Annotated in this window: 61 protein-coding genes, 2 tRNA genes and 2 other annotated features (2 of these 65 only partly in view); of the genes, 23 read left to right on the forward strand and 40 right to left on the reverse strand. The window is 37.5% G+C overall.

Features of this window, described 5'->3' with window-relative positions; all coding sequences use genetic code 11:
- The 3 genes from J7E81_RS13420 to J7E81_RS13430 all read right to left on the reverse strand — a co-directional run.
- Nucleotides 1-1,753, reverse strand: the 5' portion of a protein-coding gene (locus tag J7E81_RS13420; RefSeq protein ID WP_215042814.1) for an endonuclease MutS2. Its footprint begins 167 nt before the window's first position; the window shows 1,753 of its 1,920 coding nt (coding positions 1-1,753); it begins with the start codon at nucleotides 1,751-1,753; the stop codon falls past the left edge of the window.
- Nucleotides 1,754-2,121: 368 nt separating this feature from the next.
- Nucleotides 2,122-2,823: an LrgB family protein gene (locus tag J7E81_RS13425; RefSeq protein WP_308162214.1), complete on the reverse strand. Its 702-nt coding sequence runs from the start codon at nucleotides 2,821-2,823 to the stop codon at nucleotides 2,122-2,124.
- Nucleotides 2,783-3,235 (reverse strand): CidA/LrgA family protein, encoded by a 453-nt coding sequence (locus J7E81_RS13430; protein WP_251028633.1) that lies wholly within the window; start codon nucleotides 3,233-3,235, stop codon nucleotides 2,783-2,785. The genes J7E81_RS13425 and J7E81_RS13430 overlap by 41 nt, the downstream gene beginning before the upstream one ends.
- A 100-nt stretch (nucleotides 3,236-3,335) precedes the next feature.
- On the opposite strand from J7E81_RS13430, the gene J7E81_RS13435 reads away from it, so the two are divergent.
- Nucleotides 3,336-3,938: an SCO family protein gene (locus J7E81_RS13435; protein WP_215042816.1), complete on the forward strand. Its 603-nt coding sequence runs from the start codon at nucleotides 3,336-3,338 to the stop codon at nucleotides 3,936-3,938.
- A 368-nt stretch (nucleotides 3,939-4,306) separates the two neighbouring features.
- On the forward strand, nucleotides 4,307-5,926 hold the full coding sequence (locus J7E81_RS13440) for an ABC-F family ATP-binding cassette domain-containing protein (protein ID WP_215042818.1): 1,620 nt from the start codon (nucleotides 4,307-4,309) through the stop codon (nucleotides 5,924-5,926).
- Nucleotides 5,927-5,963: 37 nt separating this feature from the next.
- Here J7E81_RS13440 and J7E81_RS13445 read toward each other — a convergent pair whose 3' ends face one another.
- On the reverse strand, nucleotides 5,964-6,104 hold the full coding sequence (locus J7E81_RS13445) for a YuzL family protein (protein WP_215042820.1): 141 nt from the start codon (nucleotides 6,102-6,104) through the stop codon (nucleotides 5,964-5,966).
- 101 nt (nucleotides 6,105-6,205) lie between these two features.
- On the opposite strand from J7E81_RS13445, the gene J7E81_RS13450 reads away from it, so the two are divergent.
- Complete coding sequence (locus J7E81_RS13450) at nucleotides 6,206-6,448, forward strand: YkuS family protein (RefSeq protein ID WP_215042822.1); 243 nt, start codon at nucleotides 6,206-6,208, stop codon at nucleotides 6,446-6,448.
- Nucleotides 6,449-6,478: 30 nt separating this feature from the next.
- Here J7E81_RS13450 and J7E81_RS13455 read toward each other — a convergent pair whose 3' ends face one another.
- Both J7E81_RS13455 and J7E81_RS13460 read right to left on the reverse strand, forming a co-directional pair.
- Complete coding sequence (locus J7E81_RS13455; protein WP_215042824.1) at nucleotides 6,479-6,886, reverse strand: hypothetical protein; 408 nt, start codon at nucleotides 6,884-6,886, stop codon at nucleotides 6,479-6,481.
- A 116-nt stretch (nucleotides 6,887-7,002) separates the two neighbouring features.
- Complete coding sequence (locus tag J7E81_RS13460) at nucleotides 7,003-7,482, reverse strand: Hsp20/alpha crystallin family protein (protein WP_215042826.1); 480 nt, start codon at nucleotides 7,480-7,482, stop codon at nucleotides 7,003-7,005.
- Between the two features lie 166 nt (nucleotides 7,483-7,648).
- Between J7E81_RS13460 and J7E81_RS13465 the strand changes: the two genes are divergently transcribed.
- Entirely contained in the window at nucleotides 7,649-7,906 is a 258-nt protein-coding gene (locus J7E81_RS13465; protein WP_215042828.1) for a hypothetical protein, read from the forward strand.
- Between the two features lie 50 nt (nucleotides 7,907-7,956).
- On the opposite strand, the gene J7E81_RS13470 is transcribed toward J7E81_RS13465, so the two are convergent.
- The gene (locus J7E81_RS13470; RefSeq protein WP_251028634.1) at nucleotides 7,957-9,126 is read right to left on the reverse strand and encodes a D-alanyl-D-alanine carboxypeptidase family protein; all 1,170 of its coding nucleotides are present in this window, start codon (nucleotides 9,124-9,126) and stop codon (nucleotides 7,957-7,959) included.
- A 148-nt stretch (nucleotides 9,127-9,274) separates the two neighbouring features.
- On the reverse strand, nucleotides 9,275-11,803 hold the full coding sequence (gene mprF, locus J7E81_RS13475) for a bifunctional lysylphosphatidylglycerol flippase/synthetase MprF (protein WP_215042830.1): 2,529 nt from the start codon (nucleotides 11,801-11,803) through the stop codon (nucleotides 9,275-9,277).
- A 247-nt stretch (nucleotides 11,804-12,050) separates the two neighbouring features.
- On the opposite strand from mprF, the gene J7E81_RS13480 reads away from it, so the two are divergent.
- The 5 genes from J7E81_RS13480 (at nucleotide 12,051) to J7E81_RS13500 (ending at nucleotide 18,105) form a co-directional block, all read left to right on the forward strand.
- Nucleotides 12,051-12,503, forward strand: coding sequence for a cupredoxin domain-containing protein (locus J7E81_RS13480; RefSeq protein ID WP_215042832.1), 453 nt, complete (start codon nucleotides 12,051-12,053; stop codon nucleotides 12,501-12,503).
- A 325-nt stretch (nucleotides 12,504-12,828) separates the two neighbouring features.
- Nucleotides 12,829-15,054 (forward strand): formate C-acetyltransferase, encoded by a 2,226-nt coding sequence (pflB, locus tag J7E81_RS13485; protein WP_215042834.1) that lies wholly within the window; start codon nucleotides 12,829-12,831, stop codon nucleotides 15,052-15,054.
- Between the two features lie 61 nt (nucleotides 15,055-15,115).
- Nucleotides 15,116-15,868, forward strand: a complete 753-nt coding sequence (gene pflA, locus J7E81_RS13490) for a pyruvate formate-lyase-activating protein (protein ID WP_215044335.1) — start codon at nucleotides 15,116-15,118, stop codon at nucleotides 15,866-15,868.
- A gap of 676 nt (nucleotides 15,869-16,544) precedes the next feature.
- On the forward strand, nucleotides 16,545-17,345 hold the full coding sequence (gene yidC / locus J7E81_RS13495) for a membrane protein insertase YidC (RefSeq protein ID WP_215042836.1): 801 nt from the start codon (nucleotides 16,545-16,547) through the stop codon (nucleotides 17,343-17,345).
- A gap of 175 nt (nucleotides 17,346-17,520) precedes the next feature.
- Nucleotides 17,521-18,105, forward strand: a complete 585-nt coding sequence (locus tag J7E81_RS13500) for a YhcN/YlaJ family sporulation lipoprotein (protein WP_215042838.1) — start codon at nucleotides 17,521-17,523, stop codon at nucleotides 18,103-18,105.
- Between the two features lie 115 nt (nucleotides 18,106-18,220).
- On the opposite strand, the gene J7E81_RS13505 is transcribed toward J7E81_RS13500, so the two are convergent.
- A complete protein-coding gene (locus J7E81_RS13505; protein WP_215044336.1) occupies nucleotides 18,221-18,424 on the reverse strand; it encodes a DUF6501 family protein in 204 nt (67 codons plus the stop codon).
- 190 nt (nucleotides 18,425-18,614) lie between these two features.
- Here J7E81_RS13505 and sda point away from each other — a divergent pair, with 190 nt between their 5' ends.
- Nucleotides 18,615-18,734 (forward strand): sporulation histidine kinase inhibitor Sda, encoded by a 120-nt coding sequence (gene sda / locus J7E81_RS13510; protein ID WP_374104055.1) that lies wholly within the window; start codon nucleotides 18,615-18,617, stop codon nucleotides 18,732-18,734.
- An 82-nt stretch (nucleotides 18,735-18,816) separates the two neighbouring features.
- Here the strand turns inward: sda and J7E81_RS13515 are convergent, their stop codons facing one another.
- The 11 genes from J7E81_RS13515 to trpE all read right to left on the reverse strand — a co-directional run bounded on the left by J7E81_RS13515 (nucleotide 18,817) and on the right by trpE (nucleotide 28,972).
- Entirely contained in the window at nucleotides 18,817-20,217 is a 1,401-nt protein-coding gene (locus J7E81_RS13515; RefSeq protein ID WP_215042842.1) for a HAMP domain-containing sensor histidine kinase, read from the reverse strand.
- Nucleotides 20,214-20,894 (reverse strand): response regulator transcription factor, encoded by a 681-nt coding sequence (locus J7E81_RS13520; protein ID WP_215042844.1) that lies wholly within the window; start codon nucleotides 20,892-20,894, stop codon nucleotides 20,214-20,216. Before J7E81_RS13520 ends, J7E81_RS13515 begins: the two co-directional genes overlap by 4 nt.
- A 29-nt stretch (nucleotides 20,895-20,923) precedes the next feature.
- Entirely contained in the window at nucleotides 20,924-21,052 is a 129-nt protein-coding gene (locus J7E81_RS30930; protein ID WP_275677097.1) for a hypothetical protein, read from the reverse strand.
- Between the two features lie 191 nt (nucleotides 21,053-21,243).
- Nucleotides 21,244-22,320, reverse strand: coding sequence for a tRNA 2-selenouridine(34) synthase MnmH (mnmH, locus tag J7E81_RS13525; RefSeq protein WP_215042846.1), 1,077 nt, complete (start codon nucleotides 22,318-22,320; stop codon nucleotides 21,244-21,246).
- A 255-nt stretch (nucleotides 22,321-22,575) separates the two neighbouring features.
- Nucleotides 22,576-23,361 carry a tryptophan synthase subunit alpha gene (gene trpA / locus J7E81_RS13530; RefSeq protein ID WP_215042848.1) on the reverse strand — a complete coding sequence of 262 codons (786 nt, stop codon included), beginning with the start codon at nucleotides 23,359-23,361 and terminating at the stop codon, nucleotides 22,576-22,578.
- A 1-nt stretch (nucleotide 23,362) separates the two neighbouring features.
- Nucleotides 23,363-24,562 (reverse strand): tryptophan synthase subunit beta, encoded by a 1,200-nt coding sequence (gene trpB / locus J7E81_RS13535; protein ID WP_215042850.1) that lies wholly within the window; start codon nucleotides 24,560-24,562, stop codon nucleotides 23,363-23,365.
- Nucleotides 24,537-25,184, reverse strand: coding sequence for a phosphoribosylanthranilate isomerase (locus tag J7E81_RS13540; RefSeq protein ID WP_215044337.1), 648 nt, complete (start codon nucleotides 25,182-25,184; stop codon nucleotides 24,537-24,539). Before J7E81_RS13540 ends, trpB begins: the two co-directional genes overlap by 26 nt.
- Before the next feature lie 2 nt (nucleotides 25,185-25,186).
- The gene (trpC, locus tag J7E81_RS13545; protein ID WP_215042852.1) at nucleotides 25,187-25,978 is read right to left on the reverse strand and encodes an indole-3-glycerol phosphate synthase TrpC; all 792 of its coding nucleotides are present in this window, start codon (nucleotides 25,976-25,978) and stop codon (nucleotides 25,187-25,189) included.
- Nucleotides 25,979-27,004, reverse strand: a complete 1,026-nt coding sequence (gene trpD / locus J7E81_RS13550) for an anthranilate phosphoribosyltransferase (protein ID WP_215042854.1) — start codon at nucleotides 27,002-27,004, stop codon at nucleotides 25,979-25,981.
- Nucleotides 26,976-27,587, reverse strand: a complete 612-nt coding sequence (locus J7E81_RS13555) for an anthranilate synthase component II (protein WP_215042856.1) — start codon at nucleotides 27,585-27,587, stop codon at nucleotides 26,976-26,978. Before J7E81_RS13555 ends, trpD begins: the two co-directional genes overlap by 29 nt.
- Entirely contained in the window at nucleotides 27,584-28,972 is a 1,389-nt protein-coding gene (gene trpE, locus J7E81_RS13560) for an anthranilate synthase component I (protein ID WP_215042858.1), read from the reverse strand. The genes J7E81_RS13555 and trpE overlap by 4 nt, the downstream gene beginning before the upstream one ends.
- Nucleotides 28,973-29,035: 63 nt before the next feature.
- Nucleotides 29,036-29,284: a binding site (T-box leader), on the reverse strand.
- Between the two features lie 34 nt (nucleotides 29,285-29,318).
- Nucleotides 29,319-29,566 (reverse strand) — a binding site (T-box leader).
- A gap of 251 nt (nucleotides 29,567-29,817) precedes the next feature.
- Here trpE and bcbE point away from each other — a divergent pair.
- The 3 genes from bcbE to J7E81_RS13575 all read left to right on the forward strand — a co-directional run bounded on the left by bcbE (nucleotide 29,818) and on the right by J7E81_RS13575 (nucleotide 31,366).
- Nucleotides 29,818-31,095, forward strand: coding sequence for a bacillibactin exporter BcbE (gene bcbE / locus J7E81_RS13565; RefSeq protein WP_215042859.1), 1,278 nt, complete (start codon nucleotides 29,818-29,820; stop codon nucleotides 31,093-31,095).
- Between the two features lie 102 nt (nucleotides 31,096-31,197).
- Nucleotides 31,198-31,271: transfer RNA gene (locus tag J7E81_RS13570), tRNA-Gly, on the forward strand.
- A gap of 3 nt (nucleotides 31,272-31,274) precedes the next feature.
- Nucleotides 31,275-31,366, forward strand: a tRNA-Ser gene (locus J7E81_RS13575).
- Between the two features lie 103 nt (nucleotides 31,367-31,469).
- On the opposite strand, the gene J7E81_RS13580 is transcribed toward J7E81_RS13575, so the two are convergent.
- Genes J7E81_RS13580 through J7E81_RS13595 form a run of 4 tightly spaced genes read right to left on the reverse strand, consistent with a single transcriptional unit; the run spans nucleotide 31,470 to nucleotide 36,053 of the window.
- Entirely contained in the window at nucleotides 31,470-32,369 is a 900-nt protein-coding gene (locus J7E81_RS13580) for a 4Fe-4S dicluster domain-containing protein (RefSeq protein WP_215042861.1), read from the reverse strand.
- A gap of 23 nt (nucleotides 32,370-32,392) precedes the next feature.
- Nucleotides 32,393-32,980, reverse strand: a complete 588-nt coding sequence (locus tag J7E81_RS13585; RefSeq protein ID WP_215042863.1) for a DMSO/selenate family reductase complex B subunit — start codon at nucleotides 32,978-32,980, stop codon at nucleotides 32,393-32,395.
- 12 nt (nucleotides 32,981-32,992) lie between these two features.
- Nucleotides 32,993-35,389 carry a DMSO/selenate family reductase complex A subunit gene (locus tag J7E81_RS13590; RefSeq protein ID WP_215042865.1) on the reverse strand — a complete coding sequence of 799 codons (2,397 nt, stop codon included), beginning with the start codon at nucleotides 35,387-35,389 and terminating at the stop codon, nucleotides 32,993-32,995.
- Nucleotides 35,382-36,053: a TorD/DmsD family molecular chaperone gene (locus J7E81_RS13595; protein WP_215042868.1), complete on the reverse strand. Its 672-nt coding sequence runs from the start codon at nucleotides 36,051-36,053 to the stop codon at nucleotides 35,382-35,384. Before J7E81_RS13595 ends, J7E81_RS13590 begins: the two co-directional genes overlap by 8 nt.
- Nucleotides 36,054-36,262: 209 nt before the next feature.
- Here J7E81_RS13595 and J7E81_RS13600 point away from each other — a divergent pair, with 209 nt between their 5' ends.
- Complete coding sequence (locus J7E81_RS13600) at nucleotides 36,263-36,559, forward strand: DUF6509 family protein (protein ID WP_215042869.1); 297 nt, start codon at nucleotides 36,263-36,265, stop codon at nucleotides 36,557-36,559.
- Nucleotides 36,560-36,595: 36 nt separating this feature from the next.
- Here J7E81_RS13600 and J7E81_RS13605 read toward each other — a convergent pair whose 3' ends face one another.
- Nucleotides 36,596-36,799 carry a cold-shock protein gene (locus J7E81_RS13605; RefSeq protein WP_215042871.1) on the reverse strand — a complete coding sequence of 68 codons (204 nt, stop codon included), beginning with the start codon at nucleotides 36,797-36,799 and terminating at the stop codon, nucleotides 36,596-36,598.
- A gap of 359 nt (nucleotides 36,800-37,158) precedes the next feature.
- Nucleotides 37,159-38,046, reverse strand: a complete 888-nt coding sequence (gene ku, locus J7E81_RS13610) for a non-homologous end joining protein Ku (RefSeq protein ID WP_215042873.1) — start codon at nucleotides 38,044-38,046, stop codon at nucleotides 37,159-37,161.
- Between the two features lie 127 nt (nucleotides 38,047-38,173).
- Between ku and J7E81_RS13615 the strand changes: the two genes are divergently transcribed.
- Nucleotides 38,174-40,015 carry a DNA ligase D gene (locus tag J7E81_RS13615; protein WP_215042875.1) on the forward strand — a complete coding sequence of 614 codons (1,842 nt, stop codon included), beginning with the start codon at nucleotides 38,174-38,176 and terminating at the stop codon, nucleotides 40,013-40,015.
- Between the two features lie 18 nt (nucleotides 40,016-40,033).
- On the opposite strand, the gene dapF is transcribed toward J7E81_RS13615, so the two are convergent.
- The 4 genes from dapF to J7E81_RS13635 form a co-directional block, all read right to left on the reverse strand.
- Complete coding sequence (gene dapF / locus J7E81_RS13620) at nucleotides 40,034-41,011, reverse strand: diaminopimelate epimerase (RefSeq protein ID WP_215042877.1); 978 nt, start codon at nucleotides 41,009-41,011, stop codon at nucleotides 40,034-40,036.
- Nucleotides 41,012-41,082: 71 nt separating this feature from the next.
- Nucleotides 41,083-41,868, reverse strand: coding sequence for a hypothetical protein (locus J7E81_RS13625; RefSeq protein ID WP_215042879.1), 786 nt, complete (start codon nucleotides 41,866-41,868; stop codon nucleotides 41,083-41,085).
- Between the two features lie 281 nt (nucleotides 41,869-42,149).
- Nucleotides 42,150-43,004: a patatin-like phospholipase family protein gene (locus J7E81_RS13630; protein WP_215042881.1), complete on the reverse strand. Its 855-nt coding sequence runs from the start codon at nucleotides 43,002-43,004 to the stop codon at nucleotides 42,150-42,152.
- 156 nt (nucleotides 43,005-43,160) lie between these two features.
- Nucleotides 43,161-43,484 (reverse strand): DUF4870 domain-containing protein, encoded by a 324-nt coding sequence (locus J7E81_RS13635; RefSeq protein WP_215042883.1) that lies wholly within the window; start codon nucleotides 43,482-43,484, stop codon nucleotides 43,161-43,163.
- Nucleotides 43,485-43,664: 180 nt separating this feature from the next.
- Between J7E81_RS13635 and J7E81_RS13640 the strand changes: the two genes are divergently transcribed.
- Both J7E81_RS13640 and J7E81_RS13645 read left to right on the forward strand, forming a co-directional pair.
- Nucleotides 43,665-44,792, forward strand: coding sequence for an amidohydrolase (locus tag J7E81_RS13640; RefSeq protein WP_215042885.1), 1,128 nt, complete (start codon nucleotides 43,665-43,667; stop codon nucleotides 44,790-44,792).
- Nucleotides 44,793-45,094: 302 nt separating this feature from the next.
- Complete coding sequence (locus J7E81_RS13645) at nucleotides 45,095-45,652, forward strand: GNAT family N-acetyltransferase (protein WP_215042887.1); 558 nt, start codon at nucleotides 45,095-45,097, stop codon at nucleotides 45,650-45,652.
- Between the two features lie 44 nt (nucleotides 45,653-45,696).
- On the opposite strand, the gene J7E81_RS13650 is transcribed toward J7E81_RS13645, so the two are convergent.
- Nucleotides 45,697-45,852, reverse strand: coding sequence for a hypothetical protein (locus J7E81_RS13650; protein WP_215042889.1), 156 nt, complete (start codon nucleotides 45,850-45,852; stop codon nucleotides 45,697-45,699).
- A 107-nt stretch (nucleotides 45,853-45,959) separates the two neighbouring features.
- Nucleotides 45,960-46,733 carry an SDR family oxidoreductase gene (locus J7E81_RS13655; RefSeq protein ID WP_215042891.1) on the reverse strand — a complete coding sequence of 258 codons (774 nt, stop codon included), beginning with the start codon at nucleotides 46,731-46,733 and terminating at the stop codon, nucleotides 45,960-45,962.
- Nucleotides 46,734-46,903: 170 nt separating this feature from the next.
- Between J7E81_RS13655 and J7E81_RS13660 the strand changes: the two genes are divergently transcribed.
- The 4 genes from J7E81_RS13660 to J7E81_RS13675 all read left to right on the forward strand — a co-directional run bounded on the left by J7E81_RS13660 (nucleotide 46,904) and on the right by J7E81_RS13675 (nucleotide 48,383).
- A complete protein-coding gene (locus J7E81_RS13660) occupies nucleotides 46,904-47,146 on the forward strand; it encodes a spore germination protein (RefSeq protein WP_215042893.1) in 243 nt (80 codons plus the stop codon).
- A 13-nt stretch (nucleotides 47,147-47,159) separates the two neighbouring features.
- Nucleotides 47,160-47,402 (forward strand): spore germination protein, encoded by a 243-nt coding sequence (locus J7E81_RS13665; RefSeq protein ID WP_215042895.1) that lies wholly within the window; start codon nucleotides 47,160-47,162, stop codon nucleotides 47,400-47,402.
- A gap of 21 nt (nucleotides 47,403-47,423) precedes the next feature.
- Nucleotides 47,424-47,897, forward strand: a complete 474-nt coding sequence (locus J7E81_RS13670; RefSeq protein ID WP_215042897.1) for an Hsp20/alpha crystallin family protein — start codon at nucleotides 47,424-47,426, stop codon at nucleotides 47,895-47,897.
- A 105-nt stretch (nucleotides 47,898-48,002) separates the two neighbouring features.
- A complete protein-coding gene (locus tag J7E81_RS13675; protein ID WP_215042899.1) occupies nucleotides 48,003-48,383 on the forward strand; it encodes a hypothetical protein in 381 nt (126 codons plus the stop codon).
- 76 nt (nucleotides 48,384-48,459) lie between these two features.
- Here the strand turns inward: J7E81_RS13675 and J7E81_RS13680 are convergent, their stop codons facing one another.
- Nucleotides 48,460-48,924 carry a FixH family protein gene (locus J7E81_RS13680; RefSeq protein WP_308162215.1) on the reverse strand — a complete coding sequence of 155 codons (465 nt, stop codon included), beginning with the start codon at nucleotides 48,922-48,924 and terminating at the stop codon, nucleotides 48,460-48,462.
- 122 nt (nucleotides 48,925-49,046) lie between these two features.
- Between J7E81_RS13680 and J7E81_RS13685 the strand changes: the two genes are divergently transcribed.
- Entirely contained in the window at nucleotides 49,047-49,289 is a 243-nt protein-coding gene (locus tag J7E81_RS13685; protein ID WP_215042901.1) for a DNA alkylation repair protein, read from the forward strand.
- Nucleotides 49,290-49,333: 44 nt separating this feature from the next.
- Here the strand turns inward: J7E81_RS13685 and J7E81_RS13690 are convergent, their stop codons facing one another.
- From J7E81_RS13690 to deoD, 5 genes are all read right to left on the reverse strand, one after another.
- The gene (locus J7E81_RS13690) at nucleotides 49,334-50,155 is read right to left on the reverse strand and encodes a hypothetical protein (RefSeq protein ID WP_215042903.1); all 822 of its coding nucleotides are present in this window, start codon (nucleotides 50,153-50,155) and stop codon (nucleotides 49,334-49,336) included.
- An 86-nt stretch (nucleotides 50,156-50,241) separates the two neighbouring features.
- Complete coding sequence (locus J7E81_RS13695; protein ID WP_215042905.1) at nucleotides 50,242-51,162, reverse strand: CobW family GTP-binding protein; 921 nt, start codon at nucleotides 51,160-51,162, stop codon at nucleotides 50,242-50,244.
- A gap of 60 nt (nucleotides 51,163-51,222) precedes the next feature.
- Nucleotides 51,223-52,734: a lmo1851 family serine protease gene (locus J7E81_RS13700; protein ID WP_215042906.1), complete on the reverse strand. Its 1,512-nt coding sequence runs from the start codon at nucleotides 52,732-52,734 to the stop codon at nucleotides 51,223-51,225.
- A 249-nt stretch (nucleotides 52,735-52,983) separates the two neighbouring features.
- Nucleotides 52,984-55,380, reverse strand: a complete 2,397-nt coding sequence (locus tag J7E81_RS13705; RefSeq protein WP_374104040.1) for a heavy metal translocating P-type ATPase — start codon at nucleotides 55,378-55,380, stop codon at nucleotides 52,984-52,986.
- Nucleotides 55,381-55,606: 226 nt separating this feature from the next.
- A complete protein-coding gene (deoD, locus tag J7E81_RS13710; protein WP_215042910.1) occupies nucleotides 55,607-56,311 on the reverse strand; it encodes a purine-nucleoside phosphorylase in 705 nt (234 codons plus the stop codon).
- A 141-nt stretch (nucleotides 56,312-56,452) separates the two neighbouring features.
- Between deoD and J7E81_RS30935 the strand changes: the two genes are divergently transcribed.
- Entirely contained in the window at nucleotides 56,453-56,578 is a 126-nt protein-coding gene (locus tag J7E81_RS30935; protein WP_285292016.1) for a hypothetical protein, read from the forward strand.
- A 189-nt stretch (nucleotides 56,579-56,767) separates the two neighbouring features.
- Here J7E81_RS30935 and J7E81_RS13715 read toward each other — a convergent pair whose 3' ends face one another.
- Together J7E81_RS13715 and J7E81_RS13720 are read right to left on the reverse strand one after the other, a co-directional pair.
- The gene (locus J7E81_RS13715; RefSeq protein WP_215042912.1) at nucleotides 56,768-57,538 is read right to left on the reverse strand and encodes a sporulation protein; all 771 of its coding nucleotides are present in this window, start codon (nucleotides 57,536-57,538) and stop codon (nucleotides 56,768-56,770) included.
- Nucleotides 57,538-57,671, reverse strand: partial view of a serine/threonine protein kinase gene (locus J7E81_RS13720; RefSeq protein ID WP_215042914.1) — the final stretch only. The gene runs 667 nt beyond the window's last position; 134 of the gene's 801 nt are visible here — the last part of the coding sequence; its start codon lies beyond the right edge, outside the window; it ends in the stop codon at nucleotides 57,538-57,540. Before J7E81_RS13720 ends, J7E81_RS13715 begins: the two co-directional genes overlap by 1 nt.

The raw sequence follows: 57,671 nt of genomic DNA on the forward strand, positions 1-57,671 counted from the left end.
TTTCTCCTTTTACTTGAACTTGGTAATTCCCGTGCTGGTCAGGTCCCTTATACACGATTCCAAACTCATCTGAGGGTGAAATCTTCACATTATCACCTTGTTGATAAAGTGGGATATTCGTTTTTGCTATAGTTTGTTTTTGCTTATATTTATTTGTCATCACCTGTTTTTCTAATTCTTTTAACTTCCAACGATCTATTTCTTGGCTTCGGTATTCTTTTTCTTCCTTATAAGTAAGATAATGAGCTCGTTCAACAATAGCTGGGTGCATCCCGAGTCTTAGGGCAATCGCAAATGCCTGGCTTTCCCCTCCTCTGCCAATGATTAAACGGTAAGTTGGAGAAAACGTTGTTAAATCAAACTCCATCGATCCATTTAAAAAACCGGGATGTTCTTCTGCAAACTCCTTAATTTCACTATAATGAGTTGTTGCAAATAGAGTTGCTCCTTTTTGAAAAAGAGTTTCTAATATGGCAGTAGCAAGCCCCATTCCTTCTCCGGGATCAGTTCCAGAGCCAAGTTCATCTAATAAGGCTAATGTTCGATCATTTGTTTCTTTTAAGATTTCGATTATATTGACAATTCTTGAACTAAAGGTACTCAGATTTTCGGAGATACTTTGCCCGTCACCGATGTCTACCAAAATCCGGTCAAAAATTCTAAGATTACTTTCCTCCTTCGCTGGAATATGCAGACCGCATTGCACCATTAAAGTTAACAAGCCTACCGTCTTTATCGTAACTGTTTTTCCACCAGTATTTGGACCAGTGATAACAAGTGCCTTCTCTTCCCTTCTCATGGTGAAGGTTAATGGAACAGCTTTATCTCCGAGGAGAGGGTGCCTCGCTTGTATTAAGTTCAATTCCTCAAATTGGTTAATTTTCACCTTTGATCCCTTAATCATTCGGCAATATTTTGCTTTTGCAAATAAGAAATCATACTGAATCATGGTTTCAGCAGCAAGACGGATTTGCGGCTCTTTTTGCTCGACCATTCCTGTTAGATAGGTTAACACCTTTTGAACCTCAATTTCTTCATCTGTAAGGAGCCAGGTTAATTGATCCTGAAAGATGGCAATTTCCTCAGGCTCAATAAAAAGTGTGGACCCTGACGCAGACGTATCAAGGACAGCCCCTTTTATTTTGTTCCGATATTCTTTTTTTATGGGAATCACATAACGTCCATTTCGCTGACTAATGACATTTTCCTGCAAATACGGTTTGAATTTAGTAGATCGCAGCATTTGCATCGTCTTTTCCTTCAAGCGTTCCTCTTGTATAGTAAGTTGTTTTCTTACTTTTAATAATTCCTTGCTTGCGTAATCATCTACCCTGCCCCCTCGGACACAACGAATAATTTCTGCTTCGAGTTCTGGCAATTCATCAATTACTTCTACATAGGCTGATACCCTCGGTGCATAAAAAGTCTTACTCCTCATGTACCTTCGCATCTTTCCACAGCAATCCAAAAAATCATACAGCTTTGTTAACTGTTCAACTTTAAGTACTGCCCCTTTATTCATGTTCGCAAGGATGGTGCTGATACCATCAAGACCATGAATGGGTACACTTGCACTTATTTTTAAAATCTCGACTGCTTCTGATACTTCTTCAAGCCATGCCTCTATTTGCTTTACATTTGTTGATGGGACAAGATTCTGTACCTTATCTCTACCTTCTATCGTTAAAGCAAAGGCAGCGATAGCATCCTTAATATGATTGAATTCAAGCATATTCAACGTATGTTGATTCATTTTAAAAGCCCCCTATAATAAAAATAGCCGCAATGAACAATGTCATTGCGGCTCTAGCGTAATGAATGGAAAACCACCCATTTTTCCATACTAAATTAATCCAAAATAAAAACTGTCTACACGAGTGTACACAGCTACATTGGAAAAAGTGTATGCCTATGCTTGCCCATTGTTCTTAACATCATCCCATAACTAAATAAACCATTCATTTTATCAAAAAAACGAACGTATAGTTTTGAAATGAAAATATCCAATTGGTTGGATTAGTTAAGAACGACACCTAACATAAAACATACTCCCTTATTTGAGTAATTTATTCTTCTAAAGAATACAAAAATTAGAAACATTTGTCAACTGACATTCACCTATTAGATAATGAATTTTATAATATACGGTACAATAAATGAGGTAAAGATGGCGGCAATTCCCATCGCTGCACCAGAAACTGCACCTTGCAGTTCCCCTTCCTTTACCGCCTCAGCTGTTCCAATTCCGTGAGCTATCGTACCAATTGCCAGACCTCGGGCAAAGGGATGGTCGATCTTAAACCAGTTCAATAGTTTGGACCCAAACATCGCCCCTATCATCCCCGTAATAATGACATAGGCAGCAATAAGCGAAATATTCCCATGAATAATTCCCCCTATTTCTGCTGCAACCGGGACAGTAACAGACTTTACCACGAAACCTAGGAGATAAATTTTTGAAAGGTGAAGCCCTTTTGCCATAAAAATTGCTGTTCCAATCGTTGAGACACTTCCGATAAATAACCCCGATACGGCAGCCCTTATGTACTTTTTGAATACATCACGATTTTTGTAGATTGGAACTGCCAGAGAAACTGTAGCAGGACCAAGCAAGTAGGTCATAATGTTTTTTGCCTGCCCATACTCTTGATACGATATCCTAGAAGCTAACAATATAAAGATTATGATGACGGTACTTAAAAAAACTGGACTAGTAATTAGAGATGGGTATTTTCGGGTTAAAAAGCGCGCACACCAATAGACTGAAACAGTGACTAGAATACTATAAAGCGTGATCATGGTACTTTTCTTGTTCCTTTTCATTTTTCGAGATAACCATTTGCGTAGTCTTTCCTGCTGCAATGATTCCAATAAAAGCACTGATAAAAAGGATACCTAGCAGCATCCAGCCCTTTGCTTTGACGATATCGCCTAAGGTCATTAACCCAACAGAAATAGGAATAAAAAAGAAACCAAGATGCTTAAGCAGCCACCCTGCCGCCAATTCGATTTGTTCTACTTTAATAACACCGAACGAAAATAACACTAATAATATAACAATCCCAATCACATTTCCGGGAATTTGCAAATGAAAAAAACTCGCTGCCAGATTCCCAATTTGATAGATTACGATTAGGATGAGCAGTTGGATCGTAAACTTACCACCCTTTTTCATATAAACACCCATCTTCCCACTGTAATAAAAATCTGATTTTTCAAACGTTTTAATTTTCATTATAAAGGAATAACCTCTATACTGCATCCACTTTTTTTCACAAAATATCCATATCTTCTTTCAACAAACTTATTTATCTTTATGTTAGGAGGGGATCGTTTTGAAAAGGATTTATATAATTTGCAGTCTAGCTGTATTCTTGGGGATTGCAGGAGGAATCTCGTTTTTCCTTATCCGTGATGCCAATGCTGCCATTCCAACAAGTGCTACTTTCATTACACAGAGTGGTGATACATTTACTTTTGGTAAGGATAAGACTGAGTTAAAACTAATTGAGTTTATTTATACTCACTGTCCTGATGTATGTCCAACTACTACACAAAAAATGGTGGAATTAAAGAAAGATCTTTTGAAAAAAGGTATTTATGGGAAGGAAATAGAATTTGTCACCATAACCATTGATCCTTACCGAGATACAACTAAAATTTTAAAAGAATATAAGCAGGGGTTCGGTATAGGGAATGATACTAGTTGGATGTTTTTAACCGGGGCAAAACAACAAACGAAAGATAATCAAAAACAACTTCGTAAAGTTACCGATGCCTTGCAGTTCCAATTCAAAGATCCTGGCAACGGCCAGTTCATCCATTCCACATTTACGTATCTTGTAGATGATGACAATAAATTTATTGACAAGTTCCCAATGGGAAAAGAGTTTAATAAGCAAGATGTTTACGCCAAAATACTAGATAAAATAGAGTAATAAAAAAAGCGGTTAGTCCCTCAGGATTAATCGCTTTTTACTGATAAAATTTCATTCAAAGGATGAAGGATATTATTTAATCTGCTGCAATGTTAATAGATAAGTTGATTTCGGTTTAGTTAGACTCGCTTTAATACCAGCTTTTTTTAATTTGTTAACGAGTTCAGTAAGCTGTTTTTTTGCCATACTATTCACCCTCTTTAAAACTTCTTAATCCAATTCTACAACATAATTATGAATAAAGTGTGAAAATGGATAAATTTTTTTAGAAAATTTTTCTTATAATCCACATAACTCTAAAAGAATTCGCTCTTCATTCAGATTAATGGTATAATAAGTAGATATTTTTGTTCTGGAGGATTACTACTATGATTACTGTAAGTAACGTAAGTTTAAGATATGGTGACCGTAAGTTATTTGAAGATGTAAACATTAAATTTACACCAGGAAATTGCTACGGATTAATCGGGGCAAATGGTGCCGGAAAATCAACATTTTTAAAGATATTATCTGGTGAAATTGAAGCACAAACAGGAACTGTTCAATTAGGGCCGAATGAGCGGATGGCTGTTTTAAAGCAGAACCATTTTGAATATGAAGATTTTGAAGTACTAAAAACTGTCATTATGGGTCACGCAAGACTCTATGAGGTTATGCAAGAAAAAGATGCTATTTATATGAAGGAAAATTTTACTGATGAGGATGGTATGAAAGCTGCCGAACTAGAAGGTGAATTTGCAGAACTAAACGGATGGGAAGCAGAGCCTGAAGCAGCGATTTTATTAAAAGGCCTAGGTATTGGGGAGGATCTCCATTATAAGAAAATGGCTGAATTAACTGGTTCGGAAAAAGTCAAAGTATTGCTTGCCCAGGCTTTGTTTGGCAGACCAGATGTATTACTTTTGGACGAGCCGACTAACCACTTGGATATCAAGGCCATTCAATGGCTTGAGGATTTTTTAATTAACTTTGAAAATACCGTCATTGTCGTATCCCATGACCGTCACTTTTTAAATAAAGTTTGTACGCATATCGCCGATTTGGATTTCAGTAAAATTCAAATATATGTTGGGAACTATGATTTCTGGTATGAATCAAGTCAATTAGCTTCCAGAATGGCTTCAGATGCGAACAAGAAGAAAGAAGAAAAAATTAAAGAACTTCAGAGCTTTATCGCTAGGTTCAGTGCCAACGCCTCTAAGTCAAAACAAGCAACCTCTCGTAAGAAGTTATTAGATAAGATTACCCTGGATGATATCAGGCCATCTTCACGCCGTTATCCTTTTGTAGGATTTACACCTGAGCGTGAAATTGGCAATGATTTGTTACGTGTAGAAGGTTTAACCAAGACGATTGATGGAGTTAAGGTTCTAGATAACGTAAGCTTCTTCATGAACAAAGGAGATAAAATTGCCCTTGTTGGTACAAATGAGGTTGCAAAAACGACACTCTTTAACATTTTAATGGGTGAAATGGAAGCTGACAGCGGCACATATAAGTGGGGAATTACCACTTCTCAAGCTTACTTTCCGAAAGATAATACCGAGTACTTTGAAAATAGCGATTTAAACCTTGTTGATTGGCTGCGTCAGTTCTCACCAAAAGATGATAGTGAAAGCTTTTTAAGAGGTTTCTTAGGAAGAATGCTATTCTCCGGTGAAGAAGTGTTGAAAAAGGCCAGTGTCTTGTCTGGTGGAGAAAAGGTTCGCTGCATGCTTTCAAAAATGATGCTAAATGGAGCCAATGTTCTCTTATTAGATGAACCAACTAACCATTTAGACTTAGAATCCATCACCGCATTAAATAATGGATTAATTAATTTTAAGGGTTCAATGCTTTTCTCCTCACATGACCATCAGTTTATCCAAACGATTGCCAATCGTATCTTTGAATTTACACCAAAAGGCCTTGTGGATAAACAAATGACCTATGATGAATATTTAGAAAATGAAGAAATTCAAAAACAAGTTGCCGAAATGTATCAATAAACAGAATGGAGGATGTCAATAATGACATCCTCTTTTTTTAATATCTTTTTTGTTTTTTTCTTGATGATGATACTTCAATCGAACCCGTTTCTGTTGTAGTCGTTCCTTGACCTTCTACTTGTGAAGAATTAAGGCCAATTGTGGACGGATCAGCTTTTCGTTTTCTGCCTCTGCTCATTACATACACCTCCCTTATTATCCTTTGGACAAATATCTTAGCTTATACGGAATATTTCCTAAAGCTTAAGGCAAAATATTCTACAGGAGGAGGTGTTTTGTATGGCAAAAGTTGGAGTAGAACAATCTCTTACAAATATTCAACAAGCATTAAAGGACAAAGGCTATGATGTAGTAGAATTAAAACAAGAGTCTGATGCACAAAACTGTGATTGCTGTGTAGTTACAGGCCTTGATTCAAATGTGATGGGTATATCTGACACTGTCACAAAAGGTTCTGTCATCGATGCAAACGGAATGTCTGCTGATGAGGTATGCCGACAAGTAGAAAGCAGATTACAATAGTGTAGTTAAAAGACTAAAGTACTTTTCACTTTAGTCTTTTTTTGCTTTAATATTAACCTTAGGTTGTTTATCAGGTTCTTTTTTCCTTTCTGTATTGTGGTTAAGAGGCTTTTTCGTCTCTTCATCAAAACTCGGTGTAAATTCACTTCCATAGGTAGCCCCAATATTTAATTTTCCTTTTAACTCTTTTATCCCAAGCTGGCCAAAATTGTTATTTAATTCATATTTATCTAAAATGATCTTTTCAATATTAATTTTTTCTATGATAATCGGCGGGTCCTTGGTTTTTAGCTCACTTTCTGGTAAACCCTGCTGTTGGGAGGTTTGAAGTGATTTTTTTAATTCCTCAATATTCATTTCCAATGAGATCAATTTATTCTTTAATTCCATTTCATAATCATTTTTCTTGAATATAAGGAATAAATCTTTTAATGACATAATCACAAACTCCCTTTTATTTACCCTTACTTTTATTTATATGAAAAAAAAACTTGAACATGTCCAAGAATATCTGACAGATTAAAATAATCCTCAACATTTCTTTTTTTTACTGTCTATTCAATTGGAATAACTTCCCCTTTTTCAATTGTACGCTGATAACTTACAATCAGTAAGCCATTCCAAAATTTTGCACTCAATTGCTGAGGGCTCACCGTGTCAGGTAAAGTGATCTGTCTTTGAAACTCACCATAGAACCTTTCAGAATATGTCATAGTTAAATGCGGATGGAGGGGGTTCACTTTTCCTTTTATGGTTAGGTAAGTACCATTTAAACCTAATTCCAAATTTTCCTTTGCTACCCCAGGAAGTTCAATCACCACAACAACCTCATGCTCCCCTTCAAAGACATCAATGATCGGAAACGTCCTTGATTTTTCTGCTCGCCCCGATGCCCCATCAGCAGTGGATGACTTTACAGGTTGTTCATTCATAAATTGCTTGGCAAATTCCTGGTCAAAAATATTGTTCCAAAAGTCCCCGCCTTGCATATTTTTCGCAATATCCATCCACTGTTTTAATTTTTCCATATCCATCAGTTGACACCCCCCTTTTGCTCATATCTGTATATTACCTATTCCTTTATTTATCCCTACTTTCATCATACGAATCTTATTCAATAATTAATCCAACTATTACGCTTGTTTCATAAACCTTTAAAAAATTGCATATATTGATAACTAAGTGGAAGGAGGAAATAATATGCCAGTCCCAGTTCCTTTTATTAATATAAATATATTCATGATTAAAATTAATTCCTTTGAAAATGCCTCAGCAGTAAATATTGGTCAAAACCTGCTAGCTGAATGGCATAATTCTGATAAGAAAAATCAAGGATACGGTCAAAATTTTGGTGATCAAAGCGATTTTGTTGCAACAAGAAGTTTTGTAGATGATAAAGACCAAATCGACTCTCCTGCCTCTTTCAACTCCAATCCGTTACCAATTGATAATATGTAAACATACAACTTAGACCATAGGAGGTTTTCTCCCATGGTCTAAGTTGTATGTTAATATCCTCTTGATTGTTTTTTTCGGACAGCCAATGAGATAGCAATCAATATAATAATCATACCTAATACTGTATTTACAATAATTATTCCATTATCAGTTTGTTCATTATTACTCTTTTTCACTTTATTAATAGAAGCTACTTTTGGTTTAGGAGGTTCCTTGTAGGTTAATTGTACTTTCTGGACTACTTGTCCCCTATTGTCCTGGATTGAAAGAAGCCCGTCATTTGCAATATTTTTTAAACAACCATCAATTCGTTCTGTTACTAGTGTGTCTTTAACTGGAGAAAATTCTTTCCGCTCAGCAGTTGTAAAGATTTCTCCCGGTTTAATGGTTATATGTTGAAAGTTTTTGAATCCATAATCAAATAGTATAGCGGTATCATAATATTTATCGTTCTTTAAATTTGATTTCAATACTATTGCTGTTAGTCTAATTTTCCCATTATCAGCGGTTGTTGCTAAGGTTTGTTTTGTTTCGCTCGTATAGCCTGTCTTTCCACCCGTAATCCCTGGGTAGACAATCTCACCCTTTAACATTTTATGGTGTGTAACTAAATTTGCCTGCCAAGATTGACCTTTCCAGGGAAGTATCTTGGTACCAAAGATTTCAGCAAACACGGGATTCTTAATGGCATAATTAGTTATCAACGCCATATCCATAGCCGTTGTATAATGATTAGGATCAAATAATCCATTAGGATTCGTGAAATGCGTGTTTGTTACACCTATCTTTGTTTTTAAATAAGTATTTAGATTTTCCGCGAACTTCTGAACCGAGCCATCCGTACACTCCGCGATTGCAACGGCCGCATCATTTCCTGAATTAATAAGCATTCCTTGAATCAATTTTTTCAAAGGGACTTGTTCCCCTTCATTTAAATAAACACGGGTACCATCTTGTCTTACAGCATTGCCGCTCACAGTTACAAGACGGTCTAAGTTTCCTTTTTCGATCGCATAAATAGCTGTAGCTATTTTCGTTAGACTTGCTGGATACATTTTCTGATTAGGATTTTTAACATAAAGAACAGCTCCAGTATCAGAATCAATCATTGCCGCTGCTTCACTTTTAAGAGGCAGCTGAACTGGCTCTGCAGCAAAAACAGGTAATTGAATTGAAACAAGATAAAGAAAGATTAGTATTGCCGGCCAAAACTTTTTCAATAGGATACACCCTTACTTTTTTCTTATAATCCTCCTTGATTTTACCAGAATATTTGTAGAAATAAAGTACTATTTTAAAATTTAATCCTTGTAATATAGTAAATTTTAACCATAAAAAAAACCGGTTAGCAGCTGCCAACCGGTTTTCTTATGGTCTTTTTTTGGATATCAACAAGGCGATTTGGGCCATAATAAACGGCAATGATGATTTTCTTCTAAATGCCAAATATTTTGGTTCCCAAATATCAGTATATTTTTCATTAAACTTTCGAAGACCTTGAAAATGATAGATAAAGTGTCCATGCAAGAAAATTTGAGCAGCTATTTTTTCACTCAAAAAAGAAAATTTTGACAGCCCTACGTTTGATAATGGCGCCATTCCCATATTAAATCGCTGATAACCTTTTTGAATTGCCCAATCAATTACTGATAAGAAGAAAAAGTCTATAATTCCTTCCGGGGCAGACTGTCGAACTCTCATTAAGTCCACTGAAACTGTCTTATAATTATCATATACATACATAATACTCATAAATCCAAGTATATGATCTTCTTCATCTTTTACAATGGCTATCGGTGCTCGATTTAAATAATCCTCACTATAAAATCCTAGTGAAAATCCTTTTTCCTTTCGACCTGAAAGCCATTCATCGGATATTTCCTTCAATTTGTCCAAGAGTGCATTTGGATGTGGAGGATAAAACATTTCAAAATAATATTGTTCACCATTAAATTTATTTTTCAGGGTCCGTAAACCCTTCATTTTGTTTCCTTTAAGCGAAAAAGTCTTAAGGTCAACAAAAGCTTCTTCTCCTAACTTAAAAAATGCAAAACCATGACCATGTAAGTACGGAAGCATATCATCGCTTACTTGGTAGAAAACAGGTGTATAGCCGTGTAAATCAGCGACCTCTTGAAATTCTTCAATGGCACTCGAAAAGTCATGTTTCTCACCAACTGGGTCGCCAAGGATGATTAATTTATCCGCGTATTTTTGGAAAGCGATTAAAACATTCCTCTTACTATTCCAAAAGATAAATTTATCATGGAGGAATATTAAATGAGATAACACCTTGCCAGGATAAGCGGATAAATGATTTATGATTTCTTGTTCATGATCAATCGACCTTTCAAGGTTCCACTTTTTCGGCAGGCTAATTAAATAACCTATAAAGAGAATACTTAAGGCAATAATTAGGCCAATAATTGCACTTGAAAACAAATCGCGGTAATCAACAATCACATACGGGATAAACTTTTTAGGTATGGTAATTTTCGCATTAGGCAAGTTAAAGTACCCGATTAATATATACATAGAAGTAACAATCAAAACAATTGTCACGTCAAAGATGGTTTTACCCCAAGTTAACACATAGCTTTCACGATAAAATTGCCCTTTTGACATTCTTAGCAGGAGGGCAACAATGATTAAAAAAACAGCTTCCTCGTAATCAATTCCTTTAAAAATAGAGAATAACGCGGCCAGAATTAATGCGAGCATCGTTAAATCATAGGTCCTTTTAACACTATATTCAATTCCACGCGATAAACCCAACAACAAAAAACCGGCCGCAACGGATAACTGATGGGACACATTGATAATCGGAAATGACAAAAGTTCCTGAGCAATTCTGAGCCTCGACATAATTCCTGGTACACTGGCAGATAACAGCAGAATTAGTCCAGATAGAAAGACAAGCATGGTTAAAATAACATGACTTAGGCCTTGAACAATTGCTTTAGGAAGATTATTCCACAATTGATTCCATCGTTGCCAATAAAGTCGCACAAAAAAGACTAAGCTGATTAAAAATGGGATGAAATAATAACCAATTCGATAAAACAATAGAAGGATTAGAACCTTTTCATCTGGAATATGCAAATCCTGCATTCCCCATAGAAATACCAAATCAAATGAACCTAGTCCGCCGGGTATCATACTTATAATTCCTGCACATGCCGCAACAATATAAATGGGGAACAAATCAAGGAATGAGATTTGAATTCCTAGTATTTTTGTTAAAACAAAAATAGCTGTAAATACCGCAAACCATTCTATCACTGAAACGATGACCAACCCAATGGTATTCTTAAGTGTAAGTCTATATTGATTGTCTTTACCGGATTTAATTATATGTATTACTATAAAGATAGGTAGATATAAGCTTACACCCAAGACGGCGAAATAAAGCCATTTTGTATCTACAAACAACGGGAACTTCCGATAATTAATTGTTACAATCCATGAAAGGAAAGAGATCCCTGTTAAGTAAAATAAGGAAACCGTGGCAATAACCCCAAGAAGTTTACGCTTATCCCCTTCAAGCTTATTAAAAAAATAGGTTCTCAGCATCGCGCCAATCAATCCACCGAACCCGATTAAATTTGAGAAAGAATTCGCAATAAATGATTGCTCAACTAACTCTCTTTTTGGTACTTCTGTCTTCAAAATTTTCACTAAGATCACATCGTATAAAACCATTGGCAATACAGCTGCAAAAGTCACGACAAAGATTAATAATAACAGCCAAATATTGAGATGATGGATTTCACCTTTTAGTAAGTGGGTATTAATGTTTCCAGTGAATTTCTTCATTTCAATGAGAGCGAAAATTAATAAGAACACAGGAAAAACAAATTTTACAACTTTTAGCACTTTTTCTTTTCTAATCCCCAACCAGATTACCACCTATTTTTTCATTCCTGTTTTTACTATAAACTCTCCACAAGGAAAAACAAAGTAATATCTTTAATTACAAGGACATTTAGTCATATTTTAGACAGATAATTGGCTGTTCAACCGCTCTTATTTCAAGCAGAGGTTTCCTAAAGGCTCATTTGTTCAAAAATTTTTTTAAAATGAGACAAGTTTTCCAACCTCCTTAGCATAAATATTAATAGAATACAAAAGAGGAGGTTTGCAGGTGAAATTTTTAGTTTTTAAAAAGGAGACCCTGCTATTTTTTTTAGCAGTCGGTATCGTCTTAGCAAGTATTTCTGCCTGGTTCATGTTAAAAGCAGGGGATACAACGGTATTTAATCAACAACCTGACCATAAAACTCGTCAGATCCACATGGTGACAGGAGAATTTAAGACCACAATGAAAGACGGTAAAGAAATAGAAGCGTATCGATGGGATCCAGGTACCATTGTCTTAAAAAAGGGAGAAAAAGTAAACTTGATTATAAGTGGAATTAATGGGGCTGAGCATCCATTTTACATCGAAGGGACGACGTTGAAAGGAACAGTAAAGAAGGGGCAAGATACACTCGTTCCCCTTCAATTTCAAAAAGAAGGAACTTATCGATTAATTTGTGAAGTACATCCTGACCGTGCTCACAACGGTCCAATGATTGCCTATATTGTCGTCAATTAGTAGCAGGAAATAACTTTCCTGCTTTTTCTATTGGCAAAGAGTGCTATATTATATAGTTTTCACTATTAATATGTTGATATTGTTGGTTTTTTTCTATATAACAGTTTAACATTCGTTTAGTTATTTTATAGTACAGTTTAAGTTATCTTATAATTAATGTTCATATAATATTCATAAACACCCCTAAAAAACCCTTAAATTTAAAGGGTTCACAATTCCTTAACAATTAGCGTATTTTTTATCATATTTCTGCTGTTATACTAGGGTTATGAAATAAATAACTTTCTGTTATATATTCTTCTACTAATTTAAGAGGTGAAAGATAATGGAACAATGGCAGGGTTTTAACAAAGGAACTTGGTCAAAAGAAATCAATGTAGGCGATTTTATTTTAAGAAACTATAAACAATATGAGGGCGATGACTCCTTCATAGCTCCAGCAACCGATGCAACAAACAAGCTTTGGGAACAAGTAATGCTTTTAACGAAGCAAGAACGTGAAAATGGCGGTGTCCTTGATATGGACACAGAAACAGTTTCTACGATTACTTCACATGGTCCAGGATACTTAGATGAAGATTTAGAAAAAGTTGTAGGTGTTCAAACAGATAAACCCTTTAATCGTTCTCTCCAGCCGTTCGGTGGTATTCGTATGGCAAAGCAAGCATGTGCTTCATACGGCTATGAGTTAAATCCAGAAATCGAAAGAATCTTCACTGATTTCCGTAAAACTCATAACCAAGGTGTTTTTGATGCATATACAGACGAAATGGCACTAGCTCGTAAAGCCGCTATCATTACAGGGCTTCCTGATGCATACGGCCGTGGCCGTATAATAGGCGACTATCGCCGTGTTGCCTTATACGGTGTTGATTTCCTAATAAAACAAAAACAATTAGACAAAAAGAACACCAGCAGTGTCATGACAGAAAATAATATGCGACTCCGTGAAGAGATAGCAGAACAAATCCGCGCCTTAAATGAATTAAAAGAACTTGGCACAAGTTACGGTTTTGACCTATCCCGCCCTGCACAAAATGCACAAGAGGCATTTCAATGGTTATACCTTGGCTATTTAGCTGCTATTAAAGAACAAAACGGTGCTGCAATGAGCCTTGGCCGGACCTCAACGTTCTTAGATATTTATATCGAAAGAGATTTAGAAAGTGGTCTATTAACTGAAACTGAAGCGCAAGAAATTGTTGATCACTTCATCATGAAGCTTCGTTTAGTAAAATTTGCACGTACACCTGATTATAACGAGTTATTTAGTGGTGACCCAACATGGGTAACTGAATCTATTGGTGGTATGACATCTGACGGACGTTCACTTGTAACGAAAAGCTCTTTCCGTTTCCTTCATACTTTGGATAACTTAGGAGCAGCTCCAGAACCAAACTTGACTGTTTTATGGTCACCATCATTACCAGAGAACTTCAAGAAATATTGTGCCAACATGTCTATTAAAACTAGCTCGATCCAATATGAAAATGACGAAATAATGCGTCCTGAGTATGGTGATGATTACGGAATTGCCTGCTGTGTATCAGCAATGGAAATCGGTAAACAAATGCAATTCTTTGGCGCTCGTGCAAACCTTGCTAAAGCCCTTCTCTATGCTATTAACGGTGGTGTAGATGAAAAGTTAAAAATCCAAGTAGGTCCACAATATCGGCCAATTACTTCAGATGTGCTAAATTATGATGAAGTTATGGAGAAATTTGACCAGATGATGGATTGGCTTGCAGGTCTTTACATTAACACATTGAATGTTATCCACTATATGCACGATAAATATAGCTATGAAAGAATTGAAATGGCCTTACATGACACGAAAATCCTTAGAACTATGGCAACAGGTATTGCTGGGTTAAGTGTTGCAGCCGACTCATTAAGTGCTATTAAATATGGCGAAGTCAAAGTGATCCGGGATGAAAACGGACTAGCGGTTGACTTTGAAACAACTGGTGACTTCCCTAAATACGGCAACAACGATGATCGTGTTGACAGCATTGCTGTTGAACTTGTTGAAACCTTTATGAAAAAATTGCGTAAACATGGAACGTATCGTGATTCCCTTCATACTTTATCAGTTTTAACGATTACTTCTAACGTAGTTTACGGAAAGAAAACTGGAAACACACCTGATGGCCGTCGTGCTGGTGAACCATTCGCACCAGGGGCTAACCCAATGCATGGCCGTGACACAAAAGGAACATTAGCTTCCCTTTCTTCTGTTGCTAAGCTTCCATATGCCTATGCAATGGACGGAATTTCAAATACATTCTCAATCGTTCCTAAAGCACTAGGTAAAGAAGAAGAAAACAGAGTTCGCAATCTTGTATCTATCTTGGATGGTTATTCCATTAAAAACGGACACCATTTAAACGTTAACGTCTTTAATAGAGAAACATTAATTGATGCGATGGAGCATCCTGAGTTATATCCACAATTAACTATTCGTGTATCAGGATACGCTGTTAACTTTATTAAGTTAACTAAAGAACAACAGCTCGATGTTATTAACCGTACCTTCCACGAATCTTTGTAATTAGAATAAATTGGAGTTCCCTTTTCTTAGGGGGCTCCTGCTTAAAAATAAGGGGGACATCATCATGACGGGAAATATTCATTCTATTGAAACTTTAGGGACAGTTGACGGACCAGGAATTCGTTATGTGATTTTTACACAGGGGTGCTTATTGCGCTGCCAGTTTTGCCATAACGCAGATACTTGGGAAATCGGTTCCGGAAAACAGATGTCTGTTTCTGAAATCATGGATGATCTCTCAAGTTATCTTCCTTTCATACAAGCATCTGGCGGTGGGATCACTGTAAGCGGCGGGGAGCCTTTATTACAAATCCCCTTTCTAACTGAATTATTCAAGGAGTGTAAAAAGAAAGGAATTCATACCACCATCGATTCATCTGGAGGCTGTTTTTCCCACTCCAAGCTCTTTATTGAACAATTAGAAGAACTTCTACAATATACAGATCTAGTGTTACTAGATTTAAAACATATCAACCGAAAAAAACATATTCAACTGACTGGTATGGCAAATGATCACATCCTCGAATTTGCTAAGTTTTTATCCGATCGGAAGGTTCCGATTTGGGTACGTCATGTTCTGGTACCAACTATCACAGATGATCCGGAGGATTTGCAAAAACTTGGTGAATTCATTGGGACATTAGAGAATGTTTTGAAAATCGAAATTCTTCCCTATCACAAACTTGGAGTTTACAAATGGGAAGCGCTTGGCCATGAATATCCTCTAAAACATGTCGAGCCGCCAACGGAGGAGAAAGTGGAATTCGCCTATAAAATGTTGACAGCCCATTGGAAACCATTATTACAACACTGATTCACAGGATCAGTGTTTTTTCTTCCAAAAATTAAGAACTTTGTTTCATCAGCGGTTTTTGTTGATAGTTTTATAGTAATTTGTAGGTATATTCTTAAAAAAAGCAGAAAACTGGGTACCACAATTCAAAAAACTGCAGGCATCTTTTTAATCCTTATGGGCTGCTCGATACACTTACCCATTGGTCATAAAACAAACATATATTTAAACTAAGTTATATTAGGATTTAGAAAAAATCATCTGAACTATTAGCAATGTCTTCATATTATGGGATTTAGACTGTGATAAAATTGATTCTTTTCGCTTTCTCCTATATACTCATATCATTGGTATTTAAGTGAGGTGATAATTTTTGTTCCAATTGCTGATTGATCTTTCCGATATAAATGCTCTAAATGCCCTTTATGTAAGTATTTTTCTTGGAATCACATTAAAGTTTTTGTGGGCTTGGGGTGTAGAATATACTTTTTTCGGTTCTCTTTCTGAATCTGCAAACACAAAAATTAATTACCCGCCCGTCTTCTACCGAAATCAAAATAGTATGAACGGAAGCTTTATTCTGAAAAGAATTGTTAAATATATTCGTAGAAAAGAATGTTCGCAGGATGATTCTGATGAACCAATTTCCTTCCTTATATCCAACCACATAATATACTAAGACATTTTAGGAGGAAATATGAAAAAGAATCGATCTTCACTTATACTTGCAGCTATGTTTATTTTGTCTACTTTATTATTGTCTGCTTGTTCATCACAAGCGCATACAACAACTACTACTAATAAGACAGGGTTTTTTCAAACCTATTTTGTCCATCCTTTCTCGTCGATTATCCATTCAACCGCAGAATTTTTCGGTGGAAATTATGGTTTGGCGATCATCGTGGTTACCCTGGTTATTAGACTTATATTAATGCCATTAATGTTAAAGCAATACAAAAATCAAATGGTTATGAAAGAAAAAATGGATGGTTTAAAGCCTGAAATGGATGCCATTCAAAAGAAAATGAAGACCGAGAAGGACCCTAAAAAGAAACAAGAACTACAAGCTGAAATGATGGGACTTTATCAAAAACATGGTGTTAATCCACTCAATATGGGATGTTTACCTATTCTTATTCAAATGCCAATCTTAACAGCCTTTTATTATGCCATTCGCGGATCACAGGAAATTGCAACCCATCAGTTCTTATGGTTTAATTTAGGGCACTCAGATATCGTTATTACGATTATCGCTGGACTAGTATACTACTTCCAATTCAAGGTATCCCAATCAAACATGCCAACGGCCCAGCAGCAACAAATGAAAATGATGGGCTTAATGTCGCCGCTAATGATTGTAATGTTTTCTTTTAACGCCCCAGCTGCTCTCCCTCTTTATTGGGTTGTCGGCGGGTTATTCCTTACACTTCAAACCTTGGTAGGCCGAAAGTTATACCAATCTAAAAAAACAATCGAAACACCTGCTCACCAAAAGTAAAAATAAAACGAAAAAAGAAGCATTGACTCCAAGGCTTCTTTTTTATTTTGTAAAAATTTTTTATAAAAGAAACTCTCCACCAAGACTATTAGTTACTCAAAGAATAGGATAATTTTTTTCTTAATTTGGAAACCTATCTCTAGGTGTAACTTAGTCCGAAGGAGTGCTTACATAAATGAAAAAAAGATTGTTTGTTACAGTAACTCTTATCTTTTGTTTGTATATATCAGGCTGTTCAAAGAATAATGTAGAAGATGATCTTGCAAATCAAAAGCTTGACCCCAAGAAAACGGATCCAGCGAGAGTCAATTATAATACACCAAATCATGGTGGTCCAGCCATCACAAGCGTCGATATAAGCGATCCAGAATTAGATCGGCAGAGAAATCATAACAAACACTCTACGAACACCCGAATACAATACGACACTTCAAAGATCATCGTTGCAAATCGTGCAGCAGATAGGGTTACTGATTTATCAGAGATAAACCGGGCAAATATCATTGTCACCGATAATAATGCATATGTCGCTGTAAAAATGGCTGCTCATAATCAGTTAACAGCAACGACCAGGAGTAAAATTACAAGGGCAGTAAAATCTGCAGATAGCAATATCGATAATGTCCATATTTCGAAAAATCCGCAATTCTATAAACGAATGTCGAGTTATACTCGGGATATTCGATATGGACGAGCCAATTCCGACTTCCTCGATAGTTTTTCTGATACGATCCGCAGAGTATTCCCAGATGCCCGCTAATCTTATCCATATACCAGCTGTCTGAAGATCGTTGTTTCAGGCAGCTTTTTTAATTTTTACATCCTAGCTTCGTAAAAAAAGACTGGAGGCTATACCTCAACAGTCTTGATTAATTCTATGCATCTTTAAAATATTCCTTGTAAAATCCGCCCACTTTTCCGGAATTATCGATAATGTAATAAAACTCTTCTGTTTCGTTTTTTACATCATAAATTTCTCCTTTTGTTAAAGCATTATGAACGAGATATTTTTTTGCATCTGTATGAACGCATTTTACTTTCTTAATTGTCTCACGATCTTTCCATGATAGATGAATCACTGCTGCCACCGTCCTTTCGGTCTTTGTCCAAGTTCTAGTATAATCAATTGATCCGGTGGTGTGCAACAATATGATGATTCCTTAACCGAAAATGTAAAATTTGAGTTCTCAAATCTCCTTTGAACTATTACAATAGTAAAAACTGAATATAGAATCCATTTTTTGAGGAGGCATTCTTAAATTGAAAATTATGAGTAACGAGCAGTTGATTATTTCATATCGGGATGCATTAAAAACTGGGGAAAAGGAATGGATTAAACTTTTAAAAGATGAAATAAAACGAAGAGGTTTAAAACTGCTGAAAACCTAGACTTAGAAAAGAACCCAAACCAAAATAAACCGCTGAACAAATTCAGCGGTTTTTTATATATTGCTTTATGAAATTAGCATATTTATATCAAATATGGCAGAACAATTGTTACTTTTGTTCCAACTCCTTCCTGACTCTCAATTGAGATTACGCCATTATATTTTTTAATTAATCGCTGGGCAATTGACAGACCTAATCCTGTACCGCCGTTTTCTCGGCTACGAGCTTGATCCACTCGATAAAAACGGTTAAATACATTCGCTAAATGTTCATTCGATATACCAATACCATTGTCAACTACAGAGAGGATCATTTTCCCTCCTTCTTGCATGGCAGTAATCCAAATAGTCTTATGATTGCTAGAGTATTGGATAGCATTATTTAATAAGATTATCATGATCTGTTCCATATGCTGCCTCGAAATGGGAACCTTAGGTAACATCGGATTCACTTCTAAAAATAGATTGTAATCTGGATGGATGATCTCCAAATTCTTCACCAATTGATGAAGAGTTTCTGAAATATCCGTTTTTTCCTCATTTTTTAATCTAGGATGTTCTGCTCTTGTGATATGTAACAAGTCGTTGATTAATTTTTTTAATCTTGTTACTTCTTGCAGTGAAGCATCCAGCGATTCATCTAGAATCACTGGATCCTTTTTCCCCCATCTGTTCAATAAGGAAAGATGTCCCTCTAATATCGACACTGGTGTCCTGAGTTCATGAGAGGCATCTTCAACGAATTGCTTTTGAAGTAAAAACGATTTTTCAATTTCATCCATCATTTCATTAAAAACATTGGTCAGGGCTGTTAATTCATCTTTTTGTTTATACCCATTCATTCTTTCTTGAAAGCCTGTTTCCTTGATTTGTTTCATCGCTTTAGCTAAATCCCTTACAGGTTTTAAAAGCTGCTTTGCAAGTAAAAAACCACTAATAGCACTAAAGATAATTGCCGCAATCCCAAATATGGTCATTACCCAAAAGAGATTCCCCATCATTCTTCGGTAGGTATTTAAATGACGAACAATTTCTATCGTCCCTGTAAAACCATTTCCCTTCAACGGAGCTCTGGCAACAAATGCTTCATTTCCTTCAATCGAAATCTCTTGGGTAACCTTTTCCCTAGTCGGTGCAGCCTCTAAAACGGGGAAGGTACCATTTTTATCCGAAACAAGAACATGACCATCTTCGTCATATACTCTAATTAATTGATCTTTATCATTCATTTTCCTCAAAAATGCCGCACTTTTTTTCATATCTCCGCGATTAGGTTTGTTTGATTTTGCGTTATAAAAAGTGGTGATATCACTCATTGTTCGATTGATGGCAATTTCTTCACGGTTCATCATCCATTTTGAAACGGTATGATATTCTAAGAAACTAAATAGAAAAAAAGTCAGAAATATAGCAGTGGAACAGCTTAAAACTAATTTCGTTTGCCATCGAAGTCGATTAAATTGACTGCTAATCTTCTGTATCATCGCATAACATATCCTATACCACGAACAGTATGAATATAATGCCCATCATCATTTTGATCATCTATTTTGTTTCGTAGATATCGAACATATACATCCACCACATTTGTTTCAACACCTGTACTGTATCCCCAAACCTTATTAAGGAGCACTTCCCTTGTTAAAACAATGTTAATATTACTCATAAAGGTAATTAATAAATCATATTCCCTCTTTGTCAGACTAATAACCAATTCTCCCTTTTTAACCACACAGGATTCTAGCTCAACAACAAGATCCTTAAATACAAGGGTCTTAACCTCAGTAGATTGCAAAGCCTCAATCCTTCTAAATAACGACCTCAGTCTTGCTAATAACTCTTCAATTGCAAATGGTTTTACAATATAGTCGTCTGCCCCGCTGTCTAGACCAGAAACCCGATCAAGTACACTATCACGGGCGGTAATCATAATAATAGGAATCGTCTTATTAGATTGCCTAATTCTTCGGCATACCTCCATGCCATTTAATTCTGGAAGCAGTAAATCAAGTAAAATGGCATCCCAACTCTCAGTGAGAGCTAATTGCAACCCATTACGTCCGTCTGTGGCAACGGTCGTTTCATAGCCCTCATGCTGCATTTCTAACTCTATAAATCGAGCCAAGCTCTTTTCATCTTCAATAATTAGTAATTTGGACATACTCCCACTCTCACATTACGTTTTTTCTACTATTTTAACTGATGTTTATCTCGAATAAAATCAAATACTGCATGAATAATCTCAATTGATTGGAACGAAACGAGAGAAATTGCGGTGAACGAAAAGAAGCCAACAATGATTAACCGAAACCAAAACATGTTGTATTCCTCCTTTTTGAACTGTTTTTCAGTACCTGCTATTTGATGATGATTGGAGATAAATTTTTTAGAAGGTAGTTAACATCTTACCTGTTCTTCTGGAAACTGCCATGAGAAGAAGATTAGAATCTCCTTAGAAACGTAATCAAGCACACACCTTTAAAGGGCGTGTGCTTGGTTATTTGTGTTGATCAAATTTGGTTATTTGTTTCTAACATCGGAGGAAAGGATAGCTCTTTAAGTTTGGCAGTAATCTTATCCGCCGCATCGATCGGATCTTCCGCAAATATATCAATAAACTCTCCAATGTAGTCTTGTCTTGCATGATTGTACCGTGGGTCATAATAGTGATTAAGTAAAATCGAAATCATGTCGTGATAATTTTTTTCATGAAGGGTTTCGATTAATCGGTTTCGAATGTCTGTATCCTTCACTCTTCTTAAGACCTTTTCAATTCCTAACGATATTTTTTCGTCATACCACGGTTCCTGTTCATAAGGCAGTACATACTCAGAAACAAGTTGTTTTACCCTTTGTTCCAGCGGCGAATGAATGTAAATATTTAAGCCTTTAAATTTAACATCCATTAACTTTTCAGGCTGAACAGCTTTACCTATTCTTTTACTTTCTGCCTCTACAAGAAAATAGTCGACCCCTTTGATTTCTGTTAGACCTTTAAATAGGAGAGAGTCAAAGGTCTTTTGATTATGACCTTCTCCAAGACCAATAGTGCCAAAGATAGAGCCGCGGTGTCCTGCCATTTCCTCTAAATCAAGAACAGGATACCCCTTTTTCTTTAAAATTTTCAAAACCTCTGTTTTTCCAACACCTGTCATCCCATGAATAACAACTGTTTTATCCGGTATCATGGATGGTATTTGTTCAAGGATATGATGCCGATAGGCTTTATATCCCCCAACTAAGCGCCATGCATAAATGCCTGCAAACTCTAAGAAGGTTACAACGGCTTTACTACGCATTCCCCCACGCCAACAATGAATGATTAACTCCCCATCCGTTTGATACGACTTGATTTTCTTTAACAGAGCAGGAATCTTAGGAGAAACAAATTCCATCGCTTGCCACTTAGCAGCCGCTTGTCCTTCATGTTTATAAATTGTCCCTATAATTTGACGCTCTTCATCCGTGAATAATGGAATGTTGATGGCCCCAGGAATAGCCCCATCTGCAAACTCAATCTGTGAACGAATATCAATAATGACCGGTTCCTTTAGGGTTAATAATTCTTCAACATGTATTTCCTTCATTTATATTACGCTCCTAGCAAAAATTATCCTTATAGAAAACAGATATAAAAAACGAACAAAAACTTCCACTACTGGAAGTTTCAAAATAATTTATTCATCATAAAAAGGATTTACTTATAATGATTATATACCTATTATAAAGAAGTTAACCTCGGCTATCAAGAAATTCAAAAATCATGACAGAATTTAACACCTTATTGTACAACTAAATTGATAAAATAGGTCTACTCTGAAAAGAAAAGTAGACCCTTTCATTTACAATACGTTTGATTCTTGTTTAATCACAGACATTAAATCCTTCATCTCGCTCAGTCGGCCCTGTTCAAATAGCTCAACAATCCTACTGCCGACGATCACTCCATCACAGTATTTTGATATTTGTTGAATTTGCTCTTTACTTGAAATACCAAACCCTGCCATAACAGGGATAGCACTCACTTCTTTAACAGACTTTATAAAGCTAGTAAGTTCAGCATCGTACTCATTTCTAACCCCTGTAATACCTTTAACTGTTACCGTGTATAAAAATCCTCTTCCTTTACTTGAAATCGTTTTGATTCTTTCGAGGGGAGTTGTCATGGTCACTAAACGGATTAATTCCACTTCTGCTTTATCAAGCTCCGGTACGATAATTTCTTCCTCTTCTATCGGCAGATCAGGAATGATGCAGCCATCCACTCCGGCAATCCGGATGTCGCGAACAAAATTAGCTATTCCATATGAATAAATTGGATTTAAATATGTCATAAGAATGATGGGGATTGATAATTTTTTTCTAGCTTTTTCAATTTCCTGAACAATTCCTTTTAGGGTGGTCCCATTAGCAAGCGCTCTTAGGCCGGCTTTTTGGATCGTTGGTCCATCTGCTACAGGATCTGAAAAGGGAACCCCAACTTCGACTGCAGTGGCACCGAATTTTTCAAGTATAATAAGTTTTTCAACCAGCGTTTCTAAACCCCCGTCACCTGCCATTATATAGGGAACAAAGGCCTTTTTTTGACTTTCCTTTAATTCTGCAAATGCTTTTTCAATTCGATTCATGTTAGTTCCTCCCCTCAAGTCTTGCTTTGACTGCATCTACATCTTTATCCCCACGACCAGATAAACAAACGACAATATTTTCATTTTCTTTCATTTCAGCAGCAAGCTTGATCGCGTAGGCAACCGCATGAGAACTCTCTAGCGCAGGAATAATTCCTTCCAGTTTTGATAAAAGTTGAAAGGCATCAAGTGCCTCTTCATCGGTAATGGAGACATAATTGGCCCGTCCGCTATCTTTTAAGTAGCTATGTTCTGGACCTACCCCAGGATAATCAAGTCCTGCTGAAATGGAATGAGCCTCTTGGATTTGACCATCTTCATTCTGCAATAAATACATTAACGAACCATGAAGGACGCCTGGTTTCCCTTTTGTTAAGGACGCAGCATGAAACTCAGTTTCCACTCCCTGCCCTGCAGCTTCAACCCCGTATAACCGAACTTCTTTATCCTCTATAAATGGATAAAACATCCCAATCGCATTACTACCGCCTCCGATACAAGCAACAACAGCTTCAGGCAGGCGGCCTTCCCGCGATAGAAATTGTTCTCTCGTCTCCTTGCCGATGACACTTTGAAAATCTCTAACCATCATTGGGAATGGATGAGGTCCCATAGCTGAACCTAGTAAGTAGTGTGTATCATCGACATTAGTCACCCAATATCTTAAGGCTTCGTTAACGGCATCCTTTAGGGTAGCACTGCCTGAGGATACGCCAACAACCTTAGCACCTAGCAATTCCATCCGAAAGACATTTAAAGCTTGTCGTTTGATGTCTTCTTCACCCATAAAAACGATACAATCTAGGTTTAATAATGCACATACCGTCGCTGTTGCCACACCATGCTGACCTGCTCCTGTTTCAGCAACAATTCTTCTTTTCCCCATACGCACAGCAAGCAATGCCTGCCCAATCGCGTTATTAATCTTATGGGCTCCCGTATGATTTAGGTCTTCTCTTTTTAGGTAAATATTTGCCCCGCCGGCATGTTTTGTTAAGTTTTCCGCCAAATATAATGGTGTTTCTCTACCAACATACTCACTTGCTAATCTAGCAATCTCAGCATGAAAAGCAGGATCCTTTTTTGCGTCTTCATAGGCATCATTTAATTCATTAACGGCCTTCATTAAAGTCTCTGGAACAAATCTTCCGCCAAATATTCCGAAATGGCCTTTTTCATTCGGTAATGTATAGGTGCTCATTTTGTTTTCCTCCAATTGGTATTGTTTTTACCTTTTCGATAAATGCTTTTATTTTTACAAGATCTTTTACTCCATTTGTTTCAACCCCAGAGCTTACATCGACCATATAAGGGTTAATGATCTGTACAGCCTCAGTGACATTTTCAAGATGTAATCCCCCGGCAAGAATAACTTTTTTTCTTTTCAAAATTAGAGTGTTTACTTGCCTCCAATTAAACGATGTTCCGTTTCCACCCCGATATTTTCCTTTTGGGCCATCTAGCAAAATATAATCAGCCGGAAATTGAGCAATCTTCTCTAAAGCTTCATTATCCTTAAAGCTGATCGCTTTTACGACTGCTAGCGGAAGGGATTGAGAAAAGGAAGCAGGTTCCTCACCATGAAGTTGAATATGGGTCAAACCAACTTGAGAAGCAATCCTTTCAATCTCTTCCTTCGTTTCATTAACAAAGACACCAATTTTCATAACAGTTGCTGGTAAGCAAGAAACGATTTCTTGTGCTTGTTCTGGTGTTACCTTCCTCTTACTTTCTGCAAATACTAAACCAATGGCATCTGCACCATACTCAACAGCTTTAAGTGCGGTCTGACTATCCATGAGTCCACAGATTTTTACCTTAATGTTCATTTATTAACACCCTCTTGAAGAGGAAGACGAAGATTAGAGAAGGATTTCTCTAGATCCTGGCTGACCATCAAAGCCTCGCCTACCAAAATTCCATTTGCTCCTGCGTTTCGAACTCTGTCAGCATCCTGCTCAGAATGGATTCCGCTTTCACTTATTAAATAAGCTCCTGATTTTTTTACAATTGAGGCTAATTGTTCAGTTACTTCTAGTGAAACTTTAAATGTCTTTAAATCACGGTTATTGACACCAATTAACTTTGCTCCTGTTTTAAGTGCTTTCTCTAATTCATTTTTGTTATGGACCTCTACCAGCACTTCTAAGCCTTTTGCTTTCGCATAATAAAAGAGCTCAGCCAGACTGCTTTCTTCTAACGCTGCAACAATTAGTAATATGATGTTAGCTCCATTGGCCGCTGCAACATCAATCTGTAGTGGGCTAATAATAAAATCCTTACATAATATAGGCAGGTTAACTACCTCACGAACGGCCTTTAAGTCGGCAAAAGAACCTTTAAAAAAGGTGGAATCCGTTAATACAGAAATGGCTGACGCTCCTGATTGCTCATAAATTGCCGCTTGTACTTCTGGTTCCACTCCATTATTGATTAAACCCTTTGATGGGGATGCTCGTTTATATTCGGCAATGATGGAAAGTTCCTCTGCTGTTTGCAGTTTTTCTATAAGAGATCTTTTTGGATAAACTGTTTCTTTACTGATTTCCATCCTTTCTTGAAGCAGCTGGACCTCCTTTTTCTTCTGTTCTATTATCCGGTCAAGAATGGTTTCCACTTAAATCGCCTCTTTCTGGCCTAATTTAGATTTTTCGATAAGCGTTGTTAGTTTTGCATATGCCGCTCCCGAATCGATTATTTCCTTGGCTACATCAATACCTTCAATAATGGAACTGGCTTTTCCAGCCGTATAAATACCGATTCCGGCATTTAATAATACAGTATCTCGAGGGGCACCTTTTTCCCCTTTTAGCACTTTTAATAAGATTTCCCCATTTTCTTCCGAATCTCCACCCTTTATCTGGCTGTTATCGTATTGCGGGAGATTAACGTCTTCAGGTGTAAATATATGACTAGTAATTTTTCCATCCTCCAAAAGGGTATAATGATTTTCTCCTTGAAGTGAAGCTTCATCCATAAATCCAGCACCATTTATAACAACCGCCCTTTTACGGCCTAATCTTTTAAGTACTTCCGCAAATACATTTAATAAATCCCTGCGATTAACGCCTAACAATTGATAATCGAGTTCAATCGGATTTGTTAATGGGCCAATATAATTAAAGACCGTGGGAATTTTCAATTCTTTTCGTACAGTCATCACTTTCTTTAATTTTGGATGAACATGTGGAGCGAATAAAAAGGCGATCCCGATTTCATGTAATATTTCTTCCGTCCTTTCAGATGGTAAATTTAAATTAACTCCTAGATACTCAAGGACATCTGCACTTCCAGTTTTACTTGAGATGCTTCTATTGCCATGCTTAGCAACTGGAATTCCGGCACCTGCAATAACAAAAGCTGAAGTAGTACTAACATTAAAACTTGAAGAACCGTCTCCGCCTGTTCCACAGTTATCCAGAACATTCGGAAATTTATCCTTAAAACTCAGGGTATTGCCCTTCATGGCCCGAACAATTCCTGCGATTTCGTCAACTGTTTCACCTTTAGATTTTAACCCCATTAAAAAGGCGGCAATTTCAGAATCAGAAACTTCTTCTCCTAAGATAAAATCAACGGCTTCTCGCATTTGCTCTTCAGAAAAGGATCGCATCTCAGCTAATTGGAGTAGATAGTTTTTCATTTTTCCTCATCCCTTCTATTTCGGTTAAAAAGTTTTTTAACATTTGTTTTCCATCTGGTGTTCCAATTGATTCTGGATGAAATTGCAGCCCATAAACAGGATATTTCTTATGTTTTATTGCCATGATTTCATGATCGTCATTGGAATTAGCAATACACTCCAACTCCGCTGAAAGATTACTTTCTTCTAATGTCAACGAATGATAACGCATTACCTCTAATGGAGAATCAAGGTTTGCAAATAATTCTCTGCCTTGATGGGTGATGAACGATGTTTTTCCATGCCGAATGTAATGAGCCCTCCGCACTTCACTGCCAAAGGCTGCACCAATTGCTTGATGGCCAAGACATATTCCTAGTAAAGGAATGGTCTTATGGAAAGTTTGTATTAATTCAATACAAATACCTGCATCCTCTGGCCGGCCAGGCCCGGGTGATAAAATAATCGCTTTCGGGTTCAAATTTTGAATTTGTTCCACACTCAGCTGATTATTCCGATAAACAACAACCTCTTCACCCAGTTCCCCTAGGTATTGATAAAGATTAAAGGTAAACGAATCAAAATTATCAATTAATAAAATCATTTTTCACCCTCCAAAAAGGATCTCAACTTGTTTAATGTTTCCTCATATTCAGACACTGGGTTTGAATCGTGAACAACACCTGCACCTGCTTGGATAATTGCCTCTCCATCTTTAATAATCATGGTACGAATCGCCAAGGCGAAATCCATATTTCCGTTTACTGAAACATAACCAACTGCTCCAGAATAAAGACCACGTTTAGATTTTTCTAACCCATTAATTATTTCCATCGCCCTTACTTTCGGCGCCCCTGAAACGGTCCCTGCTGGAAGACAGGCGGCTAGAGCATCTAAAGCCGTTTTTTCTGAATGAAGCTTGCCGCTAACCTCCGATACTAAGTGAATCACATGACGAAATTTTTCCACCGACATATATTTCTCAATTTGAACCGTTCCGAATTCACAAACCTTGCCAAGGTCGTTTCTTCCAAGATCTACAAGCATGCGATGTTCTGCTAGCTCTTTCTCATCGTTTATTAATTCCTTCCCGATTCGCTCATCCTCTTCAGCAGTTGCTCCTCTTCGCTTTGTTCCGGCAATCGGATTTGAGATGACAGTGTTTCCACGTGTTTTGATTAAGCTTTCTGGAGACGAACCAATCACGGTATATTCCTCAAAGTCGATATAAAACATATATGGTGTTGGATTGGTGCTTCGATGCTTCCGATAAAGTGATAAGGGCGTACCTTGGAATGATGATTTCATACGTCTTGAGAGGACGACTTGAAAAATATCGCCTGCAAGGATATGCTCTTTTGCGGTTTCAACATTTTTAATAAACGCTTCTTTTGTTGTATCCGATTCAAAACCGCTAAAAGTATAAGGTTCCTCTTCGAAATAATAATTTGGCTTTTTTAATTCTTCTATCCTTTGCATTACTCGTCCTTCGATAATCGCTGTACTACTTTTTTCTGATAATGGAAGACCGCAAATTTTCACCTTTTCTTGTAGATGATCAAAAACAATCACTTCCTCAAAAAACAAAAGATGCACATCAGGCATTTCCAAGCCATTTGGATATTCCTCACCAATTACTTCAAACTGTCTAATGATATCGTAGCCGACATATCCCACTGAGCCTCCTATAAAAGGGAAATCATATTCTTCAAATATCCCTTCTGGTAAAAGCTTCTTCATAACCTCTAAAGGATTTCCTTTCACTACCTGCTTTTCCCCGTCGCGATAGATAATTTCGTTCCTTTCTCCTCTAGAAATGAGTTCGAAGGCAGGATCAGTACCAATAAAAGAATACCTCCCTGAGTCATTGTATTTATGAGAGCTTTCCAATAAGAATTTCTTTGTTCCGCTTATCTTTTGTAAGATCGAGATGGGCGTTAATGTATCTCCTTTAATTTCCTTTATTAAACATCGATTTATAGTCTTCATGTCACAACCCCTTTTCGAAAAAATAAAAAAATCGTCCTCTATACGCGCAAATAGATTGCGCATATAGAGGACGATTCTAAGACCGTGGTGCCACCTCCCTTTGGAACAGCCAAACTCTGCTCCCTCATTCAGATACAGGACATATTCTGTCCGATATCCTATCCTTTTAACGGGGAAACCGGGCGTCCCTACTAAGATTCAAGACACCTCTCACAAGTCCATTCCACAAATTCATTCATATCGGGCTCACACCTCCCCCGACTCTCTGGAAAGAATAAATTTTTGTGTACTACTCTTGCTCAACGAGTTAATTATATAATTAAAAATACAAAAGGGCCCTCCATCCAAAAAGGACGGAAGACCCGTGGTGCCACCTTCATTAGCTAAAATTAGCTCACTTAACCGATATCGAAGCAAAAATGCTTGAATATCTGTCTCTTGTAACGATGAGATCTTCGCCAAAGCCTACTGCCTATCAGGGTTCGGTTTGGAGGCTCGGAAGTCCATTCACTTGAACGTCTACACTGATTTGCACCAACCATCAGCTCTCTTTAAGAATCCGTAAAAGTTACTACTCTTCGTCTACACCTATATGATTTGCTTTATTGATTATTATCCTATCCAACTTCACTAAATATGTCAAGTGATTATTTTTTTAAAATTCAAAATTAACTTTTCTCGGATTTTTCATCTCATTCTTACGTCTATATTTACCTGCTTCCATTTAAAGGATACTTTAAACTTTGTTATTTTCCATTGAATTAGCCAATATTAACTTTAGCAAGCAAACATGGCTCTTCAGAGTAGGCTGTTGAGAGCATAAATGAAGGCGGGATAGAAGATTCATGGAACATATTGAACGAATAAGCCAAAACCAAAAGGCAGCAAAGAAAAAACAATCGGCGGCAGGCCAAAAAAAACAAAGTGAAATAGCTAAACAAAAGTGGGCAATCGTCTCGCTGTCTTCCATTCCTTTAGTAATGACTTTAGGAAATTCAATGTTGATTCCTGTACTACCTTCTATGGAAAAAGAATTATCGATCACATCCTTTCAAACCAGTATGATTATTACTGTTTATTCGATTGTTGCCATTTTTCTAATTCCAGTTGCCGGATATATATCCGACCATATTGGAAGAAAAAAAGTGATTATCCCAAGTCTGCTTATTGCGGCGGTTGGCGGCTTAATTTCTTGGTGGGCTGCATGGAAGTTAACTGATGCCTATTGGCTCATTTTAGTCGGCCGGGCCCTTCAGGGAGTAGGCGCCGCAGGGGCTATGCCGATTGTACTGCCATTAGTAGGTGACATGTTTAAAAGTGAAGATGATGTTAGCAGCTGTTTAGGACTGATTGAAACGTCTAATACTTTGGGAAAAGTTTTAAGCCCGATACTCGGGGCCTTTCTTGCCGGATTCATCTGGTTTTTACCATTCTTTTCAATTCCAGTATTTTGTATAATTTCGGTTATCTTAATGATTTTTCTCGTTAAATGCCCAAAAAGTAATGAAGAGCCCATTCCTTTCAAACAATTTTTTACAAATATAAAAAAAACCTTTACTGAAAAAGGACGTTGGCTGTATGCCATCTTTTTTATTGGCGGTATTCTAATGCTTGTCCTATTTGGTATTTTGTTTTACCTGTCTGAGATCTTTGAAAAAGAATATGGGATTAAGGATCTCAAAAAAGGTTTCTTTTTAGCATTACCGCTTGGTGCACTTTGTTTGGCCTCTTTTATCAGCGGAAAAATTATTAAGAAAAATAAAGTCTTAATGAAATGGATAACCTTGATCAGTATTATCATCGCAGCTATCTCAATTGGTGCGCTATGGTTTTCAATTAAGCTTTGGTATATGATCACCATGTTTTTGATTACTGGCATAGGAATTGGGTTAAGTCTTCCTTGTTTAGATGCGTTAATTACCGAAGGCATTGAGAAAAAAGAACGCGGAACAATTTCCTCCATTTACAGTTCAATGCGATTTATTGGGGTTGCAGCAGGTCCTCCACTTATTGCAGTGCTCATGAAATACGCTAACCATTGGATTTTTATTGTTCTTAGCGGCCTCAGTATTATCGCCGCAGTGGTAACAATCTTTGCGATAAAGCCAAAAGCAGAAGCCTAGAGAAGTGCTGGGAAAAACCTCAGCACTTTTTGTTTTTTAAGCAAAATGCTGTACAAAAAAAGTAGCAACTATGATATAATATAGGTGTTCTTATTTGAAAGTGCGGGTGTGGTTTAATGGTAGAATTTCAGCTTCCCAAGCTGACGGCGGGGGTTCGATTCCCCTCACCCGCTCCATACGGAGAAGTACCCAAGTGGTTATAAGGGGGCGCACTCGAAATGCGTTAGGACGGGTAACCGTTGCGTGAGTTCGAATCTCATCTTCTCCTCCATACAAAGGTCTTAACACTTAGCAAGTGTTTTTATTTTGTCCATTCATAAAGAGGTTCTCATTAATTGGCTTATCCTATTAATGAGAACCTCTTTTTCTAAGTATTAGGGACTTAACCATTCTGGATTGCGATCGTGACAAATAGGGCAGTTGTCTGCTTTTTGTTGGAATGTGGAGAATGGTTTCCCGCAATTTTTACATTCACGTATCAATAGCGGGTAGTTTTTGTATTGTTTTTTTGTAATTTCCTGTTTAATTTCTATGGCGCCTTCCGGGCAGATATCCATACAATCACAACAGTTTACACACTTTTCATTGTGAACCCGTAAAGAATGATCCTCTAAAGAAAATACCTTTTGAGAACAGAAGGAAAAGCATAGTTGACAAAGTGTACATTGGTCAAGATTGATTTCCACTTGATAGAATTGATAGTCACCATAATAACGGGTTATTTTCCATTCGTTTGCTTCTACCATCCAAGCAGCAGGTGCCAAAGATTTTGCTAACTGTTTGCCCTCTGTTTGTAAAGAAGTTAAAAAAGCTCTCCTCGACAATCCCTCATCTTTACGTATCTCCGTAATTTGGATGGGGCCTTCATTAAGCTGCTGCAAGATTTTATTGGCATCACTAAGAACATCCAGCCAAATTTGATTAAGAGGAGTTCTATCTGCCTTGATAGTGTTTACCCCCCTTTGTTTGTAAATCAGCAATTCTTTAATCTTTGGAATATAGGACTCATTATAGACCAAACTATTCCTTTCATATTCCCTTGATGGAAGGACACCTTCTATAGCGGAAAGCGGGCAGGCAATCATACACTCTCCGCATGAATTACATTTCTCCGTAACTACTTTAATTGATGTCGAAGTTATGGTAAGCGCCCCAATGTGACAGGCATCCATACAAGCCCTGCAAGTAGAGCGAAGGTGTTTCTTCCTAGAACAACTTTTGGTTATTCGGGTATCTACATGCATACTTTCAAGCCAATTAACAAGTAGCGACATATTTTCACCTGCTGATATTTTTGTTAACTGCCAAACAGCTTTGCATCCTTATGCGGGGTAATGACAAGGTTTGGATGGGTAATGGCACCACTTGGCATCCCTTTAATTTGATTGATGCTGCCATATTTTTTTCGAATCTCCTCAATTGGCCCAAATTCAATTGCCCGCATTGGACAAGCTGCCACACACACTGGATCATCGCCTTTTTCTTGTAGATCCATACAAAAATCACATTTATTTGATTTAAACACCTTTTTATTGTATTGAGGAGATCCGTATGGACAAGCCTTAATACATAATTGTGCCCCTTGGCATACATCCTGGTCAATTGTTACTACACCGTTATGTTTATCCTTTACAACCGCACCGGTCGGACAGCTTGGAATACAGGAAGCGTTCTGACAATGATTACATGAAATGGAAAAATAAAATGCTTGTATATTTGGAAGCAATCCCTTATTGGATTGTTCAATAAAAGTTCCTTCTTCATATGAGTAAACCCTGCGGAAATTGATGCCAACGTCAAGGTTATTTTTATCCTTACAAGCCACTGTACATGCCTTACAACCGGTACATAGGCTTTGATTAATATAAAATCCCAGCTGTTTCAAATTCCTCACTCCCTATAGTTTTTTAACTTCAATCAGATTTGATAACTGTGGATTAGCCTTTGCTAATGCCGTCGGCCTCTGTGATGTCAGAACATTTACGGAGCCTCGTTGATCAAGTCCATTTTTATCAGGAGAATACCAAGCACCTTGAGGAATTCCAGCAACTCCAGGAGTAATCCTTGGTGTGACCTTTACATCAATCACAAGTGATCCACGATCATTAAATACATGTACACGATCCCCATTTTTAATCCCTCGTTTTTCGGCATCCTTTGGATTTAACCACATTTCTTGCTTGGCTGCTTCCTCAAGCCACTCTTGATTATCGTAGGTGGAGTGGCAGCGCCGCTTATAATGCCAGCTAATCAGTTGAAGTGGATACTTCTTAATAAGAGAGTCCTCTGGTCCTTCCCACGAAGAAATGTATTTAGCAATTGCGGGTATTTCATCATGCTGATTCATATCCCATAAGGACTTCGAAAACAGCTCAATCTTCCCGGAAGGAGTTTCGAATGGATTTTTTTCGAAGTCATCAATTTGCTTTTTAAAACCAACTAATGGCTCACTATAGGTAAAGTGATGAACTCCTTTTTTACGGAAGTCTTCAAATGCTGGGAAATTTGGGTCAAGCTCTTGTTTTGTCCTCTCAACGCTTTCCTTTACGAGATCCAGAATGGATTTTCCTTCTGTAAACTGTTCCTTTAGTCCCAGCTTTTCAGCGATATCTGCAAACACATCATATTCATTTCGGCATTCATACAGTGGATCAAGGGTCTTATCCCCGAAGACCACATAATCTCCAAAACACCATGGTACGCCAATATCGTAGCGTTCAAAGAACGTCGTTCCCGGTAATAATATGTCCGCATATTTTGCACTCGGGGTCATAAAGAGATCGCTGACTACAATAAACTCTACTTTACTTTCATCCTCGATCAGTTTTCGTGTTTTATTGATATCGGCATGCTGATTTATCAGCATATTACCTGCCATATTAAAAATCATTTTAATATTGGTTTTTAATTTTTCCGTTCCTTGTAATCCATCGGCAGCAGTCATTTCTGTCCCTTTTTCAACTGCAGTAGTCCAAAGGAAACAGGGAATGGAAGCTTTAACTGGGTTTTCGTCAAAAAAAGGATAAACAATATTACTGCGGCTCCAATAGCCAGTCCCAGCAGCCCAGCCTCCCAGTTTACCAACGTTTCCTGTTATACAGGCCAATTGTGCGCCGCCGCGCATGAATTGCTCTCCAAATGCTTGTCGCTGTGCAGCCCAGCCTTGAATCAACGCAGCAGGTTTGGTTTGAGCATAATCGCGGGCTATTTCCCGAATTTTATTAGCGGGTACGCCACAAATCCTTTCGGCCCATTCAGGAGTTTTAGGTATGCCATCGTTTTTCCCAAGTAAATAGCTTTTTAGTGATTCATCTTTCGAAACACCATCAGGCATATGATTCTCATCAAATCCAAGACAGTATTTATCAAGGAAAGCCTGATCGTGAAGTTTTTCACTAACAATCACATACCCCATGGCATCCATCATCGCAGTATCTGTTGTTGGAAGAATGGGTATCCACTCATCAGAGAAGGCTATGGCAGTATCGGTATATCTTGGGTCAATTACGACTACTTTTGCCCCATTCTTCTTTGCTTGCATTAAATATTCACGATACGGTGTGGAGAAAATCATTTCAGAAGGGTTTTGCCCCCATAAAATAATATATTTGGAATGGAGCAAAGAATCAAAGCTGCTTCCCGAGTTATTTGTTCCATAAGTATAAGGAGTGGCAACATTACCTGCACCAGAACTGTAGTCATTTCGGGAATTCAAATAGCCGCCAGTTAAGGCTAAGAGTTTTTTGGCAGCACTCACTCCGCCATGTATTCCCCAACATTGACCTGATGCATAGTTAACATACCTAGATTCAGGGCCATATGTATCTCCAGTTCTTTTTACCTGTGCAGCAATAGACTCAATGGCCTCTTCCCAAGAAATCCTCTCAAATTTCCCTTCGCCCCGTTTACCCACTCGTTTCATAGGGTATTTAAGACGATCAGGATGATAAAGCATGCTTCGATAGTTTCTTCCTCTGATACAGGCCCTTAGTGGAGGATGAGAGAGGTCTCCGCCCTCTTGAGTATCTGTACTAACTCGGACTACAACCCCGTCTTTTACATGGGCTTTAATGATACAACGTCCTCCGCAGTTCGTAACACTGCAGGTTGAAATAATCGTCTCTGCACTTTCTTCTTTAGCACTTACTGGTTTAGTTTCTTCGTTACGTTCGACCAGCATCTTTGTCCCTATTCCACCGGCAATAACCGGGATACCAATTGCGCTTGACCATTTTAAAAAGGTTCGTCTCTCCATTTTATTTGTCAACAAGTTCTTTAAGTGGTTTTCAGACATTTTCTACTGCCTCCTTAATTTCCAATAAAGTTGTCAAATCAAAGTTTAAAAAGTCTTCAAGAACCATGGCTGCACCTAGGTATAGGCGGCTAGTAGTATGATCCACAACCCGTTTACAAAATTCTGGAATCCAAATGGTTAGGTGCTCTTTAAGAAAGTCAATTTGACTCGAAATCAGTTCCTGAATCTTTTCAATGTCTAAGGCTTGCAAACTTAACTTGATTAGAAAAATCATAAACTCAAATTCAAGGAGTAAATGATCTTCCGGCTCATTATTTTCGTGGATCGATTTCAGTCCAAATTGGTGATATAGCTCTCTGACCTGGAGCGTCCATTCTTCAAATAAAAGATGCTCCTTGCTTCGATAATACGACTCCCAGGGAGGAGCGACTAATGAACCCGGACCAATAAATAACCGACAGTATTCTTCTCTTTCCGTGTTCACTTTTTCATTTGTAGTTAATTGTTCAAAAGCACTGGCGAGAATTCTCCCACCTTCATGGAACTCTTTTAATTCGTCAAAATTCCTCACAAGCCTCTCATCAAATAAAAAATGGTGCATGGCTGGTTCTAAGAATAACGTATGGAGAATTTGGTAAAAGTTTTTTCTAGCTAATAAAAATGGATATAATTGATTATGTATTGAATCTTTTGTTGTTGTCATTGCCTTCTCTCCTCATGTGTGAATTGTTGACACCAACTACCTTCATTGTAAGCACTTATAAATCAATCTTACCGTAATCTAGTATAGTCCGGTTGACTTTGTGCAATTATTCACATTAAATTCAAAATCCTTGATATTACAGTAACTAATATCACATTTGGGTTATTCCTAAAAATGTGTATAATAAGAGAGTCAATACACAGAAAAGGATGATAGAGTTGAACATTACAGGCCACGAAGTGGATAAATTAGAGGATCCATTTGGTTTACTATCTGGAGACCGTTATGAGTTTTTTCTAGAGCTCGAAGTCGATGAGGAGGATGAATTGTATTCTGAGAAAGGTGTCGGTTTAAAGTGTATTTTTGTACACGATGAAAGCGGAGATAAAATAACCAGCTACCACTTTTTTGAACGCGGGACTGAAAAGGTACTTGATTTTGAATTAGAGGAAGATGAAGAAGAGTTAGTCCTATCTTACTGTAAAAACATTATAGAAAACGAATAAAGCAGGGGCATTATGCTCCCTGCTTTATTTGTTTTTCTACATGAAATTTTTACTATGGTTATGAATCACTTGCAGTTCTTTCGTTGATTGCCTCATTTCACTTTTGCAAATTGGGCAAAGTGGAACCTCACTGCTTTTAAAATTATCCCGAACCCAGCACTTACACGATTCAGAGGTACATTCCCAAATCTTTGTTTCTTCTAATTTAATTTCTTCTTCATTTTTTCTGCCAAACGCCAAAACGATCACTCCTTATAGGTAGTTATGCCTGTTTTTAGCTTAAAACGCATCCCCAGCTATTATTCTAGTAATACTAATACATAAAAAAGTGATGCTTTACCAATTGTTGCATCACCATTTTAATTTTGTTGACCATTCTACAAAATAAAAAAGACGTACCCTACACGTTAGGTAAAAGAGCTTCCCCCACTTTCGTGCAGCTACGACCACTTAAATCAGATAATACCGAAACATTAAAACATATTTAAATTATAACACAATTTTTACTCCAGGTCAATTTTAGAAACTAATTCAATCTGAAAGAAAGACCAAGTGAAATGAACCTGGTCCTTCACTTTATATTTAGACTGACATTTGTGCTAGGCTTCTTTTTTTACCTTGGATGGGGCCTTTTTTCTAGGCGCTGCAGCTGCTTTTTTAGGTTTCGTTATCTCAGGTTTTGAAGGCTTCAGAGCTGATGTTGTTGTTTTATTTGGTTTCGTCCGGTCAATCGACGCTTGTAAAGCTGCCATGAGGTCTGTAACATTGGATGCTACTTCTTTACTAGCTGATGTTACTGTCTCCTGTCCCGTTCGTTTTGACTCAATTAATTCTAATAGAGCGGTGCGATATTCGTCCGTATATTTTTCAGGCTCAAACGTGGTCGTTAACTGATCAATCAGTAATATAGCTGTTTCTAATTCTCTCTCCGTTACTTTATTCTCTACTGGAACATTAGGAACATCTCCAGCTTTACGGACCTCATCTGGATAATGAATCGTTTCCATCACCAATGTATTTTCGTATACGCGAATAACCGCAAGTTGTTCCTTAGAGCGAATAATAATTTTAGCCAGTCCAACTTTTTGGGACTCTTGTAATGCCTTACGCAGTAAGGAATATGCCTTACTTCCGCCCTCATTCGGGGACATATAATACGTTCGATCAAAATAAATAGGGTCAATCTCTTCAATTTTAACGAAATCAATGATTTCAACTGCCTTTTCTTCATTTTCTTTGCGCAGTTTTTCTAATTCTTCATGATCAAGGACGACAAACTTGCCTTTTGTATACTCGTAAGCTTTTACAATATCCTCTGGTTTTACTTCTTCTTCACAGACAGTACAGATTTTTTCATATTTAATGGGAGCATGACATTTATTGTGCAGGGTGCGAAGCTTTATATCCTTGTCTTCGGTTGCGGTATGAAGCTTGATGGGAATGTTTACAAGCCCAAAACTAATACTGCCTTTCCACATCGTATGCATAGATATTCTCCATTCTTTTTATTTTTATTTTGCGGTAAAGCCTCAACTTCATCCCTTAAAAGATTTGGAAAAGGATGAAGTGAAATTAATTGAAGCAGAATAAGGGAAAAAGAAGGGAAACGTACCGATGAAGCCGATGCTGCCAAGTTTAACCTTTGATCTTCCCGTACGGCCTGATTGGCAATACGAGGTCAAATATGATGGTTTTCGGGCCATGCTAACCTGGAATCACAAGGGGATTGAACTAATAAGCAGGAATGGAAAGAATTTATTACCTCAATTCCCGGAAATTAAACAGTTCCTTTTGCAACATGAAGCCCAGTTTAAACCCTATTTACCCTTGCAATTAGATGGTGAACTTGTTAGTTTGGAAAACACACATAAAGCGAACTTTTCTGCCATCCAGGTCAGAGGACGACTAAAGTCCGAAAAAAAAATTGAAGAGCAAGCAGCTCGTTTTCCCTGCCGTCTAATGGTGTTTGATCTATTGTTGGTAAAAGGGAATGGAATCTATACAGAACCCTTTTATAAAAGAAAAGAAGCGCTAGAGGAATTATTCCAAGCAGCTGGTTTTAAGTTAAAAGCTGATCCGTATAACGATCAACTGCTTCAATACGTAATAGCCCATGATGATTTTAATGAATTATGGGAAAAAGTGGTCTTGTATGATGGGGAAGGCATTATTGCTAAATTTAAAAATAGTCTTTGGGAGGAAGGTAAACGCACGCTGCAGTGGTTAAAGTATAAAAACTGGAAATATGTCAGCTGCTTTGTAACAGCATATGAAAAAACAAATGGCTATTTTTATATAGGTGTTTATCAAGACAAAAAAATATGTTCAATTGGACAAGTTCTATTTGGTTTTAAACCAGAAGAAAAAGATGCCTTACAACAAACAATAAAACAAAATATGATTAATGAGGACGATCGATTTATTTATGTTGAACCTGCTATCTGCCTTGAAGTGAAATATTTAGAACTATATGACAATCAACTGCGTGAACCTCATTTTGACCATTTTCGATTTGATCTACAACCTGCTGATTGCACCTATGACCGATTTATGTTTGCTCAAAAAAATCTGCCTCAAGAGCTGGAGATAACCCATCCGGATAAACCCTTATGGGAAAAGTTCAACATTCAAAAGGCTGATTATATTCTCTACCTGCGGGAAGTTTCACCATTTATGCTGCCCTTTTTAAAGGACAGGCTCTTAACAGTTATTCGTTATCCCCATGGAATGTTTGGAGAGGCTTTTTATCAAAAAAATTGTCCAGATTATGCTCCAGAATTTGTGAAGACTAAAGAGGCAGAAGGCATCCATTACATTTTGTGTAATAACCTTAAAACCCTTGTGTGGCTTGGAAACCAATTGGCCATTGAGTTCCATATCCCTTTTCAAACCACCAAAAGCATGGGACCCAGTGAAATCGTTTTTGATTTGGACCCGCCATCAAAAGATGCCTTTCAATTAGCGGTCAAAGCCGCTCGATTGATAAAAGACGTACTAGACCAATTAAATCTGGTTGGTTTTATTAAAACCTCAGGAAATAAAGGTTTGCAGATTTACCTTCCTTTGCCGGAAAATGTGTATACTTACGATGATACACGATTATTCACCAGCTTTATTGCGGAATATTTGATTTCAAAGGATCCTGATTCTTTCACGATTGAACGGATGAAAAAAAATCGTAATAACAGGTTATATGTTGACTATGTACAGCATTCTGAAGGTAAAACGATTGTCGCTCCCTACTCAATGAGAGGAAACGAACATGCCGGTGTCGCTACCCCTCTTTATTGGGAGGAAGTGAATGACAAACTTGATTTATTCTCCTTTAATATGGAGAATGCGCTAAAACGAATCCGCAGTCAAGGTGACCCTTTTATGGACTATTTTCAAACAAAGCAACTGCAGCCCTTTGCTCCGGTCCTTGAGTTTTTAAAAAACACCAGTAAAAAAGGATAAGGTGATATACCTTATCCTTTAAAGCGATTGCTTTATTTTTTCCTGTGCTGCCACTTGGAGCTTCTCATAGGTATCTTGTTCTGTAAAATTGGTTTTTGATGAAACAGAGAAAGTTTTTTCATTTAGTGATAACTCAATGAAAGCACGATAAAGATAGGTTGCATTTCCAATTAGATCAATTGTATAGGTATCTTCCGTTTTATGAACCACACATTGGACTTTACCGCCATTATTATAAACGTTGATTGCTGTTTCAAAGGCATTTAAATCGGTTAAGCAAGTAACCAATGACGAAGCTGACATGGCTGTACCACAGGCATTTGTAAAACCTACTCCGCGCTCAAAGGTGCGGACGTATATAGAGCCTCTTTCAAGCGGCTTTACAAAGCTGACATTTACCCCATCCGGGAATAAATCATTGGGACCATTCACTTTTTCACTAAGCTGTTTTTGGAGATTACTTTCAAGCTGCTCTGTTTCTACCATTGCAATCAAATGCGGGTTGGGTACCGCCAGAGCGGTAAACCTTAACTCATCTGAAAGCTCCTTGATTCTTTCGTTAAAAAGAGTCGGTTTATTTAGGTTTAATGGGAGTGCCTTTAGCTCAAACAGGACCGGAGAAATCTCAACCTGGTAGGTGTGAACCTGAGGAAATATATCCTCTTGTTTTCTAACCTTTAGATTTGCTTTCATTGTTTCAATAACTGCCTGGTTAATTCCTTTCAGTTCACAGATATATCTGGCCACAAGACGGAGGCCGTTTCCACACATGGACGCTTCAGAACCATCTGCATTAAAGACACGCATTCTTCCATCCGTTTGCCCACTTTTCATGATAAACAAAATTCCGTCGGCTCCTAGCTCGGAATCACGGTTACAAAAAATCTTTGCAAGGTTTGCTCTATCTTCTTCCGTAAACGCATAGTCATTTGAGATTTCATCGATGAGAAGAAAATCATTTCCTGATCCATGACCTTTAATTATATCAATTTGCACATCTTTTACCCCCAGAATCATAACTTAAATCCATCATATCAAACATTATTATGGAAGGAAACTGTCTTGTATTATCTCTCAATAAAGTATTCATTAATTAATAACGACATTCTAAGCAGCCTGTCCTCTTCCGAAAAATCTTCTGTAAGCGATAGTACCGGTGTATTGGGCTCTGGAAATAACGGACTCCATTCAATCGGCATCCACCCTCTCCGCAGTCGACCCACCTCTTTTAGACCACGATCATAAACGAGTTCATCCATAAAGAATGATGATCCCTCTACCTCACCAATGAATCTTCCGTTACGGTCAAACAGCTCTTTTTTTACTTTCCGAAAGCTGATATTCCTTTTTTCAAATCTGCCTAAATAGAGCCGATTTCTATCAAAAACATTAATCTTTATCACTTTCCTGCCTTTTAACTTAAAATATCCCAGTACCTGGTCATCTATATTATATAAAGCATAAGTTCGCGACGGTTTTAACCTCTCTATACCCGTTCCTCGATATTTTTTTATGTGCCCAGCCATATGACCATTGGGAAAATAGATGAACAATCTAGAGGACTGTGAGTTCCTGTAAAGTATTAAAAGATGACGGGCATTAAAAATAGAAGTGGAAATATCTCTAGAAGTATTCATATTGCGTTTAATCGTGATAGATTGGTTCATTCTAAATAGATAGACTTGAAAACTAATTAGGCTATAAATCATAAACGGAAGCACAAATAGCATGATTTCCCTTTGCTTCAAAACAGAAAGATTTCCTACTATGATAATTGTGGTTGGCACCAGAGCGGCAATACTACCATTTAAGTTCATATTAGCTGTATCCCGGTAATATTCATTTATTTTCATCCAGATAACCCCTTATCAATTCCTCTACTAAGAGTTTATTTAATAGGATTAAAAAAAATGATAGGAGTTTTTAAAAAGTAGGCTGTGTGAAAGGTTATTGTTGATTGGAGCGGAAGGCGGCGAAGACTCCTGCGGGAGTACGGGGCAGGGGAGACCCCACAGGCGCAAGTGCGCCGAGGAGGCTCCCCGGCACGCCCGCGGAAAGCGAAGCCGCCTGGAGAGGAAATCAATATTCAAGATTAACACAGCCAAAAAGTAAGGAGAGCCTGCTAGACTCTCCACTAACCTTCTAAATAAGAATTAATTTTATTCATTGATTCCTGTGCATCCCGGTAACCTTGGCGATACAAATCTTCTAACCTTTGTGGATTTCTTTCCATACGCCCTACTTTTAATGGCTCAGATGGACGAATAATCAGCACATTACCTGCTGTTTCCTCTTTTTCTAAATAATCCAGGGTATTGTTATAAATTTGATACCTTCTCCGTAATGATTGTTGTAACCCCTTGTAATTCGGGTACTTCCTATCTACAAGAAAATTAAATTTTGATGTTTTTTTATAATAACCCTTATTCCTAGTTAAAATAACAATATTTTTTTTAAAGCCATCATCTTGCGCTTTCTTGATAGGTATAGGATCACTTATCCCGCCGTCAAGAAGAATTTTTTCTTGGTACCGGATTTCTGGAGCGATAAATGGCAGCGAGCTCGATGCCCTAAGTACGGTTAGCAAATCTTGCCCATATTCCTGCTTTTTAAAGTACACCGGCAACCCAGTTAAGCAATCAGTTGCCCCAACCACAAATTCGACTGGACTGTTATAAAATACATCATAATGATAAGGTACATGTTGATTAGGGATTTCATCAAAAATAAAATCCATTCCAAAGAACTGCCTGTTTTTGAAATAATTTCTCCACGATATATATCTTGGATCACTAGCATATTCAACTGTTACCGTCTTATTTCTGCCTTTTTGCTTTGATAAATAAGACGCTGCATTACAGGCTCCTGCTGAAACACCGATAACGTAAGGAAAAAACAATTCCTGTTCTAAAAAATATTCCAGGATCCCGGCAGTATAAACCCCACGCATCCCGCCGCCCTCTAGAACTAATCCTGTTTGGTTTAACAAACTGCCTCACCCCTTATAAAATAAAAAAATACATCTCTTATTATAGAATATGGGTTACCGTATGCAAACAAATAGACTTTAATAATCCTGTAATACTTATTTAATAAACAAGCCAAAACCCGACAAATCTTTGCCGGGTTCTCATTCTGCCTTTTATTATTTAATTAATCTAAATATCCATGGAAACCGATATTCTTTTCCTTCATAAGCTTTAACAGCTGCGATAATGCTAAAAATAAGCGCTGCAATCCCTAACGCCCATAACAGAAAAATACCAATAATTACGATTGACAAGATACCTGCTACAATGGAATAGACAAAATAAGAAATAAAAAAGTTAAAGTATTCTTTCCCATGTACATCAATAAAAGTGGACTCTTCTTTTTTTAATAACCAAATAATCAGTGGTGCTATAATAGGAAAAAACAAGCTTAGGACATACAAACCTGCCGCTAATAGCCTTTCTTCACTCTTTACCATTTCCTATCCCCCATTAAAAATAATTTTTCTCTACGCTAATATTTACGCTTTTACATTATAAAGGTTTCGTGATTTTAAAATAAATCCGCAAATTAAATTATCATGAGCTGACTTTTCCTGTGACACATATGTTGCTAAAATAGATAAAATACTATTAACAACATATAGAAAGGTATTACTATGGATAAAATACTTTTGAAAAATGCAACTATTTATCCGGTTACCTCTAAACCGGCAAAGTATACCGACCTCCTTATCGAAAATGGCAGGATAAAAAAAATCGGCAGGAATTTAAAATCAGATTTAACAGTAAAAATAATCGACTGTTCCGACGCTTATTTATTTCCTGGTTTTATTGATGTTCATACACACTTAGGTTTATATGATGAAGGGACTGGCTGGGCCGGTAATGACGCCAATGAAACAGTTGAAGCCCTCACACCGCATATCCGAGCGATTGATGGTGTATATCCATTAGATCAGGCTTTTACCGATGCCATTAAAAGCGGAATTACAACTGTTCATGTGATGCCAGGCAGTGCAAACGTTATTGGTGGTACTACTTCTGTTATTAAAACAACTGGGAAAAACATTAAGAAAATGATAGTGAAGGAGATCGCAGGGTTAAAAATTGCCTTAGGAGAAAATCCAAAGAGGATCCACAGCCATGGTAATAGTGATTCCATTACTCGAATGGGGATTATGGGAATGTTAAGGGAGGCTTTCTACAAGGCGATCCATACAGACAATCCTGAAGATCTTCGAATTGCACCGCTTGTAAGGGCTTTAAAAAGAGAAATACCGGTTAGAATCCATGCCCACCGTGCCGATGATATTATTACGGCCCTGCGTTTTGCGGAGGAATTCCAGCTTGATTTGCGTATTGAACATTGTACAGAAGGACATTTAATAGCAAATGAATTAGCAGGACTTGATCTAAAGGTTTCTGTAGGGCCTACACTAACCAGAAGATCTAAAGTGGAATTAAAAAATAAAACATGGAAAACGTATGAAATTTTGACTAATCACGGTTTGGAGGTATCCATTACAACAGACCATCCTTATACACCCATCCAATACTTAAATATTTGCGCGAGCCTTGCCGTTCGTGAAGGATTACCAGAACAAAAAGCCATTGAAGGAATTACCATTCTCCCAGCAAGAAACCTAAAAATTGACGATCGAGTCGGCAGTATTGAGGAAGGGAAGGATGCCGATTTAGTTCTCTGGACCCATCACCCTTTTCATTATTTAGCGAAGCCGAAATGGACAATGATTGGCGGTGAAATTGTTTATTCGGAAGGCTAAAAAAGTGTAGAAAATTGGTAAAAAATATTAGCGAAAAACCGCAAAAAACCTATTTCTTTTTTTCAATTTTTCTTGTATTATACTCTAAGTAAATGATTTTGGACCTGTTTGATTTGGGGGTTTATCAACATAATTAGGTAACAAAAAAATGATATAGGGAAGGCAAATGGTGCGCCACCAGTTTACTGGTTCTAGTGGGTTCGATTCCCACCCCGAAATTTTTTACGCAATTCTATAAAAAATTTCGAGGGTGGACCGCTTCTTTACACATGGGATCGGAATGCCCTAATGGAGGGATTTTCATGTTGAAAAAACGTGATCTTCATGACAGCCACACACTGTACGAATTAATGACGCATCCAGATGTCTTCCCTTTTGTACGTCAAAAAGCTGACTCATATGAAGAATTTTTATTTATGACGAAACAAACGATTGAGGCAGAAGAACGGGGTGAGTTAATTTCACGCACCATTCTTGATGAATGGGGCACCCCAATCGGCACCATCAATTTGTTTGACATCCAAGATAACGCTGGCTTTTTAGGGACTTGGCTGGGCAAACCCTACCATGGTAAAGGGTATAATAGCCCTGCTAAGGAAGCTTTTTTCAACGAGCTCTTTTATGAAGCCGGGATTGAGACTATTTTTATGCGAATTCGAAAAGTAAATATTCGCTCGATTAAAGCCGCAGAAAAACTTCCTTATGTTGTAAAAGCAAACGAAACGCGAGCATCACTTTATGGACAATTAAATGCAAATGAAGTTGTTTATGACTTATATGAAATACCAAAAGACCTGTATACCTTCCATCTGTTACGCATAGGAACAGATGAAACAGATTCTAAGTTATTAGAAGCCTAAAAAAGCAATCGGCTAGCCGATTGCTTTTCTTTTTTTTATAAAAATCATGATTCCAATGTATTTTGGTCATTGATCCCTTCACTCATTCCCATATGGAGCAAAAATTCGTCTAATTCCTCATTTGTTAACGTTTCAAAGCGGCCATCTTGAAAAAAAACCTGGGTTTGATTTGGATTAATTCGGTTCATGTTAAAACTCATACTATTCTTTGCTCCTTTCATAGATGAATAAATTCTAGTATCTACAAAAGTTGCCATATTCATTCATAAAATCAAATTGTTCAAAAACTTTAGAAGATATCTACTTTTTACGTTCTTAATGCCTTTCCGAGGACATCAAACCCGCCAGTTACTGGAATAATGCTTCCTGTAATAAAATCAGATCTTTCATCAATTAAAAATTGGATAACGCGAGCGATATCTTCACCCGTTCCCTGTCTACCAACCGAGTGATTTTCACTGCTTAATGAGAGGGAATCTTTAATGTTTTTTTCCTTCCATTCATTTGTAATATCTCCAGGGCAAATCATATTCGCAGTTATTCCATGCTCCCTTTCTTCCATTGCCATAGTTCTAGTTAAAGATGCTAAACCAGTCTTAGCCGCAGCAAAGGCGGATCGAAAAATCCATCCTGGAGTGGTTTCAACCCGGTCGAACCCTAACGTTATAATTCTCCCCCAGTTTTGTTTCCTCATTATAGGGATGATCAATTTTGACAAATAAAATACTGCTGTTAAATTACCTTGAATTAAATAATCCCATTCCTCAAAAGAGTAATCTGTCAATTTTTTTCGTTCGTGTATGTATGGACCCGCATTATGAACTAAGACATCTATACCCGAATAAGCTAAAAGAGTCTCATTCACTATGCGCTTACAATCCTCTTTGTTGGCAACATCGCCTTGGATGGCAATATTTTTCGTCCCGTAATGATCATTTAATTGCTTTGCTAAGAAAACAGCTTCTGACTCACTTTTTCGATAGTTGATCACAAGTTGATACCCATTTTCCGCAAGCAATTCTGCCGTTTTTTTGCCGATACCAGAAGCTCCGCCTGTAATCAAAGCCGTTTTCTTGTTCACAATCATTACCTCTCTATAAAAAGAATTCTCTCTTTATATATATGTTAAAAAGAAATGTTTTTATATGCAAATTTTATCTCCTGTCCCTTTTTATGGGATAGGAAGTTTTAATAACGGATGGGCGAGTAGTTGCATATGATACGGATAACAACAATAAAGGATGTGACAGGATGCAGACTGTAATTAATATCTTCAGCCTGAAAATCAACAGTGTTTCTAACAACGGGTCTGTCAACATCGGCGAAGCCCTTCATAATGCACATACTGCTAATTCAAAATCCCAAGGTCAAAATTCATCCTATGGAGATTTTGCACCGCCCACTGCGGCCATGGAGAATGTTTTTATTGATCCAGATCTGAATGATATGGGTGATATCGCAAATCCATCGAATGTCTATAGTAATTCGATATAAAGGACTGAAAAAAATGCCTTTTCAGATAAACGTTTTTAATATCAAGACGAATTCCATAGCTAACAATGCAAATATTTCTTTAGGGCCGGCCGTCCAGAATAGCCATACCGCCAACCAAAAATGGATAGGATCCAATTTTGCCTTAGGGGATTTATCTCCTTCGAGTTCTTTTTCATTAAATGGCTTTGGTGACACAGATATTAGTGACCAAGACCAAATTGCGAACCCTTCCGCACCAATTGCAAATCAATTTTAGCGTTAGAGAGGTTGAAAGAAAATGTTTCCTTGGAATATGTTTCCTTTTACAAAGGATATGAAAGATTCATTACAAAAAATGAAACCGGATGAGATTAACAATTACGTTCAAGATCTTATTGGAAAAATAATGCCCAACAACATGGGTGATATGATGAATCATCAAGATTTATTTAGAAACTTTCAAGCATCTGATACAAAACAAAGGTCTGCCAATGCATTGAATTCGACCGCCTTTGAGACACATGATTATGTATTTGTAAGAATTCCTATTCGTAACGAAGAATGGTTGAACCAGCTACGCCTCTACCATACGTCAAATCAGCTTATTGTAGAACATATTCCTGATCGAGAAGATTCTAATACGATTACTCTTCCCGCTATTGTTAAAAAGAAAGGCGGTACGGCAAATTATAAAGATGGAGTTCTAGAAATAAAAATTCCTAAAAATATTGATATGCAATACTCACAAATCGACGTGACAGAAATTCTGTAAGCGTTGATTTTTTTTGCATGTTTCCGGTAATTACAAATAAGATTAACTAAAGGAAGCTATCCCGGTTCGGTTTGTGAATAATCCAATTCTGAATAGAGGGTTTTTATGCAATTCTTCTTTCGCTTGTTCACTTCAAATAAAACTTTTACGAAGAAAATATCGGAATTGGAAAACAAGATTTCGTCACTAGAATCAAAAATTAATGACGTCAACACAGAGGTAAAATCGATAAGTATCCCTGCAGCAAAAAAAGAAAATGACCATCCTCCAACGGTTCAAATAAACCATCTGCAGGTTGACCAAATCGTGATTGAACACTTAGATTATGCAAATAACTTTGGCCAAGTGGGTATAAAAGAGTTATCGGGGAAGCTGAACATTGGTTCAACATATGAAGGAGATATTTCTGAAAAAGTAAATGAAATTGTCAAACAGAAATTAGGGAAGGAAGCAACTGTGAATATCAAAGCAAAAAAAGAGGAGTAACACACGAGATAAACTCCTTTCTACGAGCAAAGACAGCCTAATGGCTGTCTTATTCTCTGATATGAAACTGAAGGGATTAATGATTTTTGTGATCATCCATATTCATGCCATCCATTGTTTGATTGGATGCCCCATCTTCCTTCTCACTCGGTGCCCCAACTGTAAACTCCTTCTTCGGCATATTATGCATATCCCTGGCAGTTACATGTGAAATAATATAATAGGTACCCTCTTGTTGGAACGTTTTTTCTAACCGATACACACCATCATCTGAATGTTTAACAGAAATTTTCTCATGATTTGTATCTTTTGACCGCCAGACCTCAAAGGTCACTTCCGCATCATTGATTTTTTCCTTTCCTTGTGTAACTTTTGCCTCAAAGGTAATCGGTTTGTTTGGTTCGCCTGGATTAGGATTCACGGACAAATTTACATCCACTATTTTCGGCATACCATCACCTGTATGATCCTCTTGCTTGCTGCAAGAAACGACTAAACCTAAAAACAAGGTGACAATTAACATCAGGACTAGCTTTTTCACAGTATTTCTCCCCTAACATAGTTCGTTCCATTATAGATTTTGGACCTTCACTAGCATTGTTACATATTTACCAATATTTTTGCAAAAAATAATGTTTAACAATAGTATGAAAGGAGAAACCTATGTCAACTCCATACAAATGTCCTAATTGTAAAACAAACCGAAGTCGTTTTAACATTATTCAACAAGTCTCTCAATCAGTTAAGCTCGACCCTCAATCAGGCGATGTTATTCACGAATATAGTGAGAATGAGCTTGAACCATTTCATCTTCCTTATAATGGACCTGAATATCGCGTTCAATGCGGTGCCTGCGGCTTAATTGAAGATGAACTGACCTTCATCAAGTTTGGCGAACAGCGTTAAATGATTTAAAAACACCTTTAGCGATTCTAAAGGTGTTTTTGTTATTAGAGATCATTTTCTTTTAAAAATGGCTTAGAATCCACTTTCCATGCATCTGCTGGGGAAAAACGGATTAAGTGAATTTCGCCTTGAAATGTTTGCCTGCCTACGTCCTTAATGTACCAATCAATTACAGCAGGCACATCTAAACTTATTTCTTCGGTAAGATCTTCAGGTGGCAGCTGCTCTAGTCTTACTATCCGAACATTTTCAACTTTTTCAAGAATCGGAAACCATTTTACTGTTTGCAGGGAAGTTTTAGAGACAATGGCAGAATCCTGCTGCTTAAACCCCGCAATATAAGCGTTAATAACCTCATAAGGATTAGCATTTGCCAGGTATTGATTTAATTGACCTGATGCCTTAAAGATCATAAGCATATGAGACAAGTCCATTGAATTGGTGCGATGGGTTGTACTGCCGTAGAAATGAATACAAAAATGCCCTGGAAAATTATTTTTTAATGCTCCTGCTCCATGAGGCATTCCATGCATCGATGCGGCAATTCTCTGCTTTTTATGAATAACATAAATAGCCCGCCGCTTCCAGCTCCATTTTCCCCCATAAATTTTTTTCATAATTTTTGTATCCTTTTCGGTTAGCGGCTGTACATCAGCATGTTGACTTCCGGCTCGTCTTTGTACCTTAAACCTTTTCCCTGTTTCCATATCTTGGACGACGAACTTCGAGTATTTGGGTAATAACTGATTCACTTTTTTCCAATCCGGCATTTCTATATTGTTTTTTTTCTCATTTGCTGCATCTACCCCATATCCATTTAGGAGGATTTGGATAACGACTAAGAAAAAACATACTGCCTTCTTCACTAATGCTCCTCCTTTAATGGATTTTAGCTACATTAAAAGAGTTACCTGAAGTGAAATTAATCATTCATTGACCATCCATTTTTATTCTAGTTCGACTCCTCTGTCTCATTTTCAAGTGAAGCAAGCTGCTCTTTAATGACCTCCCAATTAACCTTTTCTCCGATAAACACCAGATTTAATCGCATGTTCATGTATTCCTTCATGTAAATCGGCATCCCATATGCATATTGGAAAAGAAATGGCTGATTCGAATAGTGAAACTTTATATATCCTTTTATCCTGTAAATGGTATCTGGTAAGTTTTTTAGAAACTCTTCCAAACCAGTATTGCTAATCGGTTTATGAAACTGATATACGAACGTAGATAAATTTAAGTGGATATGGCTAGATTCCTTTTCAAGATTTACAGACAATTTTCTCAGCTGTTCAATTGGAACTTTTGAGTATTGGGTTAGTAAACATTGCGCCTTAGAATTTAACCCTTGCATTTCAAATATCAATTGGGCCTGCTCATTTTCTTTTAATTCATCTATTTTGTTTATTAGAATAAAGTCCGCGTTCCTCACCTGTTCAAGGATCAATTGCTGCAGTTGAGGGCTTAATGCTTTCCTATCCTTCCACCTCGTACCATCGACGGTTGTAATAATCCCTTTTATCAATAATTGATCTGCAAACAAGGGAGAAAGGATGGAATCTAATACTTCAACTGGATGGGCAGCACCAGTTGTCTCAATATAAATTACTTCAGGCTGCTCTTTCATTAATAGTCCTTGGAGCTGTGCTTCAAGTTCGTCCTGTATAGAACAGCAAATACAGCCTCCTAATAACTCTTTTAACAATACATCCTCTTCTACTGCATTTGAGTCAATTGAAACTTGACCTAGTTCATTCATTAAGACAGCTACTTTTCTCCCACGGCTGCGCTCGTCCTCTAACAAACGTTTTAATAATGTTGTCTTACCGCTTCCTAAAAATCCTGACAATATGTATACTTCTACCTTATTCATACTTGTTTCCCTTCTATAATAAAGTTTAACCCGACTCCAGTTGGAATCGGGTTACTAGTTTTATTTCATACGGCCTTTTAATACCTCAACTGCTTTTTGTAATTGAGTATCGCTGTTTTTTAACTTCTCACGCAATGCATCCATAAGCTTCAAGGTGGAATCACCCTTTAACACACCGTTAGCTGGAAGCTTCTGAGCCGTTTGAAATTTGATAACAGCTTGTTTTGTCTTCTCGTCAAAGAACCCGTCTACCCTTCCTGGATCATATCCAATTGCCTTTAACATCTTCTGTGCTGTTTGTACCTCTGTCGAAGAAGATGACAATGCTAGTTCCTTATCCGGATCAATAATCGGTAATGTCGCATATTCAGGAAGCGCCACTTCTACATCGGGAACAATGCCCTTTTTGTGAATCCAATTGCCATTTGGTGTTAACCACTTTGCTATCGTGTACTTCAAATTGGAGCCATCTTTAAAATCTGCTGCGGTTTGAACGGTACCTTTTCCAAAGGACTTTTCACCAACCAATGGAACACCTGCAGATTCTTTTACAGCTGCAGCAAATATTTCAGAAGCACTAGCACTTCCTTTATCAATTAAAACAACAAGTGGAAGATCTGGATTGCCTTCATTTTGGGAAGCAATTTCCTTAATTTTGCCATTACGATCTTGTTCTTTAACAATGATTTTCCCTTTAGGAACAAACATACTAGTTATACTTACGGCTTGATCCAATAATCCCCCTGGATTTTGACGTAAGTCTAGAACAAGCCCTTTCATCCCTTTTTTCTGTAAATCGTTTAAAGTAGTGACTAATTCTTTTGATGTGTTGCTTGAAAAACTAGTAATTTGAACCTTGGCAATCGAATCATCAACCATTTCCCCATACACTGTTTCGATCGGAATCGTGTCACGAACAATCGGGACACTCATTGGTGCATCCATGCCTGGTCTTTGAATCGATAGTGTCACCTTCGTTCCTTTTTTACCTCTAATCAGTGTTACAGCTTCTGTTGAATTCATGCCCTGTAAGCTCTTTCCATTTACTGAAATGACCATATCATTGGGTTTTAAACCTGATTTTTCGGCAGGGGATCCTTTAATAGGTGAAACAATAATAATATGACCATCCTTTTCCTGTATTTCAGCACCTATCCCTTCAAATGAAGAGGAGATGCTGCTATGAAAGCTTTTTGCTTCTTCATTGCTCATATAGTCAGAATAAGGATCATCAAGTGATTTGACCATGCCGTCAATTGCACCATTAATCAACTTCTTCTGATTAACATCCTTGTAATAACCATTCGTTATGTAATCAAAAGCCTCATAAAGTTTATTAAACTCTGTTCTTTCCGGCGCAACTGTTACCACTTTATCTTTTCCAAACGCAAGAGCGAAGGTTGTAATCCCAGCCGATAGGAAAACAAGGAAAAATAGCAGCATAATAAAATGAAACTTTTTCAAGCGTATATAACCAGATTTATTTTCGGTCACTTGCTCTTGTTCTACTTTTTCTTCCTCAGCCTTCAGTTGATCTCCATTTTTTTCTTCCAAAGCCTTCACCACTTTCATTCACCATAAAAATATAAATTGTAAACCAGCAATTAAACGGGGTATCTTACCTTTTTAGAAGCCTATTTTAAAATAGTAAACCCTTAGTGATTAGAATAACATCTTTTATATAAAATTAACAAAGAAAAGTTAATGAATATAATAAGAATTACTTTTTCTTTCGTTTTTCAAAGAAAAACGGCACTACCTGATGGTAATGCCGATCATTTTAGGTTATATCACAGCCTTGGTCTCCCACTGCTTTTCACTTTATATTTTAACTCTCTTCAGGCGAAGCGAGTTTGTTACAACAGATACCGAGCTGAAGGCCATTGCCGCACCTGCTACCCAAGGAGCAAGCAATCCGATTGCTGCAATCGGAATACCTCCGGAATTGTAAATAAGTGCCCAAAACAGATTTTGCCGGATATTTTGCATCGTTTTCTTACTTAAAGAAATGGCCTTTGGGACCAAAGTAAGTTCTCCGCCAAGAATGGTAATATCAGCTGTTTCAATGGCGACATCTGTTCCTGTACCAATGGCAATCCCGATATCGGCCACGGCAAGAGCAGGGGCATCATTAATCCCATCACCTACCATTGCTACTTTTAACCCTTTAGTCTGTAATTCCTTCACATGAAGTGCTTTTTCTTCCGGCAAAACTTCGGCAATCACGTTTTGGATTCCAACTTGATTGGCAATCGCCTTTGCTGTGCGATCATTATCACCGGTAAGCATATACACATTGATTCCTAAACCCGTTAATTGCTGAACGGCCTGCACGGCTGTTTCTTTTACTGTATCCGCAACCGCCACCATTCCCATAATGGTATCATTGATCGCAATATACATGGCCGTTTTTCCTTCTGTTTCAAAACGCAACAGGTCTTTTTCTAACTTATGGTAGGAAATACTTTTTAAATTCATAAGTTTACGCGTTCCCACATAGACCTCATCATCGCCAATTTTCGCCTCAATTCCATACCCAGGTATCGCCTTAAAACGTTTTACCGGTAAGGTGCTTGAACGTTTTTCCCTTCCATACTTTACAATTGCTTCCGCAAGAGGGTGTTCAGATGACTTTTCAGCTGAAACAAGATACTGAAGGACCTTTTTCTCATCTTGGTAGGCAATAAAATCGGTTACCACAGGTTGACCCTTAGTAATTGTACCAGTTTTATCAAAGACGACTGCATTGATTTTGTGAGCGGTCTCCAGATGCTCCCCACCTTTAAAAAGAATTCCCATTTCTGCAGCTTTTCCCGTTCCAACCATAATGGAGGTAGGGGTTGCAAGACCAAGAGAACATGGGCAAGCAATAACGAGTACCGCAATCGCAGTTTCTAACGCAGAAGGGAAATGGTTAGGGCTTATAACTAAATACCAAATAATGAATGTTAAAATGGATATGGCAACTACTACAGGGACAAAATAACCTGATATCGTATCTGCAAGCCGTTGAATCGGTGCTTTACTACCCTGTGCTTCTTCGACAATACTAATAATCCCAGCAAGTGCAGTATCCTTTCCTACCTTTGTTGCTAGCATAGTAAGTGTGCCATTTTTATTAATGGTTGACCCAATAAGTATGTCCCCAACCGTTTTCTCTACAGGGATAGATTCACCGGTAATCATCGACTCATCAATTGAAGATTGTCCCTGGATGACTCTCCCATCAACAGGAATTTTCTCTCCAGGCTTCACGATTAATCGATCGCCTGCCTTTACCTCATCTATTGGAATCTGAATTTCTTTCCCATCTTTTATCACAGTTGCTTCTTTGGCTTGAAGGTCTAGCAGTTTTGAAATAGCAACAGTTGTCCTCCCCTTTGCGATTGTTTCAAATAACTTACCAAGTAGAATTAACGTAATAAGCACCGCGCTCGTTTCAAAATAGAGATGTGGCATATAAAAAGGGTTTCGAATAGTCTTTATCCCTTCTGCAAGACTATAGAAATAAGCAGCTGAGGTCCCCAGGGCCACAAGGACATCCATATTTGCACTTTTGTTTTTAATCGCCTTAAAGGCAGCAATGTAAAAGGGACTACCAATATAGAACTGAATCGGTGTGGCTAAAAGGAATTGAAACCAAGGATTCATTAATAAATGCGGCATTGGCAGGCCTAGATTGATAGGGATATGCCCCAGCATGGTATACAAAAGCGGAATGGATAATATGACAGAAAGTAGAAACTTTTGTTTCTTCTGTTTGATTTCCTCTTCCTTATGCTGTTGTTTTGATTCCCTTTTTCTCTTCTCCTTGGCTTCATAACCAAGTTGCTTAATTCTACTTTTAATGTCCTTTATCGTAACTTCCCCCGGGTTATATTCAACACGTGCTGATTCAGCTGCTAAATTTACGGTTGCAAGTTTAATGCCGTCCATTTTGTTTAACACTTTCTCAATTCTGGTTGAGCATGCGGCACAGGTCATCCCATAGATGTCAAATTCAGATTTCTCAAAATGAACGCCATAGCCGAGATTCTCAATTTTGACGATAATGTCATGACTCGTTACCTTGTTTTTCTCATATGAAATGACGGCTCTTTCCAACGGTAAATTAACATTGGCTTCAACACCATCCATTTTATTTAGCACTTTTTCAATTCTTGTGGAACATGCTGCACAGGTCATACCCGTAATATCTAATTTGAGCTGCTCTTTCACTTCGTTCACCTCGTCTATACTATACCCCCGGTACCCTATATGTCACAATATATTTATGAATTTTGTCACTTATTTGCCTCTTTTTTATTTTACTTTTTAAATCTTACATTTCGATGATGCTGGTCACAATCTATTCCTTTGTATATTAAATTCTCCATTTTATTGCGGAGTTCCTTTATAGACAAAGAAAAAACCTCTTCCATCTAGGAAGAGGCATAAACAATTATTATTCCTTGGTTGCAGCTTCTAATGCCACTTCAATCATATCATTAAAGGTTAATTGACGTTCTTCTGCTGTAGTCTCTTCTCCTGTTAAGATATGATCACTAACAGTAAGAACAGATAGAGCCTTGCGATTAAACTTTGCAGCTAACGTATACAGAGCTGTTGTTTCCATCTCAATCGCAAGGATTTGATATTTAGCCCATTTTTCAAGGTCAGCATTATCATTATAAAATGAATCCGCTGTGAAAATATTTCCTACTTTTAAATTAAGACCTTTAGCAACTCCTGCGTCATAAGCCTTTCTTAGCAAGTCGAAATTGGCTGTAGGAGCAAAATCAACATGTCCAAAGGTGAGGCGATTGATATTGGAATCTGTTGAACTCGTCATCGCTAAAATGACATCACGAACTTTAACATCCTTTTGAATTGCTCCACAAGTGCCGACCCGAATTAAATTTTGAACATTGTAGCTTTGCATTAATTCGTTGACATAAATTGAAATGGAAGGAACACCCATTCCTGTTCCTTGCACAGAAATCCTTTTCCCTTTATAGGAACCGGTATAACCAAACATATTCCGAACTTCATTGTAACATTTTGCATCTTCCAAAAATGTTTCCGCTATATATTTTGCCCGAAGAGGATCTCCAGGAAGTAAAACTGTTTCTGCAATTTCATTCTCTTTTGCACCAATATGTACACTCATAAATTTAACCTCCTGAAAAAAGTAAGTACAGCAATAAGTTTGTACCATAGACACTATATCATAAACGTATTTTAATGAAAACGTGGACATGATTTTTTAAAAATGAGGGAAGCTATTTTTAAGGTCAAAGGAGGGGTAATGATGGGTAAAAAACACCGAGCACGTATACGTGGGAAAAAGAAGAATAATCACATCCCACCTGAAGCCATTGTGGCAGAGCATGATGCACATGCAAAAGAATTCAGTGCTGCAGACCGTAAAAGCTGATTGCTCTAAAAACTATAAAATTTAAAAAAACCTAAGGTCACCCCTTAGGTTTTATGTATTTAGCTAAATTGGCGATAAAAGTTGGTTTATCCTCCCATGAGTTCCACTATTTTGTCGGCTTTCATTTTTCAAGCGGAAACTAGATCAAAAAAAACAACAGAGTCCTAAGACTCTATTGTGCTTAATACATCATGAATACCTTTGGATGGCGCTTTGAATTTTTTGCTGTAACGATGGAATATCCTCATTAGTTATCGTTAATCTTACATTAGTCTCATCTGTTCCCAATGCCTCAGAGAACAATCCTGATAACCCTCGGGCACGCCGATCAACTTGGAACATAATGTCAAGAGTACCATTACCGGCTGGGAAGAAAACCACTTCCAATTCATCCAATCTACCACGAAACAGGCCAGAAGCAGGAACAAACTCAAATTCCTGAACAAAGGGTAATCTCCCTCGCAGTCGGCGCGGTGCTTCCTCACAATCAGCTTCACGGATTCTAAATCCCAGTTGCTCAACTGTGTTGAATACAGCCGACATTAATGGGTTTGGCATCACTTTTAAGTAGTCCTTATCACTTGGGTCAACAGCACCTTTAATATCAAGCCCTGTAGTTACCCATACTTTTGACCGGCCAATCGAAAGTGGTGTGTCATACGGAAGCAGAAAAGAGAAAGGGATATCTTTTTGCTCATTGGCTCGTATCGTGAAAGGTGTGGTTAAACGAAATCGGTCAATCGTTGCAGTTACTGAGTATTTACGGTCATCCGACTCTCTTAAGTAGGTTGTATTCAAGGCAAGATAAATCTCGTCAATCTGTTGATCAATCTTCCCTCCTTTAATTACTACCACACCCTGAACAGTTTCTCCTGGCATGTAGGTATCCTTTTCAAGCTTCGTGTCCACCTCAGCGGCTCCAATGCCTACACTGGCAAATACTTTGTTAAAAAATGACATCAATTCCCACCCTTGTTACTTAACATTCTAATATCCTCTCTGATTTGTGAACAATCATCATATGCTGATTCAATCTGTAAGAGTCTTCTAATAATGTGTTTTGCCCTAGATGATATATCTAACTCCTCTTCCC

This window comes from Bacillus sp. ISL-18 (genome assembly GCF_018613415.1).
GTDB lineage: Bacteria > Bacillota > Bacilli > Bacillales > Cytobacillaceae > Neobacillus.

Excerpts from the sequence above, each read along its gene's own strand:
- yidC (WP_215042836.1), top strand. The coding sequence starts at position 16,545 with ATGAAAAAGAATCGATCTTCACTTATACTTGCAGCTATGTTTATTTTG.
- J7E81_RS13660 (WP_215042893.1), top strand. The coding sequence starts at position 46,904 with ATGCAGACTGTAATTAATATCTTCAGCCTGAAAATCAACAGTGTTTCT.
- J7E81_RS13715 (WP_215042912.1), bottom strand. The coding sequence starts at position 57,538 with ATGTCATTTTTTAACAAAGTATTTGCCAGTGTAGGCATTGGAGCCGCT.
- trpB (WP_215042850.1), bottom strand. The coding sequence starts at position 24,562 with ATGAGCACCTATACATTACCGAATGAAAAAGGCCATTTCGGAATATTT.
- J7E81_RS13640 (WP_215042885.1), top strand. The coding sequence starts at position 43,665 with ATGGATAAAATACTTTTGAAAAATGCAACTATTTATCCGGTTACCTCT.
- trpE (WP_215042858.1), bottom strand. The coding sequence starts at position 28,972 with ATGAAGACTATAAATCGATGTTTAATAAAGGAAATTAAAGGAGATACA.
- J7E81_RS13645 (WP_215042887.1), top strand. The coding sequence starts at position 45,095 with ATGTTGAAAAAACGTGATCTTCATGACAGCCACACACTGTACGAATTA.
- sda (WP_374104055.1), top strand. The coding sequence starts at position 18,615 with ATGAGTAACGAGCAGTTGATTATTTCATATCGGGATGCATTAAAAACT.
- pflB (WP_215042834.1), top strand. The coding sequence starts at position 12,829 with ATGGAACAATGGCAGGGTTTTAACAAAGGAACTTGGTCAAAAGAAATC.
- J7E81_RS13450 (WP_215042822.1), top strand. The coding sequence starts at position 6,206 with ATGGCAAAAGTTGGAGTAGAACAATCTCTTACAAATATTCAACAAGCA.
- J7E81_RS13555 (WP_215042856.1), bottom strand. The coding sequence starts at position 27,587 with ATGATTTTATTAATTGATAATTTTGATTCGTTTACCTTTAATCTTTAT.
- J7E81_RS13455 (WP_215042824.1), bottom strand. The coding sequence starts at position 6,886 with ATGTCATTAAAAGATTTATTCCTTATATTCAAGAAAAATGATTATGAA.
- J7E81_RS13600 (WP_215042869.1), top strand. The coding sequence starts at position 36,263 with ATGATAGAGTTGAACATTACAGGCCACGAAGTGGATAAATTAGAGGAT.
- mnmH (WP_215042846.1), bottom strand. The coding sequence starts at position 22,320 with ATGAAGGAAATACATGTTGAAGAATTATTAACCCTAAAGGAACCGGTC.
- J7E81_RS13595 (WP_215042868.1), bottom strand. The coding sequence starts at position 36,053 with ATGACAACAACAAAAGATTCAATACATAATCAATTATATCCATTTTTA.
- J7E81_RS13445 (WP_215042820.1), bottom strand. The coding sequence starts at position 6,104 with ATGAGCAGAGGCAGAAAACGAAAAGCTGATCCGTCCACAATTGGCCTT.
- J7E81_RS13635 (WP_215042883.1), bottom strand. The coding sequence starts at position 43,484 with ATGGTAAAGAGTGAAGAAAGGCTATTAGCGGCAGGTTTGTATGTCCTA.
- J7E81_RS13700 (WP_215042906.1), bottom strand. The coding sequence starts at position 52,734 with ATGAAAGTGGTGAAGGCTTTGGAAGAAAAAAATGGAGATCAACTGAAG.
- J7E81_RS13695 (WP_215042905.1), bottom strand. The coding sequence starts at position 51,162 with ATGAATAAGGTAGAAGTATACATATTGTCAGGATTTTTAGGAAGCGGT.
- J7E81_RS30935 (WP_285292016.1), top strand. The coding sequence starts at position 56,453 with ATGGGTAAAAAACACCGAGCACGTATACGTGGGAAAAAGAAGAATAAT.
- J7E81_RS13650 (WP_215042889.1), bottom strand. The coding sequence starts at position 45,852 with ATGAGTTTTAACATGAACCGAATTAATCCAAATCAAACCCAGGTTTTT.
- J7E81_RS13500 (WP_215042838.1), top strand. The coding sequence starts at position 17,521 with ATGAAAAAAAGATTGTTTGTTACAGTAACTCTTATCTTTTGTTTGTAT.
- J7E81_RS13615 (WP_215042875.1), top strand. The coding sequence starts at position 38,174 with ATGAAGCCGATGCTGCCAAGTTTAACCTTTGATCTTCCCGTACGGCCT.
- J7E81_RS13625 (WP_215042879.1), bottom strand. The coding sequence starts at position 41,868 with ATGAAAATAAATGAATATTACCGGGATACAGCTAATATGAACTTAAAT.
- J7E81_RS13465 (WP_215042828.1), top strand. The coding sequence starts at position 7,649 with ATGCCAGTCCCAGTTCCTTTTATTAATATAAATATATTCATGATTAAA.
- J7E81_RS13430 (WP_251028633.1), bottom strand. The coding sequence starts at position 3,235 with ATGAAAATTAAAACGTTTGAAAAATCAGATTTTTATTACAGTGGGAAG.
- bcbE (WP_215042859.1), top strand. The coding sequence starts at position 29,818 with ATGGAACATATTGAACGAATAAGCCAAAACCAAAAGGCAGCAAAGAAA.
- J7E81_RS13580 (WP_215042861.1), bottom strand. The coding sequence starts at position 32,369 with ATGTCGCTACTTGTTAATTGGCTTGAAAGTATGCATGTAGATACCCGA.
- J7E81_RS13440 (WP_215042818.1), top strand. The coding sequence starts at position 4,307 with ATGATTACTGTAAGTAACGTAAGTTTAAGATATGGTGACCGTAAGTTA.
- J7E81_RS13515 (WP_215042842.1), bottom strand. The coding sequence starts at position 20,217 with ATGATACAGAAGATTAGCAGTCAATTTAATCGACTTCGATGGCAAACG.
- J7E81_RS30930 (WP_275677097.1), bottom strand. The coding sequence starts at position 21,052 with ATGTTTTGGTTTCGGTTAATCATTGTTGGCTTCTTTTCGTTCACCGCA.
- J7E81_RS13675 (WP_215042899.1), top strand. The coding sequence starts at position 48,003 with ATGCAATTCTTCTTTCGCTTGTTCACTTCAAATAAAACTTTTACGAAG.
- trpD (WP_215042854.1), bottom strand. The coding sequence starts at position 27,004 with ATGAAAAACTATCTACTCCAATTAGCTGAGATGCGATCCTTTTCTGAA.
- deoD (WP_215042910.1), bottom strand. The coding sequence starts at position 56,311 with ATGAGTGTACATATTGGTGCAAAAGAGAATGAAATTGCAGAAACAGTT.
- J7E81_RS13590 (WP_215042865.1), bottom strand. The coding sequence starts at position 35,389 with ATGTCTGAAAACCACTTAAAGAACTTGTTGACAAATAAAATGGAGAGA.
- J7E81_RS13425 (WP_308162214.1), bottom strand. The coding sequence starts at position 2,823 with ATGAAAAGGAACAAGAAAAGTACCATGATCACGCTTTATAGTATTCTA.
- J7E81_RS13520 (WP_215042844.1), bottom strand. The coding sequence starts at position 20,894 with ATGTCCAAATTACTAATTATTGAAGATGAAAAGAGCTTGGCTCGATTT.
- J7E81_RS13665 (WP_215042895.1), top strand. The coding sequence starts at position 47,160 with ATGCCTTTTCAGATAAACGTTTTTAATATCAAGACGAATTCCATAGCT.
- J7E81_RS13685 (WP_215042901.1), top strand. The coding sequence starts at position 49,047 with ATGTCAACTCCATACAAATGTCCTAATTGTAAAACAAACCGAAGTCGT.
- J7E81_RS13460 (WP_215042826.1), bottom strand. The coding sequence starts at position 7,482 with ATGGATATGGAAAAATTAAAACAGTGGATGGATATTGCGAAAAATATG.
- J7E81_RS13670 (WP_215042897.1), top strand. The coding sequence starts at position 47,424 with ATGTTTCCTTGGAATATGTTTCCTTTTACAAAGGATATGAAAGATTCA.
- trpA (WP_215042848.1), bottom strand. The coding sequence starts at position 23,361 with ATGAATCGAATTGAAAAAGCATTTGCAGAATTAAAGGAAAGTCAAAAA.
- ku (WP_215042873.1), bottom strand. The coding sequence starts at position 38,046 with ATGCATACGATGTGGAAAGGCAGTATTAGTTTTGGGCTTGTAAACATT.